At 56.1% G+C, this 57,671-nt stretch carries 37 protein-coding genes (2 of these 37 running past the window's edge); 15 read left to right on the top strand and 22 right to left on the bottom strand.

Annotated elements, in window-relative coordinates; genetic code table 11:
- From ACR3FE_RS23835 to ACR3FE_RS23795, 9 genes are all read right to left on the bottom strand, one after another.
- Nucleotides 1-69: the 5' portion of a bifunctional DNA primase/polymerase gene (locus ACR3FE_RS23835; RefSeq protein WP_458210338.1), read on the bottom strand. It extends 825 nt beyond the left edge of the window; 69 of the gene's 894 nt are visible here — the first part of the coding sequence; its start codon is at nucleotides 67-69; its stop codon lies beyond the left edge, outside the window.
- Complete coding sequence (locus tag ACR3FE_RS23830) at nucleotides 66-4,271, bottom strand: ATP-binding protein (protein WP_458210337.1); 4,206 nt, start codon at nucleotides 4,269-4,271, stop codon at nucleotides 66-68. Before ACR3FE_RS23830 ends, ACR3FE_RS23835 begins: the two co-directional genes overlap by 4 nt.
- On the bottom strand, nucleotides 4,264-6,501 hold the full coding sequence (locus ACR3FE_RS23825) for a VirB4 family type IV secretion system protein (protein ID WP_458210336.1): 2,238 nt from the start codon (nucleotides 6,499-6,501) through the stop codon (nucleotides 4,264-4,266). The genes ACR3FE_RS23830 and ACR3FE_RS23825 overlap by 8 nt, the downstream gene beginning before the upstream one ends.
- On the bottom strand, nucleotides 6,501-7,547 hold the full coding sequence (locus ACR3FE_RS23820; protein WP_458210335.1) for a TraC-like domain-containing protein: 1,047 nt from the start codon (nucleotides 7,545-7,547) through the stop codon (nucleotides 6,501-6,503). Before ACR3FE_RS23820 ends, ACR3FE_RS23825 begins: the two co-directional genes overlap by 1 nt.
- Before the next feature lie 6 nt (nucleotides 7,548-7,553).
- Nucleotides 7,554-7,940: a hypothetical protein gene (locus ACR3FE_RS23815; RefSeq protein ID WP_254538622.1), complete on the bottom strand. Its 387-nt coding sequence runs from the start codon at nucleotides 7,938-7,940 to the stop codon at nucleotides 7,554-7,556.
- Nucleotides 7,941-8,015: 75 nt separating this feature from the next.
- The gene (locus ACR3FE_RS23810) at nucleotides 8,016-8,690 is read right to left on the bottom strand and encodes an ATP-binding protein (protein ID WP_458210334.1); all 675 of its coding nucleotides are present in this window, start codon (nucleotides 8,688-8,690) and stop codon (nucleotides 8,016-8,018) included.
- 798 nt (nucleotides 8,691-9,488) lie between these two features.
- Nucleotides 9,489-10,970, bottom strand: a complete 1,482-nt coding sequence (locus ACR3FE_RS23805) for a TrbL/VirB6 family protein (protein WP_458210333.1) — start codon at nucleotides 10,968-10,970, stop codon at nucleotides 9,489-9,491.
- A 77-nt stretch (nucleotides 10,971-11,047) separates the two neighbouring features.
- Nucleotides 11,048-12,886: a DUF8186 domain-containing protein gene (locus ACR3FE_RS23800; RefSeq protein WP_458210332.1), complete on the bottom strand. Its 1,839-nt coding sequence runs from the start codon at nucleotides 12,884-12,886 to the stop codon at nucleotides 11,048-11,050.
- A gap of 61 nt (nucleotides 12,887-12,947) precedes the next feature.
- Nucleotides 12,948-13,283: a hypothetical protein gene (locus ACR3FE_RS23795; RefSeq protein WP_089872516.1), complete on the bottom strand. Its 336-nt coding sequence runs from the start codon at nucleotides 13,281-13,283 to the stop codon at nucleotides 12,948-12,950.
- A gap of 428 nt (nucleotides 13,284-13,711) precedes the next feature.
- On the opposite strand from ACR3FE_RS23795, the gene ACR3FE_RS23790 reads away from it, so the two are divergent.
- Nucleotides 13,712-14,080: a PadR family transcriptional regulator gene (locus ACR3FE_RS23790; protein ID WP_458210331.1), complete on the top strand. Its 369-nt coding sequence runs from the start codon at nucleotides 13,712-13,714 to the stop codon at nucleotides 14,078-14,080.
- Between the two features lie 17 nt (nucleotides 14,081-14,097).
- On the opposite strand, the gene ACR3FE_RS23785 is transcribed toward ACR3FE_RS23790, so the two are convergent.
- From ACR3FE_RS23785 to ACR3FE_RS23770, 4 genes are all read right to left on the bottom strand, one after another.
- The gene (locus ACR3FE_RS23785; protein WP_458210330.1) at nucleotides 14,098-14,988 is read right to left on the bottom strand and encodes a hypothetical protein; all 891 of its coding nucleotides are present in this window, start codon (nucleotides 14,986-14,988) and stop codon (nucleotides 14,098-14,100) included.
- Nucleotides 14,989-15,359: 371 nt separating this feature from the next.
- Entirely contained in the window at nucleotides 15,360-16,541 is a 1,182-nt protein-coding gene (locus ACR3FE_RS23780; protein ID WP_458210329.1) for a hypothetical protein, read from the bottom strand.
- The gene (locus ACR3FE_RS23775) at nucleotides 16,534-18,291 is read right to left on the bottom strand and encodes a DEAD/DEAH box helicase (RefSeq protein ID WP_458210328.1); all 1,758 of its coding nucleotides are present in this window, start codon (nucleotides 18,289-18,291) and stop codon (nucleotides 16,534-16,536) included. Before ACR3FE_RS23775 ends, ACR3FE_RS23780 begins: the two co-directional genes overlap by 8 nt.
- A gap of 76 nt (nucleotides 18,292-18,367) precedes the next feature.
- Complete coding sequence (locus ACR3FE_RS23770) at nucleotides 18,368-19,537, bottom strand: DUF4143 domain-containing protein (RefSeq protein ID WP_458210327.1); 1,170 nt, start codon at nucleotides 19,535-19,537, stop codon at nucleotides 18,368-18,370.
- 39 nt (nucleotides 19,538-19,576) lie between these two features.
- Between ACR3FE_RS23770 and ACR3FE_RS23765 the strand changes: the two genes are divergently transcribed.
- The 3 genes from ACR3FE_RS23765 (at nucleotide 19,577) to ACR3FE_RS23755 (ending at nucleotide 23,394) form a co-directional block, all read left to right on the top strand.
- Nucleotides 19,577-19,798: a hypothetical protein gene (locus ACR3FE_RS23765; RefSeq protein WP_458210326.1), complete on the top strand. Its 222-nt coding sequence runs from the start codon at nucleotides 19,577-19,579 to the stop codon at nucleotides 19,796-19,798.
- Between the two features lie 568 nt (nucleotides 19,799-20,366).
- Nucleotides 20,367-21,599, top strand: coding sequence for an AAA family ATPase (locus tag ACR3FE_RS23760; RefSeq protein WP_458210325.1), 1,233 nt, complete (start codon nucleotides 20,367-20,369; stop codon nucleotides 21,597-21,599).
- Complete coding sequence (locus tag ACR3FE_RS23755; RefSeq protein WP_458210324.1) at nucleotides 21,592-23,394, top strand: hypothetical protein; 1,803 nt, start codon at nucleotides 21,592-21,594, stop codon at nucleotides 23,392-23,394. The genes ACR3FE_RS23760 and ACR3FE_RS23755 overlap by 8 nt, the downstream gene beginning before the upstream one ends.
- 11 nt (nucleotides 23,395-23,405) lie before the next feature.
- On the opposite strand, the gene ACR3FE_RS23750 is transcribed toward ACR3FE_RS23755, so the two are convergent.
- The 4 genes from ACR3FE_RS23750 to ACR3FE_RS23735 form a co-directional block, all read right to left on the bottom strand.
- Nucleotides 23,406-23,801: a DUF8076 family protein gene (locus ACR3FE_RS23750; RefSeq protein WP_458210323.1), complete on the bottom strand. Its 396-nt coding sequence runs from the start codon at nucleotides 23,799-23,801 to the stop codon at nucleotides 23,406-23,408.
- A 35-nt stretch (nucleotides 23,802-23,836) separates the two neighbouring features.
- The gene (locus tag ACR3FE_RS23745; RefSeq protein ID WP_458210322.1) at nucleotides 23,837-26,464 is read right to left on the bottom strand and encodes a DUF1156 domain-containing protein; all 2,628 of its coding nucleotides are present in this window, start codon (nucleotides 26,462-26,464) and stop codon (nucleotides 23,837-23,839) included.
- 39 nt (nucleotides 26,465-26,503) lie between these two features.
- The gene (locus ACR3FE_RS23740; RefSeq protein ID WP_458210321.1) at nucleotides 26,504-29,737 is read right to left on the bottom strand and encodes a DUF499 domain-containing protein; all 3,234 of its coding nucleotides are present in this window, start codon (nucleotides 29,735-29,737) and stop codon (nucleotides 26,504-26,506) included.
- Nucleotides 29,738-29,937: 200 nt separating this feature from the next.
- Nucleotides 29,938-32,604 (bottom strand): DUF1156 domain-containing protein, encoded by a 2,667-nt coding sequence (locus ACR3FE_RS23735; RefSeq protein ID WP_458210320.1) that lies wholly within the window; start codon nucleotides 32,602-32,604, stop codon nucleotides 29,938-29,940.
- Nucleotides 32,605-32,736: 132 nt separating this feature from the next.
- Here ACR3FE_RS23735 and ACR3FE_RS23730 point away from each other — a divergent pair, with 132 nt between their 5' ends.
- Together ACR3FE_RS23730 and ACR3FE_RS23725 are read left to right on the top strand one after the other, a co-directional pair.
- Nucleotides 32,737-33,609, top strand: a complete 873-nt coding sequence (locus tag ACR3FE_RS23730; protein ID WP_458210319.1) for a DUF8172 family protein — start codon at nucleotides 32,737-32,739, stop codon at nucleotides 33,607-33,609.
- A 315-nt stretch (nucleotides 33,610-33,924) separates the two neighbouring features.
- On the top strand, nucleotides 33,925-34,842 hold the full coding sequence (locus tag ACR3FE_RS23725; RefSeq protein WP_458210318.1) for a hypothetical protein: 918 nt from the start codon (nucleotides 33,925-33,927) through the stop codon (nucleotides 34,840-34,842).
- A 27-nt stretch (nucleotides 34,843-34,869) separates the two neighbouring features.
- Here ACR3FE_RS23725 and ACR3FE_RS23720 read toward each other — a convergent pair whose 3' ends face one another.
- Complete coding sequence (locus ACR3FE_RS23720; protein ID WP_458210317.1) at nucleotides 34,870-36,045, bottom strand: competence protein CoiA family protein; 1,176 nt, start codon at nucleotides 36,043-36,045, stop codon at nucleotides 34,870-34,872.
- Nucleotides 36,046-36,365: 320 nt separating this feature from the next.
- Here ACR3FE_RS23720 and ACR3FE_RS23715 point away from each other — a divergent pair, with 320 nt between their 5' ends.
- The 9 genes from ACR3FE_RS23715 (at nucleotide 36,366) to ACR3FE_RS23675 (ending at nucleotide 53,467) form a co-directional block, all read left to right on the top strand.
- The gene (locus ACR3FE_RS23715; RefSeq protein ID WP_458210316.1) at nucleotides 36,366-37,394 is read left to right on the top strand and encodes a Cdc6/Cdc18 family protein; all 1,029 of its coding nucleotides are present in this window, start codon (nucleotides 36,366-36,368) and stop codon (nucleotides 37,392-37,394) included.
- A gap of 25 nt (nucleotides 37,395-37,419) precedes the next feature.
- Nucleotides 37,420-38,544: an SMODS domain-containing nucleotidyltransferase gene (locus ACR3FE_RS23710; protein ID WP_458210315.1), complete on the top strand. Its 1,125-nt coding sequence runs from the start codon at nucleotides 37,420-37,422 to the stop codon at nucleotides 38,542-38,544.
- Between the two features lie 7 nt (nucleotides 38,545-38,551).
- Complete coding sequence (locus ACR3FE_RS23705; RefSeq protein WP_458210314.1) at nucleotides 38,552-40,888, top strand: ThiF family adenylyltransferase; 2,337 nt, start codon at nucleotides 38,552-38,554, stop codon at nucleotides 40,886-40,888.
- Nucleotides 40,885-42,132, top strand: a complete 1,248-nt coding sequence (locus tag ACR3FE_RS23700) for an SAVED domain-containing protein (protein ID WP_458210313.1) — start codon at nucleotides 40,885-40,887, stop codon at nucleotides 42,130-42,132. Before ACR3FE_RS23705 ends, ACR3FE_RS23700 begins: the two co-directional genes overlap by 4 nt.
- Before the next feature lie 261 nt (nucleotides 42,133-42,393).
- On the top strand, nucleotides 42,394-43,362 hold the full coding sequence (locus ACR3FE_RS23695) for a hypothetical protein (protein WP_458210312.1): 969 nt from the start codon (nucleotides 42,394-42,396) through the stop codon (nucleotides 43,360-43,362).
- A gap of 2 nt (nucleotides 43,363-43,364) precedes the next feature.
- Nucleotides 43,365-43,670: a DUF8156 family protein gene (locus ACR3FE_RS23690; protein WP_458210311.1), complete on the top strand. Its 306-nt coding sequence runs from the start codon at nucleotides 43,365-43,367 to the stop codon at nucleotides 43,668-43,670.
- A gap of 2 nt (nucleotides 43,671-43,672) precedes the next feature.
- Nucleotides 43,673-45,838, top strand: coding sequence for a type B DNA-directed DNA polymerase (locus tag ACR3FE_RS23685; RefSeq protein ID WP_458210310.1), 2,166 nt, complete (start codon nucleotides 43,673-43,675; stop codon nucleotides 45,836-45,838).
- Between the two features lie 246 nt (nucleotides 45,839-46,084).
- The gene (locus ACR3FE_RS23680; RefSeq protein ID WP_458210309.1) at nucleotides 46,085-47,275 is read left to right on the top strand and encodes a DUF7964 domain-containing protein; all 1,191 of its coding nucleotides are present in this window, start codon (nucleotides 46,085-46,087) and stop codon (nucleotides 47,273-47,275) included.
- A gap of 219 nt (nucleotides 47,276-47,494) precedes the next feature.
- Nucleotides 47,495-53,467 carry a sacsin N-terminal ATP-binding-like domain-containing protein gene (locus ACR3FE_RS23675; RefSeq protein WP_458210308.1) on the top strand — a complete coding sequence of 1,991 codons (5,973 nt, stop codon included), beginning with the start codon at nucleotides 47,495-47,497 and terminating at the stop codon, nucleotides 53,465-53,467.
- Nucleotides 53,468-53,705: 238 nt separating this feature from the next.
- Here ACR3FE_RS23675 and ACR3FE_RS23670 read toward each other — a convergent pair whose 3' ends face one another.
- From ACR3FE_RS23670 to ACR3FE_RS23655, 4 genes are all read right to left on the bottom strand, one after another.
- On the bottom strand, nucleotides 53,706-55,028 hold the full coding sequence (locus tag ACR3FE_RS23670; RefSeq protein WP_264783329.1) for an orc1/cdc6 family replication initiation protein: 1,323 nt from the start codon (nucleotides 55,026-55,028) through the stop codon (nucleotides 53,706-53,708).
- A gap of 1,018 nt (nucleotides 55,029-56,046) precedes the next feature.
- Complete coding sequence (locus tag ACR3FE_RS23665; protein WP_049917019.1) at nucleotides 56,047-56,361, bottom strand: hypothetical protein; 315 nt, start codon at nucleotides 56,359-56,361, stop codon at nucleotides 56,047-56,049.
- A 24-nt stretch (nucleotides 56,362-56,385) separates the two neighbouring features.
- A complete protein-coding gene (locus ACR3FE_RS23660; RefSeq protein WP_264783330.1) occupies nucleotides 56,386-57,315 on the bottom strand; it encodes a ribonuclease H family protein in 930 nt (309 codons plus the stop codon).
- 228 nt (nucleotides 57,316-57,543) lie between these two features.
- Nucleotides 57,544-57,671 carry the 3' portion of a DUF6788 family protein gene (locus tag ACR3FE_RS23655; protein WP_458210307.1) on the bottom strand. The gene runs 193 nt beyond the window's last position, so the window shows 128 of its 321 coding nt (coding positions 194-321); the start codon falls outside the window, past its right edge; the stop codon is at nucleotides 57,544-57,546.

Below are 57,671 nucleotides of genomic sequence, written 5' to 3'. Positions count from 1 at the left end.
GTTCGGAAACGTCTCTATGTAGTAGGTGTGGAGCTCTTCACGAGTCGATTCTCGCCACTCCCCAGTCATGGATCTTGGTCGACCTCCGTTTTGAGACTCCGGAACGTATGGAGAGCGTCCATCCCCGACAGGTCGTGGTCGTTGATCGCCGCACGAAGCGAACTGATCGTCCGGGTCTGCGTGGACGTCAACGAGATATCGACTGTGTCAGTATCTGTGAGCGACTCGATGATCTCCAGAATGAGGTCTTTGTCTTCACACGCCCAGACAGCAGCCGCGTCGACGCTCGCTAGTTTCTCGTAATCCGAGAGCAGCGCGTCGGGATTGTTGCTCGGGGTTTCGACTTCACCTACCCAGACGAGTTCGTCAGCGGCATCGAACCCCGCAACGTCAAATACGACATCCTCCGAATGGTGATGGTAGACGGCCGTGCGAGCAACGTCTTCCTGCTGGGTGAGCCATGCTTCGAGGAACACAACGCCAGCCTTGTGTGGCGTTTTCTCACCGAGATCACCGATACCAGGGCTGGTATCGAGTGACCGATCGAGAAACCGTCGCCCAGCGGGGAGGACCGTATAGTACGTCTGCCAGAACGACCGGTGCTCTTCGATGAACTCCTTCTCTTTGAGCGTCTCTATATCGAGATTAGAGAATGGCTCTTTGAGCACGGTCATGCTCTCCAGCAGCGAATACTCCTCGACCTGGTGGTTCATCGCATCCAGTACGAGCCCGAGGAAGGCGGCCTCATCACGTGTGATGCCTTCCTCGCGGAGCGTCTCATCCGGAATGCTCGTCGTGGCGTCCTTGAATCGGGTCGATGGGGACGCCTCCGGATTCTGATTCTCCTCTGGTTCTGGTGGGTGCTCTGACCCTCCGTTGGAAGCAGAGGACTCCTCAGTAGATTCATCGAGTGATGCGAAGTCCTGAATCGTCACCTCGATGCCGTACGATTCAGCGTGCTCGGTGATTGTCCCGAGTCGAGTGAAGAGTTCACTGGATGTCGAAGCGGTGGAGCGAGCGCGCTTGGCGGCAACGAACACATCGTCTTTAGACGCGAATTGACAACACGCACTGGCCTTCCGCTCTTCGGACGCAGTATATTCGGATCCACAGATGTCGCAGACGTAGCACTCGGTGTCCGCGTCGTAACTCAGGTGCTCGGGCAGCGAATCCCCGCCTGTCGTTTCCGCCGAATCCGTTGTCTCTTCATCGCCGTCCGTGGTCTGTAGTTCTGAAGTATCGTTGCGCTCCTCACGGTGTTCTGACGCTGCTTGTCCCGCAGCTGAGAGTTGTTGGCTTCCTTCGGATTCCTGTGACCCGTCTGCAGTAGCGCCGAACATGGGCGCACTCCCGATATCTCGCTCGTCACTCGATGAGGTGCCGGGGTCGCCAGCTGTGCTCCCTGTCTCGCCCTTCGCAGAGACGCCTGTGTTGTCGCTCTCGGCGTTTGCGCCGAAGAACGGTGCATCCGATGGGCTACCGCCGTCGGCGGCTCCAGCGGGCGCTGTGCTCTCGCTCGACGATGCCGCCTCCGCGTCGGTGTCATCGCCAACCTCGTCGAGTGTCTCCCGAACTTCTTTGCGGGCAAATTGATTCGTCCGGCCCGGCAAACTGCACTCGTCTTGGGTTCGCCGCATCACTCGTGGAATCTGCTGTTCCTCGAAGAGATGCCGGTCGTCACCCGACAGGGGTGCATCGCTCTCGGGGTGGCCGTCGGGGATCGGCAGCGATGCAAGTGAGAACGGCGCCGGACCCGTCTGTCCGAACCGTGGACTCGGTAGCTGGGCGATCCACTCACCGGCTGGCATGCGACTCACGCGATTCCGGAACTCGGTCGTACTCAGATTCTCGTGTGCCACCGATTCGGCGAGCTTCGCATCTGTGGCGATATTCCCGATGAGCTTCGTCTTGACGTTGTTCAGAATCTCCGTATACGCCCGGTCCGACGTGCTGTACTGTGCGACCTGTTCGGGGTACTGGAGGATCAGGCCGAGACTCACACCGAAGGCTCGGCCTTGGGGGATGAACTGCTCGTAGACCAGCGAGGACGTCGCGACAGCTGCCGCCTCCTCGATGATCATATTCACAATCGAATCGTCGCCGTCGCTCTCGCTCTGACGAGCCCCACCGTTCAGCGACCGCCCACCGCCACGACGGCCCTGGACGGCGTCCCAGAGATTGCTCAGCAGGATCATCGTCAGGGCGTGCTGGGATTCAGTCCGGAACTCACCAAGGTCGAACAGGATGACGGCGTCGTCGTTGACGAACTCGCGGAAGTCGAAGGCGTTCCCGACGTACTCCTCGGCCTCGTCGTCCCACTCCGGGACGTGAGTGAACATCTGGTAGAGGTGCTCGTGCTCGACGATCTTGTCGAGGCGATTCGCTGCAGCCCCCATCGTCTGCTGGAACTGATGGTCGTCGACCTGGCACTTCTGCACCAGCGACTGTTCGATATGCGAGTTCGCCTCGCAGAGTTCGGGCAGCGTCCGGTCACGACTCATCCGGAACACAGCCTGAATCAGGTCCTCGAGGCTGAACGCGTCCTGGCCGTACTCCCGGTCGAACAGCGCCTTGATCAGGAAGGTGAGAATCTCGTTGGCGACGTACGCCTGCTCGTGGCGTTCCTCACCGAGAATGAGCCGCATAATCTCGTGGAAGTGCTCGACCTTGTCCTGAACGGCGTCCTGGCGGGAACGCCCCATCGCGAGTGCGGGGCGAATATCGAAAAACGAGACCGCCGGTAGGGTATCTGGCGCGTTGAAATAGTAGACGTCGTCCAGGTTTCCGTTCTTGGCGTAGTGGGCGTGGAGATAGTTCTCGGCCATCCCGTCCCCCTTCCCTTCAAGGAGGACGGTCGGGCCGTCGACGTGCTCGTGGAGTGAGAGCATCTCGGTCTGCACGGCTGTTGACTTCCCACTCCCGGTCGACGCAGCCCGAATGTAGCTCGTAGTCAGGAGGTTCGGCGGAATACGAATTGGTTGGTCCAAGGATTCGTTCCGGTTCCGGAGGGGCTTCCCCACCGTCATGCCTGTTCCGGCGAACTCCTCAAGGAGATCGGGATCCGGGAGCGGTAGTGGCTGGCGGAGTCGCTCTTTCCCGCGAGCGCCACGCGAGCCCTCAGTGGTCAATGTCTGTGCGCTCGGCACCGCCACGAAGTTCGCGAGTTCATCCGCGTTCAGAATGAGCTGGGGCCGGCGCTTCCCCATCGAGGACTGGTTGAACGAACGGTTGACCAATCGGTTCAGTTCTTTCTTGGCGGGGTCTCGAAGGTTTGTCAGGCTCTTTGTGACGCGGCTCCCGTCGAGATGGTAGAAGTACCCATCCAGGTGATTGAATGCGTTCGCCAGCGTCTCGATATTGTTCGCCGCCTGTGCTTTGACTGCCTCATCAGGCTCGTTCGAGAGGACGGCCACCGTCCGGACGTTCACGAGAAACGTCTGTGACGGTCCTTTTTGATCGATGAGCGCCTGTCGGGATGCGACCTCCCCACTAGCTGCACTCGACGTCTGCCGGGTGCTCTCACCGACGTGTGGCGGATCACGACCGCGTCGGCGATCTCGAATCCGCTCTTCGTCGGCCCCATAGACCATATCCGCTAGACTCGTTCGAGCGGACTGGAGGGCACCGTCGTGTTTCGTCTCGATCTGCTTTTTGCGGCCTTCAGCGAACTTCTGCCAGCTGCTGTACCGCGTGAACAACACCTGCAATGCGGTGGGTGCTGTGGCCTCTGTGAGTCGTTCAACGGCCGTCGCGAGTGGCGCTCGTGCTGGGTTTCCCGAACTGGTGCCTTCCTCTTGGACCTGCGAGTACTGCTTGATCGGCGTCATCCAGTCGCGGCTCCGCTCACCGATGCCACTCCAGCGAGCAGCGATTGGCGTGCGTTCAGAGAGTGAAACCACCTGCTCCTCTGCGTCAGGGTCGTCTGTCGGGCGTCGGGACTCCTCCTCGTCCGTGTCTGGACGACAGAGTTCTGCAGGGAGGTCGACCGCCTCCTCGTAAATCTCGTAGCTGGCTGGGTACGCAGTCTGCAGTTCGGATTCGACCGTCGGCAGCATCTCTTCGTCGTCGACGCCGAGATAGAACCGTACCGGCGCGTCTTCGCCTTGGGTAAGTGCGAGAAATTCGAATGTGGGCGGGCTCTTCCGTGGGTCGTATTTGACCTTCCAACCGGTGCGGAGCTTCCGCAACCCAGCTAGTCGGGACACGATATCGGCTGAGTCGACGCGTTCCCGTGCTGGTTCGATGCGAACGTACCGACGAGTCTCAGTCATCGGCCTCTTGTGGTGCTGTCGAGACGCCGGCCTCAGCGAGCAGTGAGTCCGGGATGTCGTAGTCGTCGACGCGGCCTTCTTCTGCGAGATACTCGACGTCGCCAGCGTCGATGTATCGCTGGTCGACGAGATACTCCCACGGGTCCAAGTCGTCGTCGAGGACGTGGATCTCGTAGTCGTTCACGTGGAGGGCGAGCGACTTCGTCCAGTCATTCACCGCGAGTAGGCACTCCGAGTAGCCGCCGTCTTCGCCGGTCTGGGCGGTCGCGATGAAGTTCTGCTCGGAGGCCGTCAACCCGTGGAAGTCGATCATGGCGTCGCTGACCGACTCGTGGTGGAAGATCTGCTTGATGTCGCAGAGGTTGTAGACGTTCCGCGCTTTCTCGACGGCCTCCTCGGACTTCTTGTCCGACTTCGCAATGAACTCGTCGACCGTCTGTGAGATGAGTGTAATCGCCGTGTTGAAGTGGCGGCTGTGGCGGATGAACAGGTCGATCATGTCCGTCGTTGCTGCCCGCCGCAGGAGATAGTGGGCTTCGTCGATGGTGACCTGGGTACGGCGGTCGCTGCTCTGAGCACGCTGGTAGATCCAGTCGAACATGACGTGCATGAACAGCGGTGCTTGGCCGGTATCGGCGAACATCGACATGTCGATGACGACCAGCCGGTTGTCGAGCTCGACGTTGGTTCGCCCGTTCAGATTGTCGTTCTCGCCACCGTGCTGGAACGCTTCGAGACCGAGGAGAAGCTGGTAGGCGTACTTCTCATCGGCCTCTTTGAATCGCATCTCTAGCTGTTCGATCTCCGGCCGAACGCGCTCCTCGTTTGCATCCTCGTGCAGTTCGATGAACTCAGATGGCTGGTCGCCGTCGGTGAGCGCGTGGAGTATGTCGAGGACGTCCTGCATCGTCGGACTCGTGTTCTCGTGCGTCACCGGGTCGGGGGTAATTCCGTACTTGAGATAGGCGAGACGGATAGCCCGCCGGAGGATACCCTCCTGTTCCTTGCTCAGCGACTGGTCCGCGACCGCCGAGAAGTGCGTACGGAACAGCTCCATCACGGAGCGGAACTTCTTCTTGAACGGGTCGTCGGCGACGTCGTCGATGCCGCGCCGGATTTCGAGGGGATTCACGGTGTTCTGCCCACCGAAGCGGATGACCTGGCCGCCGAGGTCGTTCGCGAAGTCGACGAAGTCTCCAAGCGGATCGAGGACGAGCATCTCGATCTCGGGGTCCATCATCAGCCGATGGTACATCTCGTGCTTCTCGGCGAACGTCTTCCCCGACCCCATCTTTCCAGCAATCGCCTTCGAGTACGACGAGAGCCGATAGCGATCTAACAGAACGGGCGTGTTCGTCCCATCGAAGCCATAGAAGACGCCCTCGGGGTCAGCCACGGCGGGCTCGATGAACGGGAACATCGTCCCCACGGCGGTCTCCTGCATGAGTTGGGTGGCCTTGATCGGGTCATCACCCAGCGGCGCGAGTGCGTCCTGAGATTCGATCTGGCGTTTGTCGAGCGTGACCGCCTCAGCATTCGCGGCCCCAAGCGTTTCGACGACGCGTTCGGTGGCGTCATCGAGTTCTTGTTCGGTGTCGGCGATGATCTCGATGTAGATCGCGAAGTCGAAGAGTTTCGTCTCCCCGAGGATGATATCCCAGATGAGGTCTTTGACCATGTCGCGGTCGGCCTCAGCCTCGTGGGTGTCGGTCTGGTTCTTCTCGTGTTTCTTGTGGAGACGGGCTCGCAGTTGAGTGAGGCGTTTCTGGAGTTTGCGGAGGACTGACCCAGTATCGCGAGGCTCGATGTGTTGGGTAACGCGGACGTGGTCGTTCGTCGTGTACAGGTTCTCGAGCCACCCGAGGGGAACGCGCTCGGGATAGCCGTGGATGGTGAGGGTGCGGACGAACTTGTCGTTGCGAACCATATACCCCGACTCGAAGAGGTTCGAGACCTCCTGGAGCTGGCGAGGGGCAATGACATCCCGGTCGGCAAGCGTCTTCTCGGTCTCGTCCTGCACAATGCCGAGCCGGAGCTCACCCTCGTCGACGTCCTCAACCTCAAGCAGGTACTCGGCTTGTTCGCGGATGTTCTCCTTCGTGAGGTCGTCCCCGTTCGCTTCGAGGATCTCCGCAGCGCGGTCGAACGTCTCGTCGTCAATGTCGTCGATGCTTGGCTCACTACTCCCCACGGGAAGCCACGAGCGAAGGCGGTCGAATCGCCCCGCCATTAGTGCTCACCCTCCGTTTTCGTCGCGTGGGAGAACTTCTCGAACTTCGGGTCGACGTGGTTGTAGTAGTGATAGAGGATTTCCATCGTCTCCTGGCGGTCGGTGACGCGTTCAATGGAGACGTCCGTCCGGCCGAGTTTGTTCGTGATCCTGCGCTGGCGCTGCCGGACTTCGCGGATACAGAGTTCGGTACGGGCCTCCTCGTGGGAGTCACCCAGTGGCGTTCGATCGACGATCCCGGAAAAGACCGTCCCGATGACCGGAAGCGTCCCGAGCTGACTCAATACGCTTCCTGTATCGAGGTCCTTGTGGACTTGGTCGGCGTCGACCCGCGTGACGATGTAGAAATCGCGCTGTTTGAGGTCCTCGTCTTCGATGTTTGTGTTCGCCCACTGGATGTAGAACTTGCGTCCGTACTGGAGGATAGGTGTCTGGCCACGCGATGCCATGCTCGCGCCGGCGGTGTAGAAGCGTTCGAGGTGCCCGGTCAGGTCGAAGGTCTTCGGATAGCAGGGCACCGCAACGCTGGACTCCAGCGACATCAGGAACGACATGTATGCACTCATCGTGTCCCGTTTCGCCTGGTCGCTGAGCGAGAGCCAGTTCTGTGGATGAACCTTCAGCAGTCCGATGTAGCTGTTCTCGTCGACGGCGATGCCGTCGTCGCGGACGTAATCGAAGCCGAGTTTTTCCTGCGTGGTCGTGGACTCCCCGAGTCGATTCTCGAGGTCGAAGTGGTCGCGAGCCCGAGCCCGTTCGCGAGCGGTCGGGAGGTCCTCGTCGATGTCGTCGAGAAAGTTATCGAGTGCGCGGAGAACTTCGAGGTCAGACTCCGGCGCTCCATTTTGAGTCGCGGTCGGCTGGGTACCGTTCTGTAGCTCGGACCCCGGCGCTGAGTGCGACTCGGTCGCTGACGTACCCGTCGTCGATTGGCCGGTTGAACTATCGGATGCAGCGTTCCCGTTCGTTGTCTCGTCTACGTCGTGTTCCCCATCGCTGTCGGCGGTTGTTCCGTCGGTGGTCTCGTCGGAGGAGGCAGAGCCCATGGGTGGTCACCTCGATTCGGTCTCCTGCTCAGCTTCGATCGTTTCGACGTCAAGACCCTCCTGCCGGACGCCGACGACGTCCTGAATGACAGGCGTCTCTGCCTCTGTTCGAGTGCGGCGGTTGTAGTACGAGTTCGATGAGAGATAGTAGTCTGCGGCGGCCCGGGCGTAGCTGATCGGTCGTTGGCCAGCGGGCGCAACGAGGAGAATGAGGATGCCGAGGGTGAGACCGATGCCGCCAGCAATCAGGAAGAGCGTGCCGGTGAACCCGAGGCTCTGGGCGATGCCGAGGGCGAGGAATGGGATGATGAGGACCTCGCCGACTTCGCGGGCAGTGAGACCAAATACCAACTTCGTGTTGATGATCCGGCCTGCGATGGGGAAGGTCTCCATGTGATTATTTCCTTACTAAGATAGATAGTTAATAGTTTTCCCAGGATATCGGTTTTGAATAGTATTCGTGATTTGTTAGGTATTTCTGTCGGATGTATCGGGGAACGACTCGTGGAGGTCCCTGAGTGTGATTGCCTCTGCATCACGCTCGGCGGCATGCATTGCGGCGTCGTCGACGATCCCCACGATGTCAGCACTACTGAGGTCCTCTGAACGGTCGGCTAGCTCTTGGTAGTCGTCTTCGTCGAGTGCGGTCGGAAGTTCGCGGAGTCGAACGCGGAAAATCGCCTCACGAGCGTCGTGGTCGGGGAGGCCGATTTCGTACTGCTGATCGAAGCGTCCCCGTCGTGTGGCGGCCTCGTCGAGGAGGTCAGCCCGATTCGTCGCCGCAATCACGAGGAAATTCGGCTCTTCGTCGTCCAGGTGCGCGAGGAACTCGTTGACGACCTGGGCGTGCTCGCGATGGAGCTCATTTCCGCGGCCAGCGAGGAGGGCGTCTATCTCGTCGATGAATATGACACACCGGTCGAACTGCTCTGCCTCGTCGAACAACCGGTTGACCTGCTCGGTCGACTCGTTGATCCAGCGTGATTTGATATCGCCCGCAGATAGCTCGAGATACGGATGGCCGAGTTCCCCAGCGATTGCTCGGGCGAATAGGGTTTTCCCGGTTCCGGGTGGACCGTACAGGAGGATTCCATTCGGTGGTGAGACGTTGAACCGCTCGTAGGCTTCGTCGATTCGAGTCATTGGTCGAAGTACTGAACGCTCGATATTCGTTTTCAGCGACTCCATCCCACCAATATCTGCAAACCGTGTCTCTGGTGCAGGCTCCCATTGATAGCTTCGGTCCCTCGGCAGATCTTCGTTCTTCGGTGCCTTCCTGTCCTGGCCATCCGTGTCATTCGTGGATGCAGGTGGATTCGCAGACCGTGTACCTGACTGGCTACGCTGCTTCTCCTTTGTTTTCGAGGTATCACTTTCTGGGCTAGTGTCCGTGAGTCCGGCAAGATTAGCATACGCCATCATTGGCACGCTAACTAACCAGCTCAGGCCAACAAGCAAAGGATCGTCAAACAGGGCAGTAATCCGTAATGGCTGAAATACTCCCTCAACCGATGGCCAGAAACCCTCTAAAAGGGGAAGGAGCCAGACCGCAGTTAACACGGCTGATCCAACGATTATTCCTAAAAACCATCCCCTTTCCACATCCTCGTCGTCCTGCCCAACTACGAGTTCTATCGTTGTAGTCGCGACTATGGCAATAACACTCGGTACGAACCAAATAGCAGGCACACTAAGGATTGCTGCAATCCACCCGATGGAGGTAGGCATCTTAGCCGCTACCCAAATCACGCCTAACGGAACCAGAAGGTAACACGCGGAAAGTACAATAGTTGAAAATAGAGATGTGATAACTGATTTGAATATTACATCGAAGTTCCGCTGACTATTGGTCCTCTCCTCGTTTGTGGACGTGTTGTGTTCTTGTCCGTCCATTGTTATACTTAATTTATGGAATCCCGTTGTATATGCATTCGGTCAATCCTACTTAGACTGGCCCTTGTTAGAAGAGCTGTCAGACCAGTCATTCAGCTCACGTTGCTTCGATCCGGTATCATCTGATGTATCGACAACCGGGTTGTCTCGGTAGCGCTCAAGGCCTGCCTCGGCCCAGTCGACCGGAGATTGGTGGAGATTCCGCGTTGCATAGTCCGCACCTGCATGTGCATCGTTGATCACTCGTTTCCCACCTTTCTTTCCGGAGTTTCCGATTCGCTTCCCCCTCTCAACCTTCTCTTCAGAAACAACGCTCGTAGCAACGTTCCCAATCGTACTTTTGGTTCGCCCCGCAGCAGAGCCTGCCTTCCCCACAGCAGTACTACCCACTCCTTTGGTTCGTTTATCGATTCCCCGTAGCCCTTTTGAAGTCCCATGCCTCGCCTGTTCCATCAGGGCTGTGCGCGTCGATTTTTCGCCAGACTGGGTTGACGACGAACTCTGGGAATTCGATTTGCTCTTCGCTCCCTGACGACCGGAAATGCGTCGCGGCGACAGCCCGGCCATCGCCGCGGATTTGATGCCGACGAGTGCGGGTGCGACGAGGCCGATCAGCCAGAAGAGGTACGCCTCGAGGACTTCCCCGAACCCAGGATCGCCAGCTTGCTGGCTCTGGGCAGCAGCCGCACCCTGCCCGGCCATGTCTGCGTACGCACCGGCAGCCGCGGCGCCGGTCTGCAAGAGGCCCGCCATCACGATTCCGGCGAGGAGCATATAGGCCGTCGCCCGGAGAGCAGTTTTCGCGATCTCCGACGTGTAGCGGAGGGGTCCAAAGTCCAGGAAGAGCATCGCCCCGAGGATGGGCAGGAGAATGAACGTCGCGTTGAACAGGAACTCCCGCAGGACGAAGACCCCGAGTGCCAGCAAAATGCCCGCCACGGACACCATGCTCAGGATGAGCGCACCGATGATCACGCCAGCACCCGACGCCGCAGCCCCGTCGAGACTGGATTTCAGAACCTCTGGCCCGAATGCGGCACCGTAATTCGCGGTGAAGATGTGGCGAATGATCGCGTTCGTCAGCAGCAGTCCAAAGTGCATGATCTGGCGGGCGACGGCGACGAAGATGATTACCTTCAGCGCCTTCCAGACGAGCATGAAGTTCGTCACCTCCCGCTGATCGGCGAACGGCTTCGTTGCGACCCCGGCCATGAACATGATCACGAGCAGCTGCGGGAAGATATCGAGATTGTGCTGGAAGGCCGCCTGCATCGTGGGGTCGGAGTAGGGGCTGTCGAAGATGATGAACGTCCGCATCCCGTTGGCGATGAGCTCGCCGATGAACCCGAGAATCCCGGTCAGGATGTAAGTGAAGAAGTTCGCAATCCAGTCGGTGAAGACGGCGGCGAGTGGTACCAGCGTGGCGTCAGTCGGCAGCGTCGCGATGCCGTGCTGGATGGACGCGAGAGTATCGGGACCGATGCTGTCGTGGACGACGTCGAGCGGGACGTGGAATCTCGATCCGGTCATCGTTTGATCTGAGTTCGGTGGTGTACGTTTGTTGCGTGAGATTTAGAGTGGAAATCCAAGTAAGTGCATCACGAGTGCTAGCCTGTTCCCCGCCGCATGTACGCAAACGGTGCGAAGAAGACGAGAAACGCCGCCACGGAGACGAGTGCACCCGCCAGGCTGGTCAGGAGCTGGTAGATGTTGAATGGCTCCGGCTGGAACGCGACTCGTGTCTGTGCGGGTCCGTAGTAGACGTTCTCGGAGACATTGGTCGCGCCCGTGAACGAGGCAGTGACGTAGAGATCACGCCGCTCGACGACGACTGCGCCGTCGGCGTTCGTCGTTACTCGTCCCTGAGCGGCCCCGCTGAGCCAGAGGATTCGGCCCGCTAGCGGTTGGCCAGTGGTAGCGTCGGTGAGTTGGATCCGGGCGTGCGTCTCGTTGAGTGTCGTCGCGGAGAGACTCGCGTTCTGCTCGCGAACGGTCTGTGTGGTCACCGGTATCGAATCGTTGTGGATATCGCGGAGCTCTGTAATCGGCTGGTCGACGTTCGTGATGACGATCGTCGTGTAGCCGCGAGGCGGTACCGAGGTGAGATTCACACGCCGGTCAAGCGGGGCCGCGCTGCCGGACATATTGAAGCCGTTCAGTCTCGTGATTTCCGGAGCAGCGGTGACACTCGTGTTCTGCGTCCAGCGGAGCGTCGGCTGCCGACTACGAGCGGTGAGCCGCAGTTCGAGGACGTTCGGGAACGCGACGGTTCGCTGCCGTCCGTCTGTGGCCGCGAGCTGCTGTGCGAGCGTCTGGTTGAGTCGCGTCGTGTTACCCGGTGCGAGCGAGAGGGTGATGTTCGACGTCGTGAGAAGCCGCCGACCGCGTGTCGCATTCCTGTACCGGCGCTGCGAATAGACGCCCCAGACGTTCTGAACGCGTCCAGCCGACCCCTTGAACCGAGCATAGCTCCAGAGTCGGCGGTCGGAGAGGGTGTGTGGGCCCTCGAACCGGAGGATGATTCGGTCGATCCCCTCTTCGGAGCGTACGACCGTCTGCGTGAGGCTAAGATTCTGGTTCGACGTGACGACCGCAGGAGCGCTGTCCTGGACCGTATGCGAGAGGGCGAGCGTCTCATCGGCCGTCGTATTCGACAGCTGCCAGCCACCGCCATCGCGGACGTAGGTCTTCGTCGTGACGGCGACGGTTGAGTTGATCGTCGCGCGGACCTGCATCGTCGTCGGCTCGGTTGCCTCCGCCCCGTCGTACTCGAGTTGACGCGGCGACGCTGAATCACTCTCCCAGGTCTGATTGCCGATTCGGACGCTTCGGTCGACCTGCTGCTCGAGGAGATCGTACGAGAGACAGGTCTTGGTGTCGCCAGCAACGGTACACGTCCGATTCGGAAGGAGCGTCGAGTAATCGAGCTGCGTCAGAACCGTTCCGTTCCGCGGAATGAGCAGTCGGTCACTTGCGTTTTCAGAGTGGTTGCCCGCTTCGGCACCGATACCAGTCCGCACTCCCTCGTTTGTCCCGAGGATCGTGATATGAGCGTCTTTGACGACCGTGCCGTTCGAGCGCTGCGAGTCGGGGAGCCAGAGACTCGTCGAGTCGTTGCGCTGAATCGAGTTCAACTGGGCAAGACGATACTCGCTGAGTGTCTGCTGGTTCGGCCCGACGCGATATGGTGGTTGAGTCGTCGCGTAGGAGAAATCGCGCATCCGACTGATATTCGCCACAGAGACGTTCTCCGCACGGACGACATCGTCGAGGGTGGAGAGCACGAACGGCGGAAGCGTCCCGGCGTCTGGATCGCGGTCGTCGGAGATGAACGCACGCGTCTCGTTGTTGGGCGCGGTACCAGTCGGTGCTGTGACCGCACTCACGACGGGGAGCGCGAGGAGGGCAACAACCACGAGGCCAGTGAGGGGACGACTGTCCGTCATAGGTCAGAGTGATTAGGGTGGAAGAGCGGTAGCCCGCTCTCGCCTCACCCGAGGACACTGCTCAGGGAAGGACTGGAACGATCATCCCCGGGGCGAGGTTCTCGAAGAGGCCGACGAACACGTTGTAGCTGACCGAGAGGACGATCATCCCGGCGCCACCCCACATACCGCGCCAACCCCATTGGGCGCGGTCGGCACTGCGTCTGGAAACGAACCAGACGGCAGCGCCGACGAGGAAGACGATCACGCCGATCTGACCGAGGGTTGTGGCGACGAACTCCTCGATCTGCGTGAGTGAGCTGCTTATTTCGCTTTGTTGGGCGGCAGCGACGCCTGTACTTGCGGTGAACGCGAACAGGACGACCAGGGATCGTGCGACACCGTGACGATGGCGCATGATTCATTCATTATAGTGACGGCACTAAAAACCTTAGATAAGACTATTGATGCATTTATCTTAGACGACAGATAGTGCTTCTAACAGCCAAAAATAGCAAGTAGACTGCGTTCAGGCGAGAGTTTCGAGTCGGTTCAGTGCCATCATGCCGATGGTATTCAGACGGTCGGATTACAAGGGAACCAATCCGTTGGAATCAAAACCACACTCATTGGCGCTAAGTGTCCCATTTTCACCAGTCTAATCGAAATCACAGGGGAGCGCAGACGCATCGGCTTTAGATCGATATAGAGGTGGTGTAAGCATAGCTAGTCGACTGAAGAATCCCAGTGAATCGCCTGGCTACTGCACAATAAGATATGACAACTATCGAGTCCAGTCTGAATTGAAGCACAGAATTTTATGCATCGGTGCTAGGATGGGTGAATATGGCTGATTCAGATCCACCGGATGAAGAGGGGGCAAGCGACCAAGACCCCCCTACAGCCGGTTCGATTGATTTTTCGACGTACAATATTCCAACCGACCTCACCGCCTTTCAGACTTATCTCCTCTGTCTCATCTATCGATTTGAGACAGTGGAAGGAGTGACCCTCCAGAATGCGCTCGAAGATCTCTATCCGGAAGACATCAATCATGGGCGATTATACCCGAGTCTCGACCGGATGGTCGAGTCTGGGTTAATCAGCAAACAGACGAAGGAAAGCGACAAGCGCCGGAAGGAATATTCCTTAACTGGTCGGGGCGAGTGGGTCGCAGAGGAATATCTACGGTTCGTTCAGGAGATGATATCCTGAGATGGACTCCATAGACCCTATTCAGATTCTAACTCGAACGCTCGCTCCAGTAACTCGATCAAGCGTCGAAGCGCGCTAACAACGGTCTCGTCTATCTGAACGGCCACACGCTCTGAATCCACTGGATGCTTTTTGCCGAGGGAGAGAACGACATCTCCGTCTGGTGACAGCGATGCGGAGAGCCACGCAGTAACGTTCGGGGACCCAGCCAGCCACGCCGTAGTCAGATCATGCCACGGGTGATCTCGCTCTTCCTCAGTTGGTCGCGCCGTTCCAAATCCACGCTTTTGGAGATTGGTTACGAACTCTTGGAGTTCTTCACAATCACTTCTTTCGAGCTGTACTGTCACCCGGTGTGAGTCAGCATTCCAGCCGAATTCCTTCTTCCCCAATTGAAGTGTGAGGTGGCCGGTAGGTGACCGTGAAATCGTAGCCCATGCACGACCACGTCGGCGGAGATGGCACTGCGCGACAGTGACCCATTCGCCCGATTTATCGAATGAGGTCCAGTACTCTCCAGGTATCGGAACCTCGACTTCTACCTGTGGAGATTTCTCCTGCCAGAGCCACTGTAACACGTCTGGATATCCCTCAGTCCCCACTCGGTTCGGGAGCGCGTACGGCCACACTGTGAGGATACCAGAGAGGTCGACATCGTGGGAAGTGAAATCGTCTTCCTCAAGCCAGACAACGCTAAACTCACGTTCGAGATAGTGCTCGGTAACTGCCTCGACGTCCTTCCCGTGATTGCGGTACTGTGCCTCGACGGCGATCCCTCGTCCATAGGGCGAACAGGGAGCGTCGAATGTTAGAAGTACGTCAGCGATGCGATTATCTACCGCAGCCTCGAGCTCGACAGTAGCGTCTGGAAAGTCGTGTTCAAGACGAGCAAACGCAATCGACTTCATTTTCTGATGCTCGTCGGATTCGCCTGGACACGCTCCAGGAGTATCCAAATCTGCAAGCGTCGTCTGGCCTGTTCTCTTCATCGAAGGATTCTGGGTCCTATCGTGGTGGCGGAAATGACGAGAGATGAACACGCTTCCCCGCTCATGAGATTGGACGACAGCCATAGAACCACTACAAACGGGGCATTCGACAGTCGCACCATCCGCTACTTGCGGGGGGATTACTTCTGTATTGTCGAGTAGACCAAGATAGGGCATCGGCTTTGGTCAGAAATTAGCCACGAGAAGTATAGGTGTATCTACAGAATCATTCTCGAACCAACATTCGCTGTGACGGTTGGATTACTTCCCCCAAGCAAATACTTCAGACTCTATTTGCAACTGTGACATCCTACGCCATCAGGAACAATAGAAACGGGGTTTGTCTCTGTTAGAGTCGCGTGGCAGGTATTACAGCTAACTTCATCTGTGACTCCGACCCCGATTGCGTAGGGAGCTCGCACAGAGGTGGTTTTGCCACTCTCTCTAACAGTGTATTCAATTTCGCCCCGTTCGTAGGTTACGAGCGTAATTGCAACTGGTGTCGTCTTCACCTCGATTGCGTGTCGGTCGTAGATCTCGTGTTTTCGTTGAGAGTATCCCCGTTCTTTTTCTCCAAGAATCTCTGTGAGCTCCTCTTCCGCTTTCGATTTTGCTTCTTTGAGCTCTCTCCGCTTTTCGAGCACCTCCACACGTTGATGTTGGGACTTTGCGTCTTCGACATCCGTGGCTACGTTCTGAATACGGTCAGAAATCGAGGTGATTTCGCTCTGCAACTCCGTGATTCGCTGTTCCTGAAGCTGTTGATACTCCTCAAATTCTGACGTCGCAGATTTCGACGCAGACTGTCGAAGGTCATCTATATCACCCTGAACTTCCTCGACCGCAAGCTTCTGTCCGACATTAATGACAGCAGCAAGCTTCTCCGCTGAGACTGAAATCTCACTCCCTTCAGAGAGTTCGTTTGGAGGAGCAGCTTTTGGTCTGAAGTACTCACCTATCAAGAGATCCGTGATCTTCGGAAGATGTTCTTCCGAATCAAGGTCTACAGATACTGCTTCTAAGAATTGGGTCTGGAACTTACTGACAGTTTCAACCCCAACCCTCACAAATGCACAGATAGCCACCTTATCGTAGTACGGATTGAATTTAACATCGGTTACTTCAGCATTGCTCTCAGCAATCCAAGCAGGGTGCTGGTAGTCACCATTAACGACATCGCTAGTGAGTTCGACCCGCCCGATCATCGCCATATCGGCTGCTTCCTCAAGAATTTTCTGAGTGAACTCACTCTCAGGAGTAAGTAGAGCTACTGACTCATTTTCTGCGTTTTCGTCACTGAGTAATGCGATTTCGAACTCACTGCTATCAGAGAACCCAACGTCGACATGTGCGGGCAAATTGACGTACCACCGATTACCATCCGCCTGTATGCTGCCTCCCAAGCCTTTGAGGTACTCTCGGATAGCGGCTTCTAGTTCAGATTGCGTTACCGCAAGACGTGCATCAGTCATTTTTCGCCCCCAGGTCGAATCCTTGGAAAACACCGCTGTTAAACTGCTCAACTTTCTCTGAAAGCTCTTTTTGTTCTTCGAGATTGATTGCCATCGAGTCAAAGTCGTTCTCCAAATCAACCTCGGAACCAGCGTTGACGAGCCGTTCGAAGATTTCGTCCTCAAAAGTTTTGCCAGAGTCCTCTAAACGGGTGAGAATCGTACTCAGTTCACCCACCGTCTGCTGGAAGAGGTCAATCTTGTGGTAGAGACGGTCAAGTACGTATTCCTCGATCGTCCCCTTCAAACCCATATTGAAAACATACACCTTTCGCTTCTGGCCAATTCGGTGGATTCGCCCAATCCGCTGCTCGACCTTCATTGGATTCCAGGGGAGATCATAGTTCACCATAATATTGCAGAACTGGAGATTACGGCCTTCATTCATTGCATCTGTAGAGACAAGGACACCACCCTCCTCGCGAAATTGGTCGACGATGTCTTCCTTTTCTTGGCTTGAATGGCCTCCATGGAACGCATGGGTCGTGTAGCCCTGTTGGTCCAGCGCTTCGAGGAGTTGGCGCTGTGTTGGACGGAACTGCGTGAATACGATGACACGCCCCATCTCAACGCGTTCCCGCACCTCCTCGACGATATCAAACAGTCGTTCTTGCTTCGTGACTGACTCAACAGCGTCGATCTTGTCCATAATTGTTTCAAGCTCGTCTTTATGAGTCAGCTCACGCTGATCGTCGAGCTGCTTTCGAATGGTTTGCTCAAGTGCTGCCGGACTGCTGACAACCTCCTTCTGGAGGAGCATTAGCACCAGCTTCTGCCCTTGATCTTGGGAGTACGCTGCGCGCACATACTCCGTCACCGCGTCGTACAGTTTCTTCTCAGATTCGTTTGGTTCGAACGTCCGCGTGTCGATGATGCGTTCTGTGAAGTCGATATCCGTATCTTCTCGCTTATTCCGGATCATCACCTGTCCCAAACGGCGCTGTAGCTCGTTGCGGTTCACGAGTGTCTGCTGACTGCTATTCACGAAGTAGTGATGGAAGGTATCGCGGCTACCGAACAGGCCAGGGCGGAGGAGAGAAACGATATTGTAGAGATCTGTGAGCTCGTTTTGGATAGGAGTTGCCGTAAGGAAGAACGCGTAGTCGTATTTGAGTTTCTTTATAAGATCGTATCGATCAGTCTCTTCGTTCTTGACGTAGTGTGCTTCGTCCAGCACGAGGACATCCCAATCCCGCGCGAGAACGGCTGCTTGGTGTCGGTCGCTCTTCGCGGTATCGATACTCGCAATGATACGGTCGTGAGCATCGAATCCCTGAAATTCGTCGTCGTAGTTGCAAACGAATTCCAACCCAAACTTCTCCCGTAATTCACCTTGCCACTGCTTGGCCAATTGTGCAGGAGTTAGAATCAACACTGACCCATCAGTCTCGCGGTAGTGCATTTCCTTTAGAATCATGCCGACCTCAATGGTCTTTCCCAGACCAACTTCGTCGGCGAGAAGCGCCTTACCATTCATCTCAAAGAGCGCTCGGTGGGCAGCGTTAACTTGGTGTTCAAGGAGTTTGACCTGCTCCTCGTCGACGCCGATCAGGGACCGTAGTTCGGTATCGGGCTGTCCTGCGAGTAGTCGATTCGCGATAACGGTCTGCCGGTGAAATGAGAAGTCCGCAATACCCGACGAATATGAATCCAGAATGTCGTCTGGGTCACTGTGCGTGACCTCGATATCAACGAGGTCCTGTTCGTCCATGTGTCAAGCGAAACAGTATGCCATCAAATAGGTTGTGCAGTATCGACTCTCGTACCCGGTTCAGCGGGCTAGAGACTCATCGGGAGAGCCGGAGGTACGTCCAGAGTGGGATCTGGAGAATTGGCTTCGAGCCATCCTCGACTACGGTAACGCCTTGTTCCAACGCCTCCCGTGCATTCGTCAACACAATCCCGAATGATGGCTCGCTATCGAAGACTGCGGTTTCATCATCACTCAGAGAGCCAGCATACTCGCTTTGCTGGACGTACGTACGCCGCTGCTCAGCGAACGTTCCCGGCACAGAGTTGTACAGTAGTTCGTCGACCTTGTCTCTCTCAGTGGCAGATGCGCGCCCACCAAGGAATTCCTGTAATGCGTCGAACCCTGGTGTGTCCGTACTACGGTGGAGTTCGTCTAAGCCTCTCTTGTACGACCAGAGAATTGGAATCGGTGTTCCGTTGATCTTAGGAACGAAATCGACAGTCCCCTTCGTCCCGACCCAGAACTTGACGACGCCACGTTTCGGGTCGTGGATATGGTTCAGTTCGTTCGATAGTCGAAGCGTATGATCGAACGCGATAGCTTTCGCGAGGGCTTCGTCTAATCCCGGCTGGCGACGAAGGACATCATTGAGATCATTTCGGCAGAACGCATTAGTGATGCCTGTATCTCTGAGGTAGAATCGAATTTTTCGAGGGCGCTGGTTGTCATACTCCGGTGCTGCCGAGAGGAGATGCAGTCGTGAGAGAGTGCTGAGATACTTATCACGGAGGGTTCGGCGGTCAATATCGAGTACCGCAGTCAAATCATCGAACAACACGTCGTCGATTGGATGTTCGTGAGCAGCTAGAGCACAGAATCTCTCTAAGCCAGATGCGTCCTTCACCCCGCCAAGGTTTGTCGCTGCACGGATGAGATCGTTTCTGAAGTCGCTAAGTGTGCTCCGCTGGAGTTCCTGGAGATCTACATCCCCGCGACTGCGAATTACATCAGAAAATCGTCTGTCGTCCAGCGAGACTCCTTCCGTAGCAATTCGGTGGGCTACTGTCCCGCCGGTTGTGCTGTAATTGGCAATCTCTCGTCGGGCGGTAGACGCGTCAACGACTGACGCAGTTTCTTGTGACTGAATCTCCGAGACGAAGGAATCGAGCTTTCCGCTTACCAGACTCTTCCGAATCTCATCTTTGACCGACCTCTCATCGAATCGCTCATCGGCTGGTGCGAGTTCGATATCACGATACCGCATCTGGAGAAAGTCTCCGAATCCCAGGGGATACACATTCAAATGCTCCCGAGGGAGAGGGGAATCCTGATCCAGAGAAGAAACAGATGTGAATCGTTCTCTTACCGCCTCCAGAGAGAGACCAGTAATGACGATTTGACGTTCTTCGTGTTCTTCCAGCAACTCTGCGAAGAGCTGTTCCCAGTGACCCACATCTTGATTACCACGTTTGTTGGGTCGTTCAACGAGATGGACGTCGTCGAAGAACAGATAATGCGTAGGTGACTGATGCTGTCGGAGGACATGTGTCTCAAAATGGTCGACAGCAGCTCGGAGTTGTTCTTCAGGATGTAGCTGGAATACTGGATCGTCACGAAGTGGAACGTAGAGAACGTTTGAAGAGGGAACCAAGTTCTCGTGAGCCTGTTCACGGTGACTCGAGTCGCGGAAAAACTTCTCAACGAAGTTCGAGTCGATATGCGCCGCAATCAGCTGACTGAGAAGGCGACTTTTTCCTGTGCCGTCCGGGCCGGTCGCGGATAGGAGTCGACAATCTCCCTGATGAAGCGCCTCGTACGACCGATAGAATACGTTCCGCAGCGACGAGAATTCAGCAGACGTTGAGCCGTCACTCTCAGTATTCCACCACGGGTTGTATTGGTCAAGTCGTTGAATCAAGGTATGTCCAGAGGTGATGGAGTCCGGATCAAACGTCATAGATGGTTGTATATAGTCGATTAAGCTACATGGTAATGCTTCTTTCTACTGGATCAACCCGTTGGTGCGCGGATTTTCAGACGTACTTTCGGCTATACATGTTGTTTTATTGTGCCCCCCCGACATTCACCAGATAATGAGTAGTGGGAAGCCGAGTTGGAAGGATTTCGATCGTGAGGAAGCAGAGCAGTATAGCGGTTTTATTCTTGGCTCGGCCTCAACTGCGGAGTACTTTATCGAAGAGACCTCTGACCCGGATGCGTTACGGTACTTAGTCGAATCACTCACCGTTGATCGGGATGTCTCCGGCGATACCGACGTTGTCACGCAGGCCTTGCTTACGTCTAGGACTACTCCGTTCGATGTCAAGCAGACCGTCGCCCAGCGGAACTACAACCTCAATGAACCGCTCGTTCCCGACACGGTCAGAAAGAACGCGCTCACTGCAATCAAGGTCGGAAAGCCGATCGTGCTGTATGGACCGACAGGCACTGGAAAAACCTACTTCGCGAAACAGCTCGCATTAGAAACCTGTCTGGACTACTCTATCCATACTGCAACTCCGACGTGGACACCTGCGGACATTACAGGAAGCATCCAACCCGAGACGGAGGGTGGTGAGATACAGTATCACCGTCGAGCGGGTTGTGTCTCACAAGGGATTCAAAAAGCAAACGAATATCACGACAACTGGGGTGTGATCATCGACGAGATCACTCGTGCCGACATCTCCCAGGTATTCGGGCCTCTATATACAGCCATCGAGGACGAAGAGCAGGTTATCTTCAAAGATGACGACGGTACGCCACTCACACTCAACAACGACGTCAAGATCATCTGTACGATGAATATGTCGGATCGGACGGTGAACGAGCTCGACAACGCAATCACCCGACGGTTCGCCATGATCGAACTCAGTCGGTATGGTGACGAAGAACGAGCCGAACTCTTCAGTCGGTGGATCGGCCAACTGGACTCGGATATCGCTATCGACACCGATGAACTTGGTGAACTCTTCGAGCGTCACCACCAAGGGATAAACGAGGGAAGCACGACGACGGGCGAGAACGGTATCATGGAATTCGGACCGATGCACTACCGCGACGTCACAGAGTTCCTTACACATGCCTGCGGGAATGATGGTCCATACGTCGGCGAAGAGGGTATCGCCGTCGGCCAAGCGTTTGCAACGTACATCACCCCTCGGTTGTTGAATACGGCGGCATTGCCTCAGATCAATCGGCTGGCTAGTCACTACGAAACCCTCGACGACCAGTTCGAATCGTTCGACCTCAGTCCAGCAGTCGACCTCGCGGAGCGTCAAGCAGAAGCTGAGGAACGCGAGATGGGCGTCAGCGCGTATGAGTGAGGCAGTTCGATACGACTACGGAACCTCCCTGTGCTCAGTCCAAGAGAACAGGAAGCTCATCGTCGAAGAGTGTGATCCAGCGACAATCAAAGAGGAACTCCGTGCAGCTAACTTCGTCAGGAGAGGCAGCAAGTTCGTAAAGAAACGGCCTCGACTTCGGTCCCGTCAGAACGGGAGAGGATCCGACTCAAACTCGCTTCAAGTGCTTTCGGTACGAGTCGTCGACGACACGCTCCATGTCAAGCCCTCAGACGTGGTCGGGATCGTCAGACTGGTACCCGGCATGAGCGTCCAGGTCGAACCGAAGGTCGACTGGGAGCACGTTATCGAGATGTTGCTTACCGTCTACGACATCGATCGGACGCAGTCGTACTACGGAGTCCCTCTCGACGAACTACTCTCTAGCGGCGTTGAATCGACTCGAATCATTGCGATATTGGCAATTAACTACGTCCACGGTATTCGGACAATTCGCCGCAACGGGTTCATTCGGGATCTCAACATTCGGCGACGAAACGGTTTCCAAGGACTCGGATCCGTCGACGTAGAACAGACGCTGATGAACCATGCGACTGGCAACCCAGCACCGTCATGGGTTGAAACACAGGTTGAGTACTCTAACCCCGTGAACGCAGCCATCCATATGGCTGGGAAACTTCTCCTTCGACTCCTCCAGCAAGAGCGCGAAGGCCACCACCATCCCCGCCAGGACGTCCTTCTTTCGATGGTACATCAAGAAGTGGAACGGATGGAAGAGCTGGAGATTCGGAGCAGCCAGAAGCACATCGGAAAGTATCGGCGGCTATCTCTGCACGACCTCCCACGGCAACGGCATTACTATCGGCGGGCATTCCACACGGCACAGTCCTTACTCTCGTCAACGCTACTTGGTCAAGCAGGAGGGGGCCCACAGGAACTCCTCGTCGACTATGCTCTCAGCATGAACACGTTGTTCCAGGATTACTCCCATCGCATTCTCAACAAGGAGATTGAGTCGATCCGAAACATCGATTTCCTCGACCAACTGTCCGGAGTCAAGTGTAAACCAGAACATTCGATCTACCCCTTCGAAGGAAACTCCGACGCTCGCCACGAACCCGATCATCTCTTGGTGAATTCAGAAGAGACACTCGCAGTGTTGGATTCAAAGTATTACCAAGAGGCGAAGAATCCTGTGAACGACTCTGATTCGCGGTCTCGGATGTTCGCTTACGCATATCTGACCGAGAGTGACCGAATGGCGTTCCTCTGTCCACAGTACCGCCCTGTTCGGCTCCCAGTCCAGTATACTGACGGCGAAATCGAAGTCATCTCGCCCGAGGAGCAGTTCACCTGTGAGGAGTATAGGGCATTAATCAAGGAGTACATTCTGGATACGCTGGCACTCAAATACCCCGAACTCCAGGCTTTTGATGCAGCGTCCAATGGCCACCTGTGCCTCAGTGGGACTTCGGAGGGAGATCTCTCACGAGTCTATGAAACGAGTGGGCCGTTCAGTATCAGTAACGCTGCTACGTTCGCAGATCGAGTTATCTCTGCGATCGTCTTCTCATCCTATGGGCCGAACAAGCCCGAGTTAGACGACCAAGGTCGCTGGACGAAATCTCGAATCAAGGATGCGTGCCAGAAGACCGACGAAGAAGGTCATCCACAGTATCCGCAACATGAGACAACGTGCGTCCCCATTTACTCCCCGGACGGGGACGCCGAACACGGGACTGTCACACTGTATTTCATCCGGTCAACGGAGGAGGGTGTCGTCGTGGATACGGAGGGGCCATGGGCCCTGATGTGAGATCAAGGGATTTACACCCGGAGTGGGGCCACAAGCCATCCAGAGTCGCGTTTCTTTATTTGGCGGCCGAATACGGGCTGTAGCGAGTGAAATTCTCCGTCAATTTCTACCTCATACGAATCGCCAGCACCTTGGATATCGCCGTCGACAACGAATTGTATCGCTGGTAGAGGACGTTGGCTGTTGAGGTAGTCCATTTCCTGGCGCATTGTGGAGACTAAGCGATTGCGGAGGTCTTCGTTCCCGGTGAGGACCTCCTCAAGTCCGGCTACACAGATTTCATCAGGGAGATCTCTGTTCTCGAGCTTCGTCACGAATTCTTCGACGGGAACGCGGTATTCTGCAGACTCTCGCTCGCTGCTGACGATGATATTGTACATACCCGCAACCGCGTCGATATCGCTCATGTCATTTTGAACGACTCACTGGGGTGTGAAATACGTTAGTCCTGGAAGAGCCGACGATACTCCTCATCGCCAGTGAGATTCGCAAGGTCAGTTGCCACATCAAGCATTTCTCCAGTGATTTCCATCCCGCGTAGTTTCTCCATTGTTGAGGTCTCTTGGGCAGCGTCGTATCGTAGAAGTTGCACGCTTTCGAGGGCAGAGAGCGAGTCCACAGTCTTTTCTTGGAGATAAGCGAGCCGTGTTTCGTCGTTCCATTGGGTCAATTTGAAGCCGGTGTCCGTATCGAAGAGTGCCCGGCGACGGAGGTCCTTTGGCTTGACATTCGTGCCGCGACAGAGGCGAGTTACATCCTCAAGTGTAGGAGTCTCCATTGCTAAGAGATCAAGGTAAATCTGATCAGGGCTGACATCACCAGCAATTATATCATATATCTCACCGACGACTTCGTTGGCGTTCATCACCGCACCTTCACGGTGAACTTTCGCATGGTGCTTGGAGTACTCACGGAAACACCGCCCGAGTTCGACGACACTGATGTCGCCCTCAGATAGCGTTTGACCCTCTCGGATATTTTCGCGTGCTTGACGTGCCTCTCTGTGCATACGTCGCCGTAGAGAGGACCAGCTGACTGGTTCACGCTTCCCTGCAGGGCGAGCAACGACGATGACGCTGAAGCTGAGTCCCTCCCCCATCACGAACTCGCTGAGGTTTGCGGAGATTGGGTACGTTGCGGTGACGTCGAAACCTTCGTCACAGAGCGACTGGAGTAGTGTTCCCCAAGATGCCTTCCCACCGTGACGGTACGTGAACACGAGAGCGCCATCGTCCTTCAGGACGTCCCGCATCCGTGAGAAGGACTGTTTGAGTTCCGTCTCGAAGCTGGTGTCATCTTTGCCGACGGCAGGGTTCGCGACGATACTCCTTCGCCGTGGCGTGTTCTCAGCGTCAAAACAGGGATACTCATCAGCCAAGAGGAGCCGTTGCCAAGCGTAAAAGAAGTCGGAGACTTCTGAGTAGATTACATTGTCATAATACGGTGGGTCGGTGATGATTGCATCGTACTCCGTCTCAAGATCGACCTCACGAACGTCTCCTTGGTGTAGTGTGTATTCCCCGCCAACCGGAGTATCGAAGGGGTCTGTTTGCTTGAGCTCCCCACTTTGGAGGTACCGCTCCGTTGGGTGATGAGCGAACTCAACGGCGTCGACGATCTTCTCCCACGTATTCTTGAACGTCCCACGTCCAGCCCTCGTGCCCCAGACGTTGTTTTCCGCGTATTCGACGAGTGGCGTGTACGAATTCTGTCGGAAGATGCCCTCAATCTTTGTTCCAGATATGCTGTACAGAGCGAAGTTGTTCTGGAACATGAGGGAATCGCTAAACGCGAGGAGGAGATACTCCTTGATCTGCTGATCTTCGATCGTATCTATGGCGGAGAGAAGCGTGGAGAGGCAGTAGAGCTGGCGCGAATTGAACATATCCTGCCACGTTTCGTAGCCGTGGCTGAATACATCGTTGCCGTTGATCCGAGAGGCTGCGGTGATTGCTCCCTCGGGAATAGCACCGTCAGGTGCATACTCACGGAGCGATTCGGAAGCCTCCCACTCGTCCTTCGCGTGGTTGAACTCAGCGAGGTCCTCATTGGTGGCCGCCTTGTACCCCTTAACTGTTGACCGGTCCTTCCCTTCGTCGTCGCACGTTGTACAGTAGAATTCGATCGCGTAGAGGTCCTCAGAGTAAGACTGGCCGTCAGCGATGGCATCGACGATGGAGTATTTGAGTCCACACGACGGACAGCCATAGTTCCCACCGCGTGACACCGGTCCGTTTGCTGGAATATACTCGTGACCACACTCCGTACAGGCCGACTCAGACCGATAGTCATCGGTCAAAAAGACCGACTCGCATTCGGGGCAGTAGACGTTGTACTTGCCGTCGTTCTCGTATCGTCCGTTCGCGACACGATAGTCTTTGAACAGAGGAATCGTCTCACCACAGGACGTACAGTCTAACTTCCGGACCCAGAGCGCGTACACAATATCAGCGACGTGGTCGACATCGTGAGGACACGTCGTGTGGTAGTGTGACTTGAGGTCCTCAGCAACAGCATCCCGCACGTCTTCGAAGGCCTGCCGAAGCTTGTCGAGGTCTACCTCGTGAGCCTCCATTTCCTTCTTCGAGATGAACCACGCGACGGGGTTCAGGTCGACGCCAGTAACATCTGCACCGAACCGAATCGCCTCCATGAGGCTTGTTCCGCCACCCATGAACGGATCGAGGACGGTCTTGTCATGTACTCTGACGTCCTTGGGGTACAGTTCCCAGAGTGCGTCTGGGTTGTGCAGGCTGACGGCATCGACGAGTTGAGAGATATCAACCCCAGCATGGGGCTCGTCAGTATCATCAGCGAAATCAGAGAGATTCAGCTCCTCTCGTCCAGGCTCTCGGACGTCCACCGAAGATGGGTCGTCGATCAGCGTGTACAGCGAGATTGCGCGAAATACGCTGCCGAGCTGTCTGGCCCACCACTTGTGCATCGTGGACAGCGGACGGTAGTAGAGTTTAGCCCGGCCTTCGCGGTCGGCGAGATCGTTTACCTGCTCGATGGGGAAGCCACGCTCGATAGGGAGCTCGTCCCGTGAGTCCACGCCTGGGTCAGACATGGTGAACGGTGGCCTCGTGTTGATATTTGAACGTGCGCGTCATTCGAACTGGATGGTGATATCGATGCCAGTAGCAGCCTCCGGGATGTTCTCGAGGATGTCGGCGACGATCTCGTGGGACTGACCGAGTTCGAGCTGGAGGTCAGCGTGTGCCAGTTGGAACTCGGCGATGCCTTGCAGTCCACCTGGTGCAGCACCGTCGCCATTGGTATTGAACGAAAGTGAGCCGTATGAGACGGAGCCAGACTCGTGAGAGTCGTCCCATTCCGTCCGCATTTCGGACGGGCTGTCGCCCTGGTACTCGAAGGTCCACCCCTCCTCCGGCGGGATACGGAACCCGGCACCGGGGAACCAGTCTGCGGGGTCGTCCGAGCCGGTCGCCCCAACGACGTAGTGAGGGTCAGCCTTCCCGAGATTGGCGAGCAGGAAGTGCTTGACCGCGGCCTCTGACTCACTCGACGCACAGTCGGTCTGTATCGACTGTACCTTGAACGTCTCCTCCTCGTTGAGATCGCGGATGTGGTCCAGAATGCGCTCGCCGACGTCGTCCGCGACCATCGGTGCGACGACGACAGACGTCGGCTCTCGGTCACCGAGGGTGCTGACGTAGTCGCCGCCGGTTTTGAGCTTGTAGCCGTCTGAGAGAAGCGCACTGACCGCGCTCCGGAACGCTGAATCGGTATCGTCCTTTGGGAGATAGACCTCGGTGTCGTTGCGGATCGCCGTGAGGACTTGACTGGTGTTGGCCTCACCGGCAGCTTCGATCGCCTCCTCGATTCGGGACCGGACCTCGTTCGGTCCGATCGTCTCGGCGTCCGAGACATCGCGGAGAGTGGCGTCAGAGCGGACTTTATCGAGCACTTCGCTGCCGCTGACGAGGATGTAGTGATCCGCGCTCGCGAGTCGGCCAGCGGCCATCTTGACGGCGTCCTCGGGGCTCTGGTCGTGAATCCACACGTCCGTTCGCTTAGTGAGATCGAGTTCGAACGTTGCGAGGTCGACTTCCTTCGTTCCCGAACCGAACCGACTGCGGAGTTCGGATTCAACCTCGTCGGTCGACCACTTCTCGACGTTGCTCTCCAGAACGAGCACGGTATCCTGCGTGAGGTTGCGGAGTTCGTCTTTGAATCCGCTACCGTCGTGTGCAAGAACGGGTTTGTCCTCCAGCCCGTTCTCGGCCGCCTCGACGATATCCGCAACACTCCCCGGAATGGGGTACGTCGGGCTCATCAGGAACTGCTCGTAGATGTCGTCGATGGTCGTCTCAGCTCGGCTGCTGAGTCGCTCTTGGACGATATCCCAGACGTGGCGCTGCAGGTCGAACGGATCCGCTTCTACTGCTCCAGCGATATTGCTGGCATTCAGCACCGGTTCAGTGGCGACTCGATTCTCAAGCGCAATCTCGGCCGCGTAGTCGAACTCATTGAGAAGGTCATCGCCGTCGACGAGTTCACCATACGCGCTTTCCAGCCGTTTGAGGAGTTCCGCCTCATACTCGTCGTGAAGCCCTTTGATGTCCTCGCGAATCTCCTCGGATAGGTTGTCGTCGTCCTTACGGATCTCCGCACCGAGGACCTCTTTGGCTTTGCCGAGGAATTTCTCCTGCTGGGAGGTCGGCGAAATCGATTTTCCGTTCTTCGGTTGGACGAAGACAAGCGTGTTCCGCCACTGCCGGCCAGCTGGCTGGTTCTTGATGATCTCCGCGACGCTCTCCTCGTCCCACGGGCCATTCTTCACGACAACCTTGATGTTCTGGCTGTCGGGGACGCTCTCAAGCGTCTCGTCTGTATTGAATCCGACCGCGTACGCTCCTGAGCCGAATAGCTTCTCGACGGTGTCGCCGATGAGATCCATCGCCTCATCGTCCTCGACGTCACGGGCCGCGTTCTTGACGAGCGATCGCGGGTTCTCGTCCTCGCGGATGACGTAGCGGTCATCAGAACGCCAGAGGTGGTAGACCTCTCCCTGGAGCCGCTCGAGGTCGACGATGATGTCGTTGATACGGTCTCCGGCGTGGTACGTGCCGATGACGATGTCTGAGGTGGTCGCCCCCTCAGCGAGTCCGGGGGTCAGCGAGTAGATGAGGACCGTGCTGAGGATGGGGCGTCCGTACGGAATATCGGCGTCACCGAGGCGGTCTTGAATATCGTCGAAGCAGCAATTCGCTCGTGAGTGCTCGACGTTGATGCGCGTGAGTTCGTCATTGTAGTCAACTGCATCGACCTCGCCGTGAGTGATGAGGTCGGTCTCTTGGAACCGGTCGACGAGAACTCGGGCGAAGAGGTAGAGCATCCCACGAGTCGCACCGGACTCGGTTTCAGCGAAGAACCGCGTCTTCATCGAGTCGATGAGCACGGGGTGGAACGGGTACGTCTCGTACATCTCGTCGCGAAGCCCGCTCGGGAGGTCGACGTAGTCCGTATCCGCGTACGCCTCGATATACTGGTCGACGAGCGCCCGCATGCCCGAGCGGTCGTCGATGGAGTCGACGAGGCGGTGACGGAGGACTTCCTTGATGTCGACTTGGTTGGACATGTTGACCTGCACGCGGTCGTTCTCACGGGCAAGGATGTCGTGAACGCCCGAGCCCTCGCGCAGCACAGAGACGAACGCGAACAGCTCCGTGTTCGGACGGGAGGTCGTCTCGAAGAGTGCCTGGAGGAAGCCACGGTTCGCCTCCTTTCGTCGTCCCGTGAGCGAGCCGAACCAGTCCTCGAGTTCGTCCATGAAGAACGCGACGGTACGGTCGCCAACGGCGTCCTGAATGACATCGATCGTCGGGTAGCCACCGTCCTCGTCGTACTCCTCTTCGTTCGGCTCGTAGTCCAGACGCTCGAAGAGTGGCTCCCAGAGGTACTCGTACTGCTGTTTCTGGAGGGAGACGACGACAGGAAGTGCATCCTCGGGGAGCACATCGCCGAGTCCGTCGATATTCTCGCTCGCCCAGTCACCGACGACATCCGGCGACTTGAAACAGTGATACATCGCCACCATCTGGTGGGACTTCCCGGTCCCGTACGGACCGTACATCTCGTGGAGTCGGATGTTGTCCTCGCCCTGGAGGGTATCCCGGAGGCGTTTCATCGAATCCTCCAGTCCGCCCGTCAGCAGCGTGCGATCGAAGAACCGCCGTGCGTCGGATTCCAGCGTCCCCGCGTCGCTTTCAACGTCGTACAGGCGAATCTGACCCTTGATGAGGCCATCACCCTCAGTGAGTTCCGGACTGAGTGTCAGAACGTCATCGATGGTCTGGTGAGTTCCTTCCGCGCTCATGTATGATTGACACGATGGAGGACTCTCTTATCAAAGTGCGTATTCAAAGAGTCATAAATTGTAGCTATACCCAATTTAGCTAGTCAGGAATCTAGTACTGGTTCATAAAGAACATAGTAATGTATACTCTCCCAATTTGGTGCCAAAATAGAGTTAGGATAGAATCAGTACTGCTGAGAAAAGGAACTCCCAGTAGTTAGTTACTCGTCCGAGATCTCTGAGAGAGTAGTGTTGACGCCAAGCATCTTCAGGTATGTCTCATCACTTGTGACTGCAGCGAGGTCTTCACATAATTCCTGAAGCTTGTCCATATCCCAACGACTGAGATATTCCTCTCTCGACCGGTCGTGCTCGTACCGGTAACGGAGGAAATGAGCCTTATCAAGAGTAGTCAAATCTCCGTTGCCTTCTTCAACTCGACTCTGGACATACGCCTGGCGCTTTTCATCATCCCAATCGGAAAGGACGAAGTCACCGTTATCTATACGGAAGAGGCGCATCTCTTTCATTGTCTCTTCAGACGCATCAGAACGCTTGAGATGCTTGTTGAAATCACTGTAGGATGGTTTCAACTCCTCCAGAAGATCAAGGTAAACATCTTGTTCACCACGTTCACCCTCTTGGATGATTCCGTAGATTTCCGTGACAACCTCCTTTGCGGTCATTATATCGCCCGCACGTCGGACTTCATCGTGATGCTTGGAATACTCCTGGAAGCATTCACCCATCTCGATGACACCGATGTCCCCACTAGCAAGTTCGCGATTCTCCTCTAGCGCTTCACGAGTTTTCTTTGCAGTCTTAACAATACGCCGGCGGAGCTGATTCCACGAAATTGGTTTGCGCTCGTTAGTTGGACGGGCAACGATAGTGATATCAAATGAAACAGACTCGCCGCCGATGAATTTCATCATATCCGAGTTGATCGGATACGTAGCAGTCACTTCGAACCCGTTGTTACAGAGTGATTCTAGTAGTTCACCCCAAGACTCCTCATCGCTGTGATGATACGTGAACGCGAGTGTCCCGTCGTCTTTCAGGGCACGATTGATTACTGCCAATGCCTCACCCATCTCGTGTTCGAAGTCTTCTGCGGTCTTCCCAAGGTAGGGATTCGTAACAATAGACTCAGCTCGTGGGGTTTGATCTCGGTCAAAGCCAGGATAGACGTCCTCTAGCAGGATCTTCTGCCAGACATAAAAGTAGTCAGCCAGTTCGGAGTAGATTATGTTGTCATAATAGGGTGGATCAGTGATTACTGCATCAAATTCATTTTCTGCAGTAATATTACGCATATCATCCTGGTATACCTCTGAATTATTACCGATAGGTTGGGCAAATTTCGGGCTTTCAACTACGTTTCCATCCTCAAAGTATCGGTCTGTGGGTGCCCCAGCATACTCAATTCCTTTGACGATCATGTTGTACGTACTCCGGAATCTACCAATTCCGTACTCTGTTCCCCATAGATTTCCTTCGGATGCGCGCTGTGGGGGGTCAAATGAGTTCGACTTGAAAAGGTTAGTAGTATGGTTCCTTGCCGCTTGATATGGAACCATCATAGTGTTGAAATTAAGTGCTTCCGAAAATGCAAGAAGCAGATACTCCTGAGCGTTCTGATCGGACACTTTCTCAATACCCTTCAGGAGTGTCGCGAGGCAGAGTAATTGGCGCTCATTGAACATATCTATCCATTTCTTCAAGCCATGTTGGAATACATCACTCCCGTCGACCGCAGATGCTGCAGTTTTTGCGCCACGAGGAATTTCTTCGTCAGGAACATAATCATGAAGATCGGTCCTCGTGTTCCAGTCACGTTTTGCCTTCTCAAACAGTTGCTTGTCAGCGGGCTCAACCTCTTTATACCCCTTATATTGGCTTTTTTGACGACCTTGACTATCGCATTCTTCGCAATAATACTCTAAAGCATAAAGCCGCGTCCGAGCCTTACCCTGCTCAGCGATAGCGTTCGTTATGGATTCTTTCTGACCACACTCGGAACAATTGTAGTAACCGCCTCGGGAAACGGTTCCCTCTTTCGGAGTCCACAAATTGCCACACTCGTTGCACTCACTTTCGTCCTGCCAATCGTCAACAAGTGTAACCCCATCACATTCGGGGCAGTAGACGTTGTACTTGTCGTCGTTCTCATAGCGTCCGGCCGCAACACGATAGTCTTTGAATAGAGGAACAGTATGACCGCATGAGACACAATCCAGCTCCTTCACCCAGAAGTTGTACATCACGTCGGCGTCGTGGTCACCATTTGGGCATGGAGTCTTGTAGTACTGGAGAATCTCGTCAGCGACATCTTCCTTCACCTCCTCAAAGGCAGCTTCCAGTTCTTCGACATTGGTTTGTCCCGCTTCGAGTTCCTTTTTCGTAACAAACCAAGCGACGGGATTGAGATCTACCCCGACAGAGTCAACCCCAAACCGAGAAGCCTCGACGAGCGAAGTTCCACCACCCATGAACGGATCGAGAATTTTCTTGTTCTTGATACGGACATCCTTCGGATAGAACTCCCAGAGAGATTCTGGATCGTCCATTGAGACATCGCCAATCGCCTCAACGAGATTCTCTTTGCTCAGTCCGTTACTCCCCAATGTCTGGTTCTCACCAGGCTCATACACCTCGACATCATCAAGGGTCGTATTCTCATCGAGAAGCGAATAGAGCGAGATAGCCCGGAAGAGACACCCCGGCCGCCGTGCCCACCATTTATGCATGGTGTAAACGGGACGGTAGTACTGCTTCGCTCGGCTCTCTTTCTCCGCAATCTCATTCACTCGCTCGATCGGGAAGCCGCGCTCGATGGGGAGTTCAGAGCGGCCCTCCGATTCCTCAGAATGTTCCTGTTGAGACATTAGTCGACCTTACCGACCTTTTCTGCAGGAGTCATATAAAAATACGCAACTGGTCGCAGACCGCTTCACGCAGAGACATCCCGCTCGTGAACTTGATAAATAAGCACTGACGGTGTAGTACTACGTACGCAGATGGGCCACGTCTACTACCACCATCCCGGTGACAAGCAGTTCTCCCTTGACTTCGTGCATCCCGATCCCACCGAGATCGTCTCGCAGATCGTCGGCTACGACGACGTCGCAGTGAAGGTCCAGAGGTACGACATCGACGAAGCGTTCTACGTCGTCTACACGTCCCGCGTCGGTGGTGGGCCCGTTCGTGAGATTGACTTCGATCTACAAGCGTCACTCGCGGAGATGAGCGAGGACAACAGCACCATCGTCGTTCGGCTGCTCGAGATCTACCGCGCCCTCATCGCTCAGAACGAAGAGGAGGAAGGTGTTCCTGTCGAGGCGTACAAGAAGGAAAATGTAGATGGACTTGCCGATGTTCTCAATCGGACGTCGTGGAAGGGCTCAGCAACAGCTGTTGCAGGTCGGCTTGCCTCGAACCTGATTCTGAAACACGCACTTCCGAACGCCAACCATCGGACGGCTGTCGCACTGGTCCAGTTCTACCTCCGGCGTCTGAATCCGGACTTCTCGATGCCGGAAACGTCCGTCGAAGTCGACCCAGAATCGTACGACTGGCGGGAGTGGGTGAACGAGTACATCAACGAGTCGAAGCGGCTGTTGACCGTTCGACGGAAGAACGTCCTCTTCAAGCATCTGTACCGCTTCGGCGCGAGAACGCTTGAGCGGAAACACGCGGTCGAAATCGACTTGACTGCATACGAGTTGGATATGTACCCGAGTGAGGCGAAGGTCGTTTACGCGGAGCAGCATGAAGAGCTCTGGATCGAGTTCGTCGAGGAGGCCGTCGAACGCGCAGGCTATCCGGAGCTGAAGGAAACGCCGGGGCTATCGAAAGCAGAGTTCGCTGAAAAGATTCGGAACCTCGACTAAGTGGCTCTGTTAGTCTTGGAGCGTGGCGACTGTTCGGCCCGTTTCCTCGGCCTCTTCGCTGCGCGACATATTGTACGTCGCGAGCGCTTCGTCAACCGCCTCATCAAGACTCATTGGTCAACCTAATCTTGACTCTTCCAGCGTATAAACGCTTGCATGGCACCAGAAGAGTATCATACGCCCTCAATCCACCGCTATAGGCTCGAACACGGGTATTCCTCCTACACCGATGCAAAGATTCTCTACTCCAAGACTCGATCTGAGGCGCTCTCGAGATGGGAGAAGTTGTAAGATACTGGTGCTGAGATGAAGAGTATGAATCTCCCGCTGGACCCGACCCAGAACGACGCCTCTCCACAAGAACTCATCCGCAATCTTCCCTCACAAGCGGCTCGTCGACGCGTCCTTCAGGCCGCAGGTATCTCGATGGACGTCGATGACCGGAGCTTTGCCGACGCCCTCAACGAACTCTCACAGATCCAGCTGCGACGAGCCGCGTCACAGCTCCAATTCGCGGGGGCTCGAACGGTCTACTATTATCGCGTGGACGGACTACACCAAGTGTCGCCGGAGGGCGCGACGGGTCGGGTCGGTGATGTCGGTTCGCCGGGCGTCTACGGGTCAGAGGTCCAGACCGTCACGAGCGAACACGACCGAATCTTCGTCGTCTGCAACGTACCCGAAACAGGATCACAGGCCCAACTGACCCTCACGAAGGAAGACCGACCGACAACCGTCGCGACGTTCAAGCCGAGAACGCAACTCCTTGCAGTTCGCGCCCCAGACAAAGGGACGGCAGATGCGACCGTCCAAGCATTCAAGAGTTACTTCGAGCTGGACGATGCAACACGAGTTTCGTTCCTGGATAACGGATTCAGAGGTCGGTTTGAAGACGCCTGCGTCGACGGCTATTCGACCCTTCGACTCCGGAATACGAACGCCTACGATAACACCCGCGAAATCGAGGTTCGCTCGAAGGAGCCTGAGTCTGGGAGTATCTCGGACGTGCGGGTCGACTCAATCGTCGAGGATTTGCTTCGCCGAGGAGATACGGAGCTTGATGCAGCTACCGGCCTCGTGTCTCTCCCGACTGACGTTCGTTCACCAGAGACAGGTGAACCGCTGCACCCACGAGTGACAATCGGGTTTGTCGAAGGATCCGCTTCCTTCGAACAGTTCGTCCCTGAGCAGGTGTTGATTGCATTCGACGACGTGGTTCGAGAGGCCATCTGACGGTTCTTTGGAATTGGGGTGAAACAATCACGGGTTCGTCTCGCCGCAATCAGGACAGTATTCGAACCACGCACCTTCCTTGTGGCTTCTGTGTTGGCAGCGTTCTGGTTTCTCTTCCAGGGTCACGAGATTCAGGTCTGGATCCGGCGGTCCACCGAAGAAGATGTCCGTCCGCTCGTCTGCATAGCCTCGAAGGTTTGTGAGGAGACGAACCGGGCAGTACTGGCATTCCTGAAGCTCGATCTTCGGTTGGTCGGCAAAATTCGTCCAGACCGCCTCAGCCGCTCCCCACTCGTGGAACCCTTTCGGACCGCGGCACCGATCGATTTCAGGTCGATCAGCAAGTGCCTTCTCCAGTACTGCATCATGGTAGCGCTGGGTCAGTTGCTCCTCGAAATCGGAGGGATACTCGACGACCAGCGTATTCTGGAGCACGCGTAATGGCAGGTCGGGGGTCGTAATCGACTCCGGATTGTACACGTACTCGCTGGCGTCTTCATCGTATTGACGGCGAAGGGTGCAGGGACGGCTGGTACAGATTTCGTAGTCTTCCTCGCAGGTGAGGACGTATCCAGGGACAGTTCCCCAGTTGTGTTCGCCGGAATACTGGTAGCTCTCACACTCGATGAATCGCCTCGCCGAGTAGTCGCGAACGCTGTACCCGGGGGCGTCCTTCGAAGCGAAGGCGTCGTTAACGACCGAATAGTCGAGCTGGTCCGTACCGAAGTCTTGGGAGGAGAGCCACGCGACGGAGTACCCTGCGGTCAGGTAGTCGTGGGTCGTCGTTCGGATATCCTTCTCGTGGTGTCTGTGCTGAACTTCGATGATGACGCCGTTACCGAAGAAGGCGTTCGGCGTTGTGAATTCTAAAAGTGCGTCGGCCCGTCGAGTACTGTGTTCACTCCCGCTGTCGGAGACGTCGAGTGTCACCTCCGGCGCACACTGTGCGGCCTGGTGGCCGAACTGTTCGGTAAGAGCTGCGACTGCGAGGGCGACACACCGAGCATGGGTGTCTGATTCACCGGTCGCTGCGATCGAGCAAGATGTTCGAGCGTCTGTGCTGGGATGGTAGAAGTGGCGAGCACGTCCGTCGCCGTCGCGTGGATACATTACGTCCTGGCATTCCGGACACTCGACGGCCTCCTGATCCGGAATCATTGCCGGCACGACGACGGTACCGTTCTGCAGCGCACGGAAGGGCACGTTGTTGAAAGTCACTCAAAGGATGGATTTGAGTGTGTCGCTGATTGACAAGTGAGTGTCTGAGTGGAGCTCGGGAATGAGTCTAATTTGGAGAAAGGCGGCCTTCAGGCCGCACTACGCGAGTTCACAGCTGTATTCGATTTCTCAGCCGTCGGAATGGAAGGTGATTCTGGAAATTTCCGGAAACAGGCGGGTGCAGAGACGGAAACCGCTCGACTGCGTACGGTCGTCACGACTCTTAGAAGCCCCACTAGCTACTTTCCGGAAAGGACCCGGTCATGCTTATAAGTCTTGACGAGAAATCAGTCTGTCACTACCGCATGATTCGCGATGCTCGCGTCCTTCGTGCCGGGTTTGTTCCCAGAGAAGTCGAGCATCGCGACCAGGAGGTCAACCACCTCTCCAGTGTTCTCGAACCGATCACGAACGGGGAGCCCGCCGACACAGCAATCGTCACCGGCCCCAGCGGCGTCGGGAAAACCTGCATCTCCCAGTTTGTCACCGAACGCCTCCGCGAAGAGGTGCTCGACGTCGAAGCCACCTACGTCAACTGCTGGCGCAACTACACCCGATTCCGAACGCTCTACCAAATTCTCGATGGGCTCGGAGAAACCATCGACATTCATCGCCAGTCGACACCCCACGACGAATTGGTTGACCGGCTTCAGCAGTACGACGGCCCCCGGAGAGTCGTCATCCTTGACGAGGCCGACCAACTCGAGGATGCCAGCGTCATCTACGACTTGCACAGTCTCCCCCAGTTTGCGATCATCTGTATCGCCAACCAGGAACAAGAGCTGTTCAGCCGCGTCGACGACCGCCTTGTGAGTCGACTCCGCTCCAGCGAGCACGTCCGAATGGACAGCTACCACGACGAGCAACTGTACGACATCCTGCAGGCTCGTGCCAAATGGGGCCTCGACCAAGATGTCATCACCGACGATCAGCTCTACCGGACTGCGGATGCGGCTGCTGGTGATGCCCGTCTCGCCATCGGGATTCTACGCTCGGCGGCCAGTAAGGCCGACCGTGAGAATGCCGAGAGGATTACCGACGACATTCTCCTCGATGCTGCAACCGATGCCCGGGCCCAGATAAAGCAGAAGAGCCTCGATTCGCTCACACCCCACCAGCGGATCGTCTACGACATCGTTCGCGAACACGGCCCGCTTGGGCCAAGCGACATCCACGACCACTACACTGAGGAAGTCGATGACCCCCGGACGAAACGGACCGTCCGGGCGTATCTCTCGAAGATGGCGCAGTACAATCTTCTCAAGGCGGAGGGCACGAGTCGAGATAGAGAATACTCGATCGTAACGACCTCAGTTGCTTCAGCAACCGCTTAAAAGATCACAGAACATCAACAACATCATGACCACACTCCCCACACTGTTCGAAACGTTCCTGTCAGACATCCGGCCGCAGGAGAATCACAAAGACGCCTACAAGGAGGGCCACGAAACTCTCCGTGATCGCTTGCAGAATGACGACGACATCGACGAGTTCTACGTTGCAGATTTCCTCCAAGGGAGCTATCGTCGGTGGACGGCCCTCAGACCCCAGGAAGACGAAAAATCCGACGTTGACGTCGTCTTTGTCTCAGACCTCAGCAGCGACATCGATGCCGACGCAGCGCTGGAAAAATGTGAACCGTTCCTGAAGGAACATTATGAGGGGAAGTGGGAACCAAATGCGCACTCTTACAAGATCGAGGAAGAGGAGGTTGAAATCGATCTCGTCTTGACAGCCGCACCCAGCGAGGCGACACGCGAAGTCGTGAAATCTCTGGGTTCACTGGACGTAGGAACAGCACTGAGTCCGGACGACCTTTCGACGGTTGCAGAGGCCCTCAATATCTCGGCCGATGGCGACGACGAGTGGAAGGACGAACCGCTCAAGATCCCACATCGAGATGAAAACGAGTGGGAGAATACCCATCCCCTTGCGACTATCGCCTTCACCGTAAATAAGAACGATATCACGGATGGTCACTACGTGAACGTTGTCAAAGCCATCAAATGGTGGCGGCGAACGAAGACCCCCGACGTTGAGGGACCGACAAGCTATCCCCTCGAACACATCGTTGGTAAGTGCTGTCCTCATGATATCGACAGTGTCGCCGAAGGCGTAACAAGGACGCTCGAAGAGATCACACGGCAGTTCAAAACGGAAGCGATGACTGAGGAAACCCCCGTCTTGCCTGCTCACGGTCTCCCAAAGACTCCAGAGAATAACGTCCTCAAGCAAATCGACGGAGGAGATTTCGCGGCGTTCTACGATGAGGCAGAGGATGCCGCAGAGCTCGCGCGAACGGCACTGGATGAGGAGGACAAAGAAACGTCGAGAGAATACTGGTACCAACTTTTCGGTGAGAAATTCCCTCCATTCGGGAGTGACGACGATTCTGACGATGGAGGGGAGAAAGCGATGTCATTGGGGTCATCGTCGCAAGTAGACGATCCATCGGACCACCAGTTCGCCGAGACGGACAATTGACTCGATAATGCCTCCCCGCGAAATTACAGAAGCAGTCACAGCCATTGCCGAACGGGACGGTGTCACCGTCCTCAATGACCCATATCGACACGATAGCAACGAACGGTGGATCGTTAAGATCCGGCTTTGTCCAGACGACTTAGAACCCCATCCAGAGGTGCCACGCGAGACGGAATGGTATCTCCATCTACGGGATACGTACCCCGCCGGTTCAATCGGGATCTATCCTGCGGATCAAGATGAGAACACCATTACCGCCACATTCCCCCACCAGAAGCTGAACGTTGCTGGAAGTGACGACACCCCGTGGCGAAGAGGAGATATCTGCGTTGCTCGGTATGGACATACTCTCAGCCAAACGGGAGCCACCGGCGAACCCAGCACAGGTCGTGATCGCCTCTGCTGGCACATGGACCGAGCATTACGGTGGTTGAGTAATGCTGCCCAAGGGGAACTTCGGAAACCAGATGAACCGTTTGAAATCCCGGCGTTCGATACGAGTTCGGGCTCGGCTCCGACCATCGCGTTCAACGAGACGCAGGAGTCGTTCTCAGACTGGAAACAGAGGTATGGACAGTGGGGTACGGTCAATCTCTGCTCGTTGCCGACCGCCGAGGAGACATACGCGACTGGAACGTTCAAAGACAGCGACGATGGAGTCGTCTATCAGCCACAATGGGGAGGATACATCGATGCGAATCCTGATGACTCTGTTTCCGGGGCGTGGGCACTGTTAGAAGAGGTACCGATTGAACCACCGTGGCAGGCTCCGGAAACGTGGGAAGATTTAGACGTGTTTTTCGATGGCACCGAGACCGACCCGTACGAACTACGGGCAAATATCAAGCCCGTGTTAGACGATGAACCGGTCAAGATCCTTCTAATCGGGTTTCCCATTCCAGCAACGGTCGACGGCGATCCTGAGATCATTTATTGGCAACCAATCGAGATACAGGAGTTCAAAGATCCGAATGACCTCTCCGGCGGATTTCGAGATACTGGAAAGGGACCAGAGATAGCTGAACGGCGAGAAGCGAGAGAGGAACAGATTCGGTGGCTGGACTCGGACAACTGGTCGCATGAGCAGCTCACCAGACGCGGACATATGACGGAGTGGTTTCTGGATCGCAGTATCGTGCTCATCGGGGTGGGAGCGCTCGGCAGTGCAGTTGCTGAAAATCTAGTTCGAGCCGGCTGTCAGCAGCTTACCATCGTCGACAACGACGCGTATGAGATCGGCAACGTGGCTCGCCACACGCTAACAATTGATGACGTGGGGCGAAACAAGGCGTCAGCAATCGCAGACCGGCTCCAGTCAGTTGCGCCGTACGCGCAGGTCATCGATGTAGATAGTGCCTTTCCATCGAGCGGGGAGTTTCCAGAGCCAATTAAAGAAGCAGAGGTAGTGATTGACTGTACTGCTTCACGGGGAGTTCGTCGAGCTCTCGATGAGATTCGATGGGATCACCCGGTCGTGTTCTGCTCCGCTGCCATGGGACGGCGAGCAAATCGGTTGTTCTGCTTCACTGCCTACTCACACACCTTCCCGTACAGCGATTATAACGAAGCGTTCGATCCATGGCGGTTGCAAGAACAGATCGAATGGGATGAAGACGAGGATGCGATTCCCGAGCGAGTTGGCTGCTGGCACCCAGCATCGGTTATCCGAACTGACCGGGTGATGACCTGGGCTGGAACAGTGACACGGCTCCTCGATCAGGCGACGACATTGAGTCTGCGTGAGAATACCCTCACCGTGCTCGAGACCGGTGATGACGACGAGCTGCCAACGATTTCACGGGCGGCACAGCCCTTCCAGGACGGAACGATATGGCAGGCGCCAGAATCGCCAATCACCGTACAGATTCCGTCCACCTGTCTCGAATCGATGTACGATCGCTGCCGAAAAGAGCATCCCTGTGAGACGGGCGGTATTCTCGCTGGAACCGACCGGATCGATGGACCAGCACTGGTAGTCAATGCTCGAGACCCACCGCGGGACTCCATTCAAGAACCAACGCGATTCCTCCGGGGAACCGACAAAGTCGAGGAATGGCTCAAAGATGCCAGGGAAAGCATTGGCATCGACTATCTCGGCGAATGGCACTACCATCCTGACGCTTCACCCGACATCAGTAGGAAAGATCGCAAGGCGATGAATGAGATAGCTGCTGACGACGGCTACGACTGTCCTCACCCACTCCTCTTCATCGTTGGTCAGAACGAGGAAGGTCAGTTCACGATCAATGCCTATCTCTTCCATGATGGTAAGGAATACGAACAACTAGAACTGACTGACAACCCAGATGCTGCGACAACCCTTAATGCCGGTGATGACATATGACTGACCCAAGTGGCCATGTATTTCTCAGCTATAAGCACGAACAGACGGACGTCGCCAACTTCCTGCAATCGGAGCTGGAACGGCACGGTGTTCCGATTTGGCGGGATATCTTTGATTTGAAGCCGGAGCCACTCAGAGACGAGATTATCGAACAGTTAGAGAACCCGAAAACGGCCAGTGGCATCGCGCTCGTCAGTAAGGAAGTGTCCGAATCAGACATCATCCTCAACGACGAGCTACCAGGGTTCAAAAAACGATGGGAGACCGATGACGATTTTTTCGTTGTCATCGTGCCGTGTCCCGATATCAGCGTTGGGGAAGCCAAATCAATTCTCAACGAAGCACCGATTCTGCATGATTTCTCCGCCTGGAAGATGGTCCCCCTTGAAGCGACCACTTCTGACGAAGCTGCAGATGTCGTCGATTCTGTGTTATCAGAGCGTATAGAGCGAATTGATCGATATCTACCGGACGGTGAGCCTATCGACTGTTCACTCGACACCTACGAATCACCAGCTCATGATATCGATCCCGCGATTGCTATCGACTGGTCCAGTTCCTTCGAACAAGGACTCCCTTCAGAAGAGGAGTGGAATCAGCGTCTAATCCCGGCGTTATCTACGGTCACCGACTGCCTCAGCCAGAAAGCGTCAGGCCGCCCCCTCCGGTTCCGCGGTCGAACGCATCTTCCGGCTGCATTTGCAGCCGGGTACTGTCTCCCGACCACACGCCGTATTCCAGCATCGTGGGTGCAACCCAGAGGTACTTACGGAGGTACAGAATGGACGCTTGCAATCGATGAAGAGGACAGTGGAGTGGAAGGCGCTCTTCAACGACGTCCGAACCACGGGTCCGAGCTAGCTGTTCTCGTCAATGTTGCCGCCGATGTACAGCCCGAGATAGATCAGATGCACGATCAGCTTCCGGATTTCAACGGGGTTCTCAAATTGACACCCGAAGATGGCCCCGGTGTAGAATTAACCCCTGCAGAGGCAGTCCATGCTGCCGATGTGTTCCGTACTGAGGTCCGGAACGCAATCAAACAGCTGCCAAAAACATCGACGATACATCTCTTCATGGCGAGTCCCATGGGGCTTGCCTTTCTATTCGGCCAACAATCGAATACACTCCGGCCAATCCAGACCTACCTCTTCAACAAAGACGATGGGCGATACTATCCTGCTGGTCGATTACAGACCCAGCCACTCTCGAATGACTCAGATACACCATCTGAAGAGCAGTAGCAACCCCGACTGTACTCCTCGCTATGTGACTGTATAGTGGTGAAAATCTCCGATCAGTCTTAACCAACATTTCTCCATTCCGTCTGCAGTTGTTGGTTAATAGTTTTGAGGTAGGAATGATTCAGGAACCCTTCCTGGAAACGTCGCACCCAAACTCAAAACCCGATGACAGAACCGCCATACTCACTCTAGTAGTTCCGTTTCCTGAAACGCGGAAGCGACACGCCGCGGCTTATCGGCCCGGTTGGCATCTAGTTGAGTATGTTCGAAGATTCCACGTCGACGTCAAGCACGTCGTCGAAGCAGTTGGCGGTGAGTCAGCCATCACGGGGGGCAGATCGGAATCAGAATCTCGTCGATGAATCCGATTCGGGGGGCGAGAACATCCTGTTTCCCTCGCTCGACGACGGCATCACGCTTCTAGATATCAACGGTGGTCGTGGGGTCCCGATACTCCAATCCATCGTCCTCGATCACCTGCTCATGCACGACGGGCCCGCCTTCTGGGTCGATGCTAACGGGCACGCTACAACAACGGCACTCGCGCGGATATCGCCTAGCCAACGGCTGCTCGACCGTATCCACGTTGCGCGGGGCTTCACTGCCTATCAGCATTATGGCGCTGTCTGCGATCTCCCAGGGGCGGTAAATCAGCACGTCCAACAGACCACGGCCATAGATATCAGCGCGACGAATTCCCAGTTATCTAGACGCGACGAGGAGGCAGCTCGGTACACCCCATCTCTCATCATTGCCCCAGTCGTCGACGCGCAATACCGTGCCGACGACACGCTTAGTGAAACCCATGCAGCGACACTCCAAGCGCGTACGCTCGCACGGCTCGCTACCTACGCCGGAGGTTACGACATCCCAGTTCTCGTTACCCGAACCAAGCCCGATGAATTCACGACATCGGTCGAAACGGCGGCTGAGCACTACTTAGAGTGCGAGCAAACGCGGATGGGGCCACGGTTCGTCGGTGACGAGTTCGAAACGCTCGTCTATCCCGTCGACGACGGCCCGTACTACCAGACGACGTTTGCCTACTGGCGGCAGCTGCTCGGTGCTCGTGCGAAACAGATCGGATTGGAACCGGCTACGCCACCGACTCCGACAGATGGCACTGACGGCATCGGACTGGGCGTGACTGCCGACGGATCAACCGCATCGCTCACCGCAAACCCACTCCTCGATGCGTGGACTGGCACTGTCGGTGCTGGAGGCCGATAGTTATGGGACGGACCAATCCGACGTACCGGGACGCACTACGAGCCATCGAGGACCGGTGGGCGGACTTCCGTCGCGCGCTTCGTCGTCGCGACCAACCACGGTTCGATCAGCTGTTCACTTACGCTCGCGAGCATGCCGACGCAAGTGGCCTATTGAACCACCAGAACCCGTTCCTGCCGGCGCTCCTCAGTATCGATCTCGAACAGGAAGCACGACTCGAAAGCCTCGAAGATCGCCTCGAAGATCTCGAGGAAACACGCGAAGCCGAATTTGACCCGGAGGCCGACCCCCGCGATGGAAACGAGTAGCCATGCCGTTCGCAATCGACTACCTCGATAACGGCCGCATCCTCGAATGGGAGACGGGATCCGATGGTGCCGTCGTAACCGAGCGTGACGACTACACTCCACGTTTCTACGTTGCCCCACGCTCACCCGACGTAGATGTCGACCTCACGAACCTTCGAACAGTCTACGAGCGTCACCCGGATGTCGTCGCGACCGAGGTCGTCCCCCGGCGGCCCGGCTTCCGTCGCGACGAGGAGGACGTGCTCGCCGTCGATGTCGGTCACATTGACCGCGTGACGACCCTCGCCCGACAGGTGCGCCAGTTATCCGACTACCCGGTTGGGGATCTCGCCTGCTTCAACGTCGACCTCTCACGAGAGTTCAGGTACTGTCTCGAGAACGATGTGAACCCGACGCCAGCGAGCGACCTCTCCACACTCCGACTTAGTGTCCCCCTGACGGAGACGAGCAGCGACGTGTACACTGAACTGTCCGTCGACTGCGAGACGGTTACAGGCCCGCCAGCAGACATCCTGACGGCTGTACAGGCGGCGCTCGACCAACACGACCCGGATGTCCTCGTGTGCTCGACGAGCCAAATCATTCCGACCCTGTACGGGATGGCTACCAGCGCCGGCGTCGACGACTTCTCGCTGAGCCGATGGGCCGATGTTGACTACCAGCAGCTCGCGAGCCGATCGACCTACGCGAGCTACGGACGAGTCGGGCACTCTCCAGCGCGATACAATGTGCCCGGACGAGCAATCATCGACAAGAGTAACACCTTCTTTTTTGGCGAGACCAACATCGACGGCGTCCTCGACCTCGTCTCGCGGTCGCGCAAACCGATCCAGGAGGCAGCCTGGGCGTCGATTGGCAACATACTCACCGCCATCCAGATTTGCGAAGCCCACAAGCGAGGAGTTCTCGTCCCGTGGAACTCTTGGCGGCACGAGGAGTACAAATCGATGGGGACGCTCCACGACGCCGACCGTGGTGGGTTCATTTTCGCGCCGGAAGTCGGCCTACACGAGGACGTCCACGAACTCGACTTCTCATCGTTGTACCCGAACATCATCTGTACGAGGAACGTGTCTCCCGACGTGATCCGGTGTGAGTGCCATCGCGGCCGCGAAGATGTCCCAGGCCTCGGCTATTCAATCTGTGACGAACGCGGCTACCTCGTCGACGTCCTCCAGCCGATCATCGATGCGCGTGACGAGATTAAGGCCGCAATCCATCGCGAACATGAACGCGACGACCCTGACGAGGAACGCCTCGAAGAACTCGAAGGGCGGTCGGGAGCCCTGAAATGGATTCTCGTCGCCTGCTTCGGGTATCAAGGATTCAACAACGCGAAATATGGGAGAATCGAGTGCCACGAGGCGATCAACGCATTCGCTCGCGAGATTTTATTGACGGCGAAGCAACGTCTCGAAGCCGGTGGTTGGCGCGTCGTCCACGGCATCGTCGATTCGATCTGGGTAACACCGGATCCGGACGTCGACGATGATCAAAGAGAGAGTCTCGAGGAACTCGCGACCGAAATCACCGAAGCAGTCGACATTCGGCTCGAATACGAAGCTCACTACGACTGGGTGGCGTTCGTACCACAACGAGAGAGTGACGCCGGTGCGTTGACGAAGTACTTCGGAAAGGTCGCTGGCGATGACGAGTTCAAAATCCGTGGCATCGAAGCTCGACAGCGGTCGACACCGCCGTTCATCGAAACCGTCCAGCGGGAGTGTCTCGATCGCCTCGGTGCAACTCGATCGCCAAGGGCCGTTCTTGGTTGCCTCAAACGGGCGATCACGAACCTCGAAGCGGGTGAGGTGCCGGTGGAGCAACTCGTCGAGCGGAATCGTGTTTCCAAACCACTCGAAGGCTATACACAGAACACCCAGAACGTCGCGGCGTTGAAGCGTGCTCGTGACCAGGACCTCTCAGTTCATCCTGGCCAAGATATCAGGTACGTGGTCGTCGACGACAACAAAACCTCGCGGGAGCGTGTCGCCCTCGCCCACGAAGAGTTCGATGCGTACGACTCGTCGTACTACGAAACCCAGCTCGTCCGCGCTGTCGAAAGCATTCTCTCCCCGCTCGGGTGGGATCGGACAGATATTCGTCGGGAACTCGCCGAGACACGGGAGCTGAATTTGACGGAATTCACAGCTGTTGAACCCAAGTAAGCGGCCCTGTTGAACCTTGGTGATTGATACGATCTGCTTGCTGGGCACAGAGGATGGGTAATCAACGATAACAGCAATGCACCACGAATCATGTACTAAGGGAAATAATATAATGCAGTCTATTACGAACAGTCGTCTCGAACCATTGACCGGGATAGTGTGGTTTGGGATGCTGGCAAGCTGTGAGACACGATGAGCGGGACATGCCGCTTATGCGGGAATGAGCGGGAGCTGCAGCAGAGCCATGTGATCCCAAGGTTCGTCATCAAGTGGCTGAAGCAAAGCGGAGCGACACCCTTTCTCCGGGGTGCTGAGGAGCCGGACACACGGATCCAAGACAAGAAGGAACAACTGCTGTGCAGCGAGTGCGAGCAACGACTAGGTGACTGGGAGCAACGCTTTGCCTCCCGCATCTTCTACCCAGTAATCCGCCAGCAAAAAACGGAGTTCGAATACGATACTTGGCTACAGCAGTTCGTAATTTCGCTCTCATGGCGAGTCCTCGTCAGCAGTTTCTCAAAACTCGATTCGTGGAATCCCGAGGAACAGGCAGCCTTGGAATCGGCCGAACGAGACTGGCGTGCCATCCTCAACGGCGATCAACCACTCTCCACAGCTACTCGCTCCCACCACATCATCCTCATGGGGGAAACCGAGTCGGTACAGGGCGATGTCCCAGAGGCCTGGGAGTTCTACGCCGAACGCGGCATGGACGCCACCGTACTCACCGTTGACGACGGTGTCCACATCTACACCAAATTCCCCCAAATGTACTTCCTTTCCTGTGTCGATCCACCTATCGTCGACGGTCTTGACAGGACCGACATCGACCAGAGCGGGACGATACAGACACCGCAGATGGTGCATTCACCCTGGAGCAATATCCCGTTCCGCCGAGCGGAAGCCACCTCTGGGAACAAGGCATCACCACGGGAACGAGAGAAAATCAAGCAACACATTCAGGAACATCCCGACCGCCTCACCGCTTCTAAGACCATCGAAACGTTCCGACGCAAGTTCGATCGGGACGGTCGAGGTAAACACGACCCAACTGCATATCTGAACAATGACGAATGCCCGGTCTGTACGACCAATCACCGCGTCATCAACGCCCTCCCACCCCGTCCCATAACGCAGACAGCGGTCGAGAACCTGACCGACGCTGATGAGATCGTGTTTGCCAAGGGTCTCTTCATCAGCTTTGACGAGACAGCCGAGGACACCACCGATGAGACAGGCACAATCGTGTTGGCAACCACGGACGCCACCCGGGTCATTACCCTTCTCGACCCCGGCTGGATTGTCGACCGCGAAATCGATCACATCGACACAGCCGACCCCACTGCCTTCGGCAGTGCGATCTGGGATCTCGTCCGCGACGAACACGCCACCTTGATGGACAATCTCGCACCCGACCGCGACTACACCATCGACTAACCGACTACGTACTGACCGTCCCGAGACTGATTTGAGCTTGGAAAGATTTGGTGCTACATTCACGCCTGTATGCAGTGCGGTCAGTGAAACGTGGCACTAGCCGATAGTTCAACAGGTCGGAATATACCAGAGGTCGGAAACAGATCAACCTGCCTCATTACACAGTCCTCGACAACGCCTCCATGGCATTTATTAACGATTTGCGCATCTGTCGATAGCATGGCAAGTCAGTCGGCGGTTGTTGACCACCTTTCGGAAGCGGAACTCTTCGAGCGGTGGAGCGATCGTTGGGACCATTTCCTCGATGACTTTTCTGCGGCGTCGGCCTCAGGCACGATTTCTGAACGCCTCCGAGACAAGGTGAAGAGCGGGAACGCAGAGCGAGCAATCGCCGGCGGTCACGAAGGGCGAGAAATCCTTGAACTCCTCCAGAACGCCCGTGACGCAATCCCTGGAGATACTGATGGTGGCCGCGTCTACGTTGGAGTGTACGACGAAGGCGTTCTCGTCGCGAACACCGGCCACCCCTTCGATATGTTCGACCCAGATGTCGAGGACGCCGTCACGATGATCGGCGAATCCTCGAAGGGAAACAGCGACCAAGAAATCGGACACAAGGGGGTGGGCCTGAAGTCAATACTCGCTACTGGGGATGCATTCGAGATCTGGACGCGCCACGAAAGTGCTACAAACGAAACGCTTCGCGTCAGGCTCAGTCGGTCGTACGTCACTGCTGCGTTGCTCTCGTCGTTAGGGTACGATACATCTGGGTTCGATCTTCGTGGCGCTGTCTCGAACGAAGCGATCCAGTCACTCACCACAGTTTCGGATGCTGATCAGCGAACCGAGGAGCTGACCCAAGACGCTCGGGAGGACATCGGCAAGCTCCCGCTATTCGATTTTCCGGTTCCCCTGACGACCGCTTCTGGGGCAGATGATCCCGTTGCTGACCGGGCGTCGGCGCTCCTTACTGGCGATGTCGACGAATGGTACGGCGACCCCTTCCGCACGGCTGTTTTCGTTGAGTACGAGGACACAGAGTGGCGCGACCTCCTCGAGGCGTTCGATATTCCACTGCCTGAATCGTCCGACAGAGATAGTGCTGGTCGGGCCGAACGGCTCTGGTCGTATCTCTCGAAGGAGGCTGACGGCGAACGCGCGACGAGTGAAACGCTGACAGCCGAAACGCTCATCCAGTTTGGCGGGATCGGGTCATTGCTGCTCGAACGCGTCGACGGCACGGAGCAACCAAGCCGGGAGCGATGGGACGTCGACCGTACCGCTGGGCCACTCGATAGCGAGACAGTGCGTCATGAGACAGTTACGGTGGCTGTCGAGGGAACAGACGCATCGTTCGCGGACGAGCAGTTTGACCAGTTCGGGTTTGCTGACGCCGACGCATCCACGCAGTTGCTCGTTCCGCAGACGAGAACTGAACGAGAGCGGCCACAGGAATATCCGCTATACCTCTACTATCCGATCGAGAATACACGGGACGTGTCGCTTCCGTTCTGTCTCCATGGGCACTTCACGGTCGAGACAAATCGGAAGGATCTCAGTCTCAATAGCCTCGACGAGAATCAGACAGTCCTCGAACGAGGAGTGGAGCTCGTTGCTCGAGTTGCCGAGGCAGCAGGAGGGAGCAACTTTGGCGACCGCTATCCGTGGATCCTCCTCCCGCCACCACCGAAGAGCTACCCGGACGACCCGAGTTCACAGGCGAGCTTGCTCACGTGGTTCCGTGCTGCAGTATATGAGGAACTCCGGGAGCGGCCGTGCGTTCCCACAGTTAGCGATGAAGATGGGATATCGACACCTGTTGTACCCGGTGAGTCGCTTCTGCACTGGGACGGCACCGTGCGCGATGGCTTCCTCGCACTGTTCGATGTGACTGATTCGCTTGATGAATCAGTTTCCGACGCTGTCGTCGACCGTCATTTCCCGACGAAGAAAACACTCGAAGGTTGTCGTTCCGTCCCGGCCACATGGGAGGAGAGAATCGAGGCACTTCTCTGGATTGACGATGCAGAACAGTTCTCAACCGAGATTGCCCGCTCATGGGGCGCAATCCTTGGCAGCCACCTCGACAGGCAAATGGTCGGTCAGGATACGTCACATCTCGTCTGTGACTCCGGTACTGCTCGGGCACTATTTGTCGGTACTGTCGAGACGATACTTCGCTCTGGCTCGAATGACGACGAGCTGTCAGCAACGCTCGACATGCTCTCCTCGCACCTGGAGGGCGTATACCTCCTGCCCTGCCGTCGCACGAGCGAGAACGGAGTAGTCGGTGACGACGCCGAAGAAACACACTCTGAGAGTGATGCGGCGGATAGTACCCTTCTCGTTCCCATCGAGGCACGATCGGGGCCAAATCCGAACGAGCGTGGGACGAGCCGCACACGGTCAGTCATCTGGGACGTCAACTCACCGGAACGAGACACCCAACCACCTGAAGTACCGCGTGAGAAGTCGAGTTTCCGAGTCTACTTCTTGGATCGAGCGGTCGAACAGAACGAACGGGCCCGTCGCGTTCTTGACCTCGCTGGTCGACCGTGGGGAGTTCGTGTCTACGATGGCACGCCGAGCTACTTCCGCGAACTCTTGGATACATTCGCGATGGACGACTCGACGCGTGTGAAGGCGCTGGACTTCTACTTCCTCGCGAAGCAGATCAACAAACTCGGGAGCGAGTCGACGGACCTTCAGACAGACGAGGGTTCGTTTGTTCCGACTGAATACGTGAAATCCGCGGTTGCACGGTCAGAAGGTGACCAGCGGCAAAACCTCCGCCGACGCCTGAATCTCCGAAATAATCGCTTCACCCTCCCGCGAGAGGGAGGCACCCATACCATCCGGGAAACAATACTCGACGATGATTGGCAGCGTATCCGGGCGCTAGCCCACGGAGAGGATGCGACTGAAGACTGGGACACGTTCGATGGGGATGCAAGTACGACATGGCCAGCGCCGACTGAAGAGGCGTGGGTTCCGATTGCCGGTGCGCTTGAGACTGACGACGCTCACGAGCGAATCGCGAAAACACTCTCGTTGTTCGGTGTCTCGGTACTTCCCGATATCCGAACGGTGTGGATGTATGGGTCCGGACATCCACGAACTCAACGCGACGCATCCTGGAATCCCGTCGAGTGGTCTGCAGGCGACTTTCTGGCGGGTGACGGCGTTCCAGAGAGCGCTGGCGCACTCCAGCGTTCCCTAGCTGATGCAGGAAACGTCTATCAACAGTGGATCACCGCGCCGGGCAGACACCCCCAGACGACAGCCGAGCACTCGAACGCATGTAACGTCAAGACAGATGGTGTCCTCGAAGATGTCTTCCTCGCGACGTGGATCTGGTTCGACGACCTCGACGCAGTTCAGCAGCTCGGCGAAGAGAATCTCCTCGAACTCCTTCACCGGTACGAAGGCCAGTTCACCAAGTCGATACTTCAGACGGGTTGGACCTGTACGCATGGTCATCAGCGTGACGGCTACGGATGGTCGAAGTCTATCCCGACGCTCCTGAACTGGCAGCTTCGCCAACTGGCAGTCTGGGACGCGGCCGTGACAGTGAATCCAGAACTACAAGACCGCTGGGGAGATGACGCTGCACGATTTGCCTACACAGTCGTAAAGACAGGGTCGCGTGGGGCTAGAGCCTCGCGACTCTTCCCGCACATCGATCCGGATGACCTCGACCTCTCTGAAGAACTGCTCCGAAAGCTGGGTGTGAAACCAGTCGGTTCGTTCGATGCAACTGAAGCTGCATGGCACCTGCACCGGCTCCTCGAAGTCCTCGCCGTCGACGGCCCAAACGAGGAACCGGTCGCTCTCAATATCCCCGACGACCGGGATAATGATTGGAACGCGGCCTACACGGCACTCCTGGAACCGATTCTGCGCCAGTTGCCTGCAGAGGACCCAACAGCGGAAGACGTCGACTTGCCGTTCCTGTCCCACCTCCCGATTAAGCGTAGCGGTGAGTGGCAAGTTGCGTCGCTAGAGTGGCTGGCAGAGAACGCCGACAAGGGTCGCTACTACGAGGATCAGTCACCGAAGCCGTGGGAACGCCGTGCCGTCGAACAGGGCGGAAACTGGCTCCTACCCCGAACTGCGTCAGGGCCGTTTACCCGGCTCACCAACGCTCTCGGGATTGCCCGAGTCGACGCGTCGAAGCCAATCTTCGATGCGGACGAGCTGACATTCACGGACGAGTCAGTCGCCGAATTCCGTTCGGCACTCCGTGATCGGATGGTGCTCCTCGTTGCATCACTCGAACAGCGGAGTGAGGATCGAATCCGCGAATTTGCAGATGATTTAGACGCCGCAATCGCGGAGCTGCGAATAGCTGAACAGTTTCCCGAAGTGATCGAGGACGATCTCGACGCCCCGAAATCGGGGCTCTATGCACCTCGAAGCGGTGAGGAAGCCTTCGTGTTTAATTCAGCAGCCTTCGACGACGGACTCACCCTTGACGGGCTCGCGAACGCTGTCTCGCTGCTTGCCGAACAACCGACGACAATCGCGACGTTCCGCGAGGCACTCGACGGCGATCTCTCACCAGCAGAACTCACGAAGCGATGGCAGCGGCGAACCTTCCCCGTCGACGACGTCGCACGAATACTGGGTACGAGACGACGTCGAGACCTCCGACAACGGCTTGACGCTGTTGTCACCTTGATTGAGCGCTTCGACGGCACGATTACTCCGACCGTCGACGAAGTCGTTGAAGCAATCGAGCGCGAGGAGGACATCGCTGTCCAAGACTTCAAGCGGGCTTTGTGCGGCGATGAAGCCACTACTCTAGATGAGACATCGGTCCAGGGAGTGTTCGTTCGCGACGTTCGGGAGAGTCTTCCTCACGAGCTTAGATTCGTTCTCGATCGGCTCTTTGGCGAAGATCGGCGACCGTGGCGGGAGATCATCTTGAAATCCGACAGCGGCCGCGAATCGGATGTAATTGACTGGCTGGCGAAGAACGCGAGAGCGCTCGACGCGACAGCGTGTTTCCCACAGTCAGTTCCGTCCGGCTACGTCCGTGTGCTCGCTGTGATGAACGTCTGGGACCGGACGGAGACGGCAGAGCTCAACGACGTCGAGGTGTGGCGATCGCGGCTTCGCGCCTTATCGACGGAGTCACACGTTGAGTGGGTGGACCGACTCCCCGACCGATTACAGAATGAGGACGCAGATGGCGAGCTGTTATTCTACTATTCACCCGAAGATCGGTTCCGGTCGCAGGTCGTCACTCCCTTCCTCGAGGGACTTTCCGGAGCTATCGCGAGCGAAACAGCGAATCTGGAGACAATGCTGCGACGGTATATTCTGGAGGGAGAGTTACCGGAAGATGAAGCGACGGTCTCCGCTGCCGACCACCAGGACGGCGCACTTGCTGACCTCCAGTCTGCGGCCATGAGTGGACAGCAATTCTCGACCGAGAGCCTTCTCGATGCAGGGTTCGAGGTGCAAAGCGCTTCGACGCGGACAACTGGCAGTGGCGGTGGTGGTGGGAGTACGCAGTATCGTGGTCGCGGTCAGCAAGGTGAGGCTGCAACGCTCGTCGCAATTCTAGATGATGCTGCTCGCTGGCTTGACGACCAGCCCATCGGAATGATTCGGACGGTCCGCTCGACGTTCCGTGCGTTGTACGACGATCAGCAGAACGGCGATCACAACTGGCATCTCGACCGAGTCTGGGACCAGGAACTACTACCGCTCTTGTCGGGCGGTGGGTTAACGCGAGAATCTATCGTCGACTGGCGTGATCACCTGGGAGATGGGCGGCTTCGAGATCACCCACTGGTTAGGCTCTGCAACGTCACGCTTGAACAGGGCCCCGGGTTCGACGTAATCGACCCATTTGGTCCATTATCAGGTCCACGGCGAGAATTTGATATCAGCCAGTTCGTTCCCGTCGAGGTGAAGGCGGTCGGCGGCCGTACCCCCCCGTTCCACTTCCGACTTACGACCAACGAATACCGTCGCTGCAAGGCATTTCTCCGAGGAGATCGGTCGTACGTGATTCGGCTCGTCCACGTTCCTGAACCAGGGACACCCAACTGGGCGTCAGAGACGCGGTTCGTCTCTGAGATAGTACTCGAAGATGTGTCGGACGCTGAATCCCTGGTTCGTGGAGATCCCTTCGAGGAAGTCGTTAAAGGCGGCTACATGAATATGAGCGTAGACCCGTAAATCGACTCCGCCAGAAGGCTGGCGGGGCGGCACCATTCGCATCCCATATTTCGAGGACAGTATAGAACGAATGGTGCCTGAGAATACCGTAGATTGGAGCGAGACAGACGCCCCTATCGATTTGTTGTGTGAGAAACCACCAAGGACCTGGGGCACACCTCTATCGACTTGTTCTCGATGTCGAGTGAGCTAGGTCGTCGCCGCACCCTCGCCCCTATCGATTTGTTCCGAGAAGAAGCTACTTATTGATCTGAGCCTTCACGACGGTCCGTAGTTCGTCCACGTTGACGTCCTTCAGTCGCGAATCTTCTCGGAGTGTCTCGATGATGGTGTTCGGGTTCTCTCCAAACGTAAACTCGAGATAGCTTCCTGAATGCGGTCCCTGGCTTTTCCGCTCGGTCTCGACCAAGGAATAGGTCGTGAGTTCCTTCATCTTGTTCACGTACGTCTCCTGGTGATACTGATCTGCATCAAGCGTCCCCGTCAGATACTGATACACTCGATACCCGAGCGGACTTTTCGCTGCCCCTCCGGTTTCCCGGGCAACGGCAGCAGTCGCGAAGAGACAGAGCTTCTTCTGGGTACTAATTCCACGAGTTACCTCCAGAACACGGTTCTTCTCGACCTTGTCTTGGGCTTCTCGAATGTGCTCTTCACGAACCTGGTCCGCGTTTGCTTTCTCAGCGATCGACCCTGCTGTTCGCATGAGGTCGATCGCCTTCCGTGCGTCCCCGTTCGTTTGAGCAGCAAACGCTGCTGCTAGAGGTATCACGTCGTTACTGAGAGCCCCTTCGTGGAATGCGTCCTTCCGAGCTCGAAGGATTGCCCGGAGCTGGTTGGCGTCGTAGTCGCTGAAGTGGACATCCTCGGGTGTAAACGAGCTGAGTGCTCGACTCCCAACGTTTTCCATCATCTTCGTGTCGTTGGTGATGGCGGTCACCGAAACCTGAGCAGTGATCTCGTCTGTGCTCCCAGCACGAGATAGCTGGTACAGAAGACGAGAAAAGGCCGGCTCGTCCATATCTCGGCGACCGACGAGCATATCGAGTTCGTCGAGGATGAAGACGACTGTGTCGTAGTGCTCGTTAATTAGACGATAGAGTTCTCTCCATTTCTTCTTGTTCGGGATACCGTGTTCTGGGACTTCAACGGTCGCTCCGACGTCGTTCGCGACTTTTCGGGCTAGCTCGTAAACGGCTGAGCCGAGAGTCCCGACGTTCTGGCAGTTCATCTGGATTACGCCGAATCTGATGTCACGACTTTCACAGAGTTCGAGGATGTTCGAACAGACGGCGTTGATAATGAGCGATTTCCCAGTCCCTGACGGCCCGTAGAGGAAGAGATTCGGGGGACGTTCGTTGCTGATCGCGACGCGAAGATGCTGGGTGATGTCGGTGAGTTGGGAGTCGCGACCGACGATACGTTCCTCGTCGACGATCTCATTCGGTTCGAGAAGAGAACGGTTCTTGATGAGACTCGCGGCTTCTTCCTGCTCGAGGATGAGATCTTTAATAGAACCCGTAGACTCGGGTGTTTCCTCGGGACCAGGATCCGTGGGCATACCCGACCCCACTCTATCAGGATACTAAAAGATTCCCCTGTCGATTTCTTTTCTACCGTTATGAGGCTCATCGGTATAGAATCAACGAGTTATAGCGTTCTGCCCGTAGACCTCCGACGATTTGTTAGGGAGGCTTTCTTTGGTCGACTTCACGGGAAATGAACAACACCCTCTCACCCCTATCGATTTGTTCTACCCACAAAGGAGGGGTAGGGGTCACTCAATGTTGATCACGCTGTCGCCACCTCTAAGGTGAACTTTCGTTGGTTGAGCTGTTGTCCTCTCTATCTCTTCTTCTTTCTTCTAGTTCTAGTACTAGACTAGCTAGAGTAGACACACCCCTATCGATTTGTTCTAATCAATTGCAGTCGTTCGATTTGGCTTCGTTTCCTGACTTAAACAGGTTCCCGTAATGTGGGTGTGGTCAGCCTCTACATCCCCAATACAAGTCCTTAGACTTACTTCTGAACTCAACCAGTCTCCCCTATCGATTTGTTCTATATCGTCCTCGTCCCCCGAAATAGTCGAAAAGCAATCTTATAAAAGCGTAGAATGTAGGGGAGAAATCCTGATCACCATATCTCTCATTACTTCCACCGGTGTCAAACTGCTCCGGTGGTCCTCTTTCTCGGAAGAACAAATCGATAGGGGTGAGAGGGTGGTTCCAAAGTCAGTACCGCAATATGCAGAACCCGTTCCCCAGCGAGGCTTTCCGCGTTCATAATTCTATCCTGTAATTCGGGAATGTCTCTCCTCAAAGATAGAACTGCCCATAGATACGCCCCTGAACAAATCGATAGGGGTGACTCTGTGTACACGCGTGGTCTTGGTGAACAAGTCGATAGAGGTGAGCCTTCGCATCCTGCCTGGCGATTAGAATGCAATTCATCGGATTCTACGTCACTGCAGGGTCAATGCGTACTGTCCGCGAGTCACCAACTACAAGACGATTTGAGTCTCTCGCCAGTTAACCAACGCGGAGACGTCTTCCGATAGCCTTGTTGGTTAAGGGCGTCGGTCACATCTCCCGATCGATTTCGAGCTTCCGCATGGCTCGTTCGAATACGTCGGGGTGGCGATGGGCAAGATTCTCGAGATGATTACGAATGGACTGGGCTGGATTGACGTCGACATCATCCGTGTCCTGGAGTTCACGCCAAAACTGATGCATTTCTTCGCTTACGGAGACGCCAATCGTGTGGTCCTTCACGCCAGTGTTGAGTGCGTCGTAGTAGGGTTCGGTATCGAAGTCCGACGACCCTTGCTGGTCCACTCGGTCTTTTTCCTCCGCTGCGTCATCCATCGCTTCGCCGAATGGATTGTCGTTGCTCATACGCTCTTATTCTTAAGCTTAATATTAAAGATATTCGTCTAACGTCTCGTCCGTAATCTCGACGTCCTTTTCGGCTGCGAATTGCTGCGCGCCAGCTCGGAAGGCGTGATAGCACTTCTGTCGAGTATTACGCGGAGTGCCATCGCTGACTTCGACGACGGTCTCGATGGCACTCGCCGTGTAGGGGTCGGACGGATATCCAGAATCGTACTCTTCCTCACGAGCCCAGGCAAGCCACCTGGCAATGAGTTCTTCTGTTTCTGCGAACCCGAACCGTTCCAGCGTCCGATCCTTCGCGACGAGTCGTGAACTGAGTGTCTCGCGCAGTTCGTCGATTCGATCACCAGCACGCTCTGTTCCAAACAGGAAGAGAATGAAAACAGGTTCACTTTCTCCGAGGTCACCGACACTCTGCAACGCGGCTAGGAGCTGCTCGAAGGTCCGTGTATTTCGAGCTGCATCCTCGAGTTGGTCGACCTGAATAATACACGCAATATCGAGGGCCTCGAGCTGGTCGGCAACCTCCTCGACGATCTGTCGAACTTCGTCTGTGGCGTGAGGGTACGACTCTGGAATCTCGAGGTCATCGTACTCACTGAGCTCGTCGAGAAGGCGTGTGTAGAAGCGACGTGTCGTGATGGACTCCACTTCGCGTATTCGAGCGACTCGGAACTCCTCGCTCCGAGGGCCATCTGAAAGAGCATCGTAAACGAGATCACGGAAGTGAGATTTCCCAGCGCCCCGTTCATCGATGATCGAGATGTGGCCTGCTCGATTCAGGATGTGACTCGCGACTTCATTGAGTAGGTCTTGATTCGCACGCACCGCAATACTCGCGTCAGGAAGTGTTTCAGCCGTGAATGGAATCCGCTCTGGCTTGATTCCGAGTTGATTCGCATAGGTCTCCTGTGCCTCCTCTGTTTTATCGAGGGCCTCGGTGAATTGGTCGCTCATAGTGGCTCCACATACTGAACCGACTTAAATCTAATCTGAATATTAATCTTAAGATTAACTACGGTCGTTTCAGTCACTCTCTGAATCGAGTCACCATCGAAATCTGAATATCGCGAATGCGCGGAAGACATCCCTCCTACGGCAAGATTTTGATACTGGAATCGGCAGCACCAAGTCCACATGGTTAACCAACAGACACGCCAGTATTCCTCAGTTGTTGGTTAATCTTTACTCGCTCGGATTCACTGGCCCCTTGTATTGAGATTTGATTTTGTCACCCTCTCTCCACTGCCAGTAGTAATACCGATTCCCGTTGATTTCCTTCTCTGTCAGTGTGGCTTTGGTAGGGACGTCTT

The sequence above is a fragment of the Haladaptatus rarus genome, assembly GCF_054177585.1.
Note: the sequence above shows the minus strand (reverse complement) of the source record. Positions and strands in the feature narration are given on the sequence as shown.

Bases quoted from the DNA above. Each gene is read 5' to 3' on its own strand.
- ACR3FE_RS23725 (WP_458210318.1), top strand. From the start codon at position 33,925: ATGAATCTCCCGCTGGACCCGACCCAGAACGACGCCTCTCCACAAGAA.
- ACR3FE_RS23745 (WP_458210322.1), bottom strand. From the start codon at position 26,464: ATGTCTGACCCAGGCGTGGACTCACGGGACGAGCTCCCTATCGAGCGT.
- ACR3FE_RS23755 (WP_458210324.1), top strand. From the start codon at position 21,592: ATGAGTGAGGCAGTTCGATACGACTACGGAACCTCCCTGTGCTCAGTC.
- ACR3FE_RS23685 (WP_458210310.1), top strand. From the start codon at position 43,673: ATGCCGTTCGCAATCGACTACCTCGATAACGGCCGCATCCTCGAATGG.
- ACR3FE_RS23665 (WP_049917019.1), bottom strand. From the start codon at position 56,361: ATGAGCAACGACAATCCATTCGGCGAAGCGATGGATGACGCAGCGGAG.
- ACR3FE_RS23690 (WP_458210311.1), top strand. From the start codon at position 43,365: ATGGGACGGACCAATCCGACGTACCGGGACGCACTACGAGCCATCGAG.
- ACR3FE_RS23780 (WP_458210329.1), bottom strand. From the start codon at position 16,541: ATGACTGATGCACGTCTTGCGGTAACGCAATCTGAACTAGAAGCCGCT.
- ACR3FE_RS23800 (WP_458210332.1), bottom strand. From the start codon at position 12,886: ATGACGGACAGTCGTCCCCTCACTGGCCTCGTGGTTGTTGCCCTCCTC.
- ACR3FE_RS23730 (WP_458210319.1), top strand. From the start codon at position 32,737: ATGGGCCACGTCTACTACCACCATCCCGGTGACAAGCAGTTCTCCCTT.
- ACR3FE_RS23760 (WP_458210325.1), top strand. From the start codon at position 20,367: ATGAGTAGTGGGAAGCCGAGTTGGAAGGATTTCGATCGTGAGGAAGCA.
- ACR3FE_RS23805 (WP_458210333.1), bottom strand. From the start codon at position 10,970: ATGACCGGATCGAGATTCCACGTCCCGCTCGACGTCGTCCACGACAGC.
- ACR3FE_RS23740 (WP_458210321.1), bottom strand. From the start codon at position 29,737: ATGAGCGCGGAAGGAACTCACCAGACCATCGATGACGTTCTGACACTC.
- ACR3FE_RS23675 (WP_458210308.1), top strand. From the start codon at position 47,495: ATGGCAAGTCAGTCGGCGGTTGTTGACCACCTTTCGGAAGCGGAACTC.
- ACR3FE_RS23715 (WP_458210316.1), top strand. From the start codon at position 36,366: ATGATTCGCGATGCTCGCGTCCTTCGTGCCGGGTTTGTTCCCAGAGAA.
- ACR3FE_RS23775 (WP_458210328.1), bottom strand. From the start codon at position 18,291: ATGGACGAACAGGACCTCGTTGATATCGAGGTCACGCACAGTGACCCA.
- ACR3FE_RS23795 (WP_089872516.1), bottom strand. From the start codon at position 13,283: ATGCGCCATCGTCACGGTGTCGCACGATCCCTGGTCGTCCTGTTCGCG.
- ACR3FE_RS23825 (WP_458210336.1), bottom strand. From the start codon at position 6,501: ATGGCGGGGCGATTCGACCGCCTTCGCTCGTGGCTTCCCGTGGGGAGT.
- ACR3FE_RS23765 (WP_458210326.1), top strand. From the start codon at position 19,577: ATGCTCCCGAGGGAGAGGGGAATCCTGATCCAGAGAAGAAACAGATGT.
- ACR3FE_RS23705 (WP_458210314.1), top strand. From the start codon at position 38,552: ATGCCTCCCCGCGAAATTACAGAAGCAGTCACAGCCATTGCCGAACGG.
- ACR3FE_RS23660 (WP_264783330.1), bottom strand. From the start codon at position 57,315: ATGAGCGACCAATTCACCGAGGCCCTCGATAAAACAGAGGAGGCACAG.
- ACR3FE_RS23695 (WP_458210312.1), top strand. From the start codon at position 42,394: ATGTTCGAAGATTCCACGTCGACGTCAAGCACGTCGTCGAAGCAGTTG.
- ACR3FE_RS23750 (WP_458210323.1), bottom strand. From the start codon at position 23,801: ATGAGCGATATCGACGCGGTTGCGGGTATGTACAATATCATCGTCAGC.
- ACR3FE_RS23810 (WP_458210334.1), bottom strand. From the start codon at position 8,690: ATGACTCGAATCGACGAAGCCTACGAGCGGTTCAACGTCTCACCACCG.
- ACR3FE_RS23785 (WP_458210330.1), bottom strand. From the start codon at position 14,988: ATGAAGTCGATTGCGTTTGCTCGTCTTGAACACGACTTTCCAGACGCT.
- ACR3FE_RS23735 (WP_458210320.1), bottom strand. From the start codon at position 32,604: ATGTCTCAACAGGAACATTCTGAGGAATCGGAGGGCCGCTCTGAACTC.
- ACR3FE_RS23790 (WP_458210331.1), top strand. From the start codon at position 13,712: ATGGCTGATTCAGATCCACCGGATGAAGAGGGGGCAAGCGACCAAGAC.
- ACR3FE_RS23815 (WP_254538622.1), bottom strand. From the start codon at position 7,940: ATGGAGACCTTCCCCATCGCAGGCCGGATCATCAACACGAAGTTGGTA.
- ACR3FE_RS23670 (WP_264783329.1), bottom strand. From the start codon at position 55,028: ATGCCCACGGATCCTGGTCCCGAGGAAACACCCGAGTCTACGGGTTCT.
- ACR3FE_RS23770 (WP_458210327.1), bottom strand. From the start codon at position 19,537: ATGCGGTATCGTGATATCGAACTCGCACCAGCCGATGAGCGATTCGAT.
- ACR3FE_RS23710 (WP_458210315.1), top strand. From the start codon at position 37,420: ATGACCACACTCCCCACACTGTTCGAAACGTTCCTGTCAGACATCCGG.
- ACR3FE_RS23820 (WP_458210335.1), bottom strand. From the start codon at position 7,547: ATGGGCTCTGCCTCCTCCGACGAGACCACCGACGGAACAACCGCCGAC.
- ACR3FE_RS23700 (WP_458210313.1), top strand. From the start codon at position 40,885: ATGACTGACCCAAGTGGCCATGTATTTCTCAGCTATAAGCACGAACAG.
- ACR3FE_RS23830 (WP_458210337.1), bottom strand. From the start codon at position 4,271: ATGACTGAGACTCGTCGGTACGTTCGCATCGAACCAGCACGGGAACGC.